The organism is Microbacterium sp. WCS2018Hpa-9 (genome assembly GCF_031843745.1).
In the GTDB taxonomy this organism is placed as follows: domain Bacteria; phylum Actinomycetota; class Actinomycetes; order Actinomycetales; family Microbacteriaceae; genus Microbacterium.
The window spans coordinates 57672-112509 of record NZ_JAVTIY010000007.1 but is presented as its reverse complement, the minus strand read 5'-3'; the positions used below and the strand labels follow the sequence as shown (position 1 = coordinate 112509).

General features: G+C 67.3%; 59 protein-coding genes (1 of these 59 running past the window's edge). 31 read left to right on the top strand and 28 right to left on the bottom strand.

Annotated features, from left to right (window positions below; translation table 11 throughout):
- Positions 1–27: 27 nt before the first annotated feature.
- The 5 genes from RQG82_RS15255 to RQG82_RS15235 all read right to left on the bottom strand — a co-directional run bounded on the left by RQG82_RS15255 (position 28) and on the right by RQG82_RS15235 (position 5648).
- Entirely contained in the window at positions 28–1062 is a 1035-nt protein-coding gene (locus tag RQG82_RS15255) for an iron-siderophore ABC transporter substrate-binding protein (protein WP_311259847.1), read from the bottom strand.
- Between the two features lie 370 nt (positions 1063–1432).
- On the bottom strand, positions 1433–1636 hold the full coding sequence (locus tag RQG82_RS15250; protein WP_042538190.1) for a cold-shock protein: 204 nt from the start codon (positions 1634–1636) through the stop codon (positions 1433–1435).
- Positions 1637–1713: 77 nt separating this feature from the next.
- A complete protein-coding gene (locus RQG82_RS15245) occupies positions 1714–4611 on the bottom strand; it encodes an AAA family ATPase (protein ID WP_311259846.1) in 2898 nt (965 codons plus the stop codon).
- Positions 4612–4679: 68 nt separating this feature from the next.
- Positions 4680–5009 (bottom strand): hypothetical protein, encoded by a 330-nt coding sequence (locus tag RQG82_RS15240; RefSeq protein ID WP_311259845.1) that lies wholly within the window; start codon positions 5007–5009, stop codon positions 4680–4682.
- Positions 5010–5192: 183 nt separating this feature from the next.
- A complete protein-coding gene (locus tag RQG82_RS15235; RefSeq protein ID WP_311259844.1) occupies positions 5193–5648 on the bottom strand; it encodes an SRPBCC family protein in 456 nt (151 codons plus the stop codon).
- Positions 5649–5769: 121 nt separating this feature from the next.
- Between RQG82_RS15235 and RQG82_RS15230 the strand changes: the two genes are divergently transcribed.
- Positions 5770–6804 (top strand): FUSC family protein, encoded by a 1035-nt coding sequence (locus tag RQG82_RS15230; RefSeq protein WP_311259843.1) that lies wholly within the window; start codon positions 5770–5772, stop codon positions 6802–6804.
- A gap of 123 nt (positions 6805–6927) precedes the next feature.
- On the opposite strand, the gene RQG82_RS15225 is transcribed toward RQG82_RS15230, so the two are convergent.
- The gene (locus RQG82_RS15225; protein ID WP_181164294.1) at positions 6928–7095 is read right to left on the bottom strand and encodes a hypothetical protein; all 168 of its coding nucleotides are present in this window, start codon (positions 7093–7095) and stop codon (positions 6928–6930) included.
- A 104-nt stretch (positions 7096–7199) separates the two neighbouring features.
- On the opposite strand from RQG82_RS15225, the gene RQG82_RS15220 reads away from it, so the two are divergent.
- From RQG82_RS15220 to RQG82_RS15210, 3 genes are read left to right on the top strand one after another with little or no spacing between them, the layout of a single operon-like run.
- Entirely contained in the window at positions 7200–7868 is a 669-nt protein-coding gene (locus RQG82_RS15220; protein ID WP_311259842.1) for a DNA alkylation repair protein, read from the top strand.
- Between the two features lie 46 nt (positions 7869–7914).
- Positions 7915–8628, top strand: a complete 714-nt coding sequence (deoD, locus tag RQG82_RS15215; protein WP_311259841.1) for a purine-nucleoside phosphorylase — start codon at positions 7915–7917, stop codon at positions 8626–8628.
- A gap of 55 nt (positions 8629–8683) precedes the next feature.
- Complete coding sequence (locus tag RQG82_RS15210; RefSeq protein ID WP_311259840.1) at positions 8684–11197, top strand: DUF3516 domain-containing protein; 2514 nt, start codon at positions 8684–8686, stop codon at positions 11195–11197.
- 69 nt (positions 11198–11266) lie between these two features.
- Here the strand turns inward: RQG82_RS15210 and RQG82_RS15205 are convergent, their stop codons facing one another.
- Genes RQG82_RS15205 through RQG82_RS15190 form a run of 4 tightly spaced genes read right to left on the bottom strand, consistent with a single transcriptional unit; the run spans position 11267 to position 15037 of the window.
- Complete coding sequence (locus RQG82_RS15205; RefSeq protein WP_311259839.1) at positions 11267–12346, bottom strand: acyltransferase family protein; 1080 nt, start codon at positions 12344–12346, stop codon at positions 11267–11269.
- Entirely contained in the window at positions 12343–13299 is a 957-nt protein-coding gene (locus tag RQG82_RS15200) for a D-alanine--D-alanine ligase (RefSeq protein ID WP_311259838.1), read from the bottom strand. Before RQG82_RS15200 ends, RQG82_RS15205 begins: the two co-directional genes overlap by 4 nt.
- On the bottom strand, positions 13296–14432 hold the full coding sequence (gene alr, locus RQG82_RS15195; RefSeq protein ID WP_311259837.1) for an alanine racemase: 1137 nt from the start codon (positions 14430–14432) through the stop codon (positions 13296–13298). Before alr ends, RQG82_RS15200 begins: the two co-directional genes overlap by 4 nt.
- Positions 14429–15037: a M15 family metallopeptidase gene (locus tag RQG82_RS15190; RefSeq protein ID WP_311259836.1), complete on the bottom strand. Its 609-nt coding sequence runs from the start codon at positions 15035–15037 to the stop codon at positions 14429–14431. Before RQG82_RS15190 ends, alr begins: the two co-directional genes overlap by 4 nt.
- Positions 15038–15139: 102 nt before the next feature.
- Here RQG82_RS15190 and RQG82_RS15185 point away from each other — a divergent pair, with 102 nt between their 5' ends.
- A complete protein-coding gene (locus RQG82_RS15185; RefSeq protein WP_311259835.1) occupies positions 15140–15811 on the top strand; it encodes a response regulator transcription factor in 672 nt (223 codons plus the stop codon).
- A gap of 28 nt (positions 15812–15839) precedes the next feature.
- A complete protein-coding gene (locus RQG82_RS15180) occupies positions 15840–16916 on the top strand; it encodes a HAMP domain-containing sensor histidine kinase (RefSeq protein ID WP_311259974.1) in 1077 nt (358 codons plus the stop codon).
- Between the two features lie 147 nt (positions 16917–17063).
- Here RQG82_RS15180 and RQG82_RS15175 read toward each other — a convergent pair whose 3' ends face one another.
- Positions 17064–17717: an NAD(P)H-dependent oxidoreductase gene (locus RQG82_RS15175; protein WP_311259834.1), complete on the bottom strand. Its 654-nt coding sequence runs from the start codon at positions 17715–17717 to the stop codon at positions 17064–17066.
- Positions 17718–17794: 77 nt separating this feature from the next.
- On the opposite strand from RQG82_RS15175, the gene RQG82_RS15170 reads away from it, so the two are divergent.
- Both RQG82_RS15170 and RQG82_RS15165 read left to right on the top strand, forming a co-directional pair.
- Complete coding sequence (locus tag RQG82_RS15170) at positions 17795–18133, top strand: helix-turn-helix domain-containing protein (RefSeq protein ID WP_311259833.1); 339 nt, start codon at positions 17795–17797, stop codon at positions 18131–18133.
- Complete coding sequence (locus RQG82_RS15165; RefSeq protein ID WP_311259832.1) at positions 18130–18627, top strand: hypothetical protein; 498 nt, start codon at positions 18130–18132, stop codon at positions 18625–18627. The genes RQG82_RS15170 and RQG82_RS15165 overlap by 4 nt, the downstream gene beginning before the upstream one ends.
- Before the next feature lie 171 nt (positions 18628–18798).
- On the opposite strand, the gene RQG82_RS15160 is transcribed toward RQG82_RS15165, so the two are convergent.
- The 3 genes from RQG82_RS15160 to RQG82_RS15150 all read right to left on the bottom strand — a co-directional run bounded on the left by RQG82_RS15160 (position 18799) and on the right by RQG82_RS15150 (position 23106).
- Positions 18799–20334, bottom strand: coding sequence for an SDR family NAD(P)-dependent oxidoreductase (locus RQG82_RS15160; RefSeq protein WP_311259831.1), 1536 nt, complete (start codon positions 20332–20334; stop codon positions 18799–18801).
- Between the two features lie 256 nt (positions 20335–20590).
- The gene (locus RQG82_RS15155; RefSeq protein WP_311259830.1) at positions 20591–21796 is read right to left on the bottom strand and encodes a hypothetical protein; all 1206 of its coding nucleotides are present in this window, start codon (positions 21794–21796) and stop codon (positions 20591–20593) included.
- A gap of 74 nt (positions 21797–21870) precedes the next feature.
- The gene (locus RQG82_RS15150; RefSeq protein WP_311259829.1) at positions 21871–23106 is read right to left on the bottom strand and encodes a hypothetical protein; all 1236 of its coding nucleotides are present in this window, start codon (positions 23104–23106) and stop codon (positions 21871–21873) included.
- Between the two features lie 246 nt (positions 23107–23352).
- Between RQG82_RS15150 and RQG82_RS15145 the strand changes: the two genes are divergently transcribed.
- From RQG82_RS15145 to RQG82_RS15130, 4 genes are all read left to right on the top strand, one after another.
- Positions 23353–24417: a M4 family metallopeptidase gene (locus RQG82_RS15145; protein ID WP_311259828.1), complete on the top strand. Its 1065-nt coding sequence runs from the start codon at positions 23353–23355 to the stop codon at positions 24415–24417.
- On the top strand, positions 24392–24715 hold the full coding sequence (locus RQG82_RS15140) for a protealysin inhibitor emfourin (RefSeq protein ID WP_311259827.1): 324 nt from the start codon (positions 24392–24394) through the stop codon (positions 24713–24715). Before RQG82_RS15145 ends, RQG82_RS15140 begins: the two co-directional genes overlap by 26 nt.
- Positions 24716–24773: 58 nt before the next feature.
- The gene (locus tag RQG82_RS15135; protein ID WP_311259826.1) at positions 24774–25103 is read left to right on the top strand and encodes a hypothetical protein; all 330 of its coding nucleotides are present in this window, start codon (positions 24774–24776) and stop codon (positions 25101–25103) included.
- A gap of 74 nt (positions 25104–25177) precedes the next feature.
- On the top strand, positions 25178–25405 hold the full coding sequence (locus tag RQG82_RS15130) for a hypothetical protein (protein WP_311259825.1): 228 nt from the start codon (positions 25178–25180) through the stop codon (positions 25403–25405).
- A 21-nt stretch (positions 25406–25426) separates the two neighbouring features.
- On the opposite strand, the gene RQG82_RS15125 is transcribed toward RQG82_RS15130, so the two are convergent.
- On the bottom strand, positions 25427–26479 hold the full coding sequence (locus RQG82_RS15125; protein WP_311259824.1) for a mechanosensitive ion channel family protein: 1053 nt from the start codon (positions 26477–26479) through the stop codon (positions 25427–25429).
- Between the two features lie 86 nt (positions 26480–26565).
- On the opposite strand from RQG82_RS15125, the gene RQG82_RS15120 reads away from it, so the two are divergent.
- Positions 26566–27435, top strand: a complete 870-nt coding sequence (locus RQG82_RS15120; protein ID WP_311259823.1) for a ribonuclease H — start codon at positions 26566–26568, stop codon at positions 27433–27435.
- A gap of 78 nt (positions 27436–27513) precedes the next feature.
- Here the strand turns inward: RQG82_RS15120 and RQG82_RS15115 are convergent, their stop codons facing one another.
- Entirely contained in the window at positions 27514–28698 is a 1185-nt protein-coding gene (locus tag RQG82_RS15115) for an FAD-dependent oxidoreductase (protein ID WP_311259822.1), read from the bottom strand.
- A gap of 95 nt (positions 28699–28793) precedes the next feature.
- Between RQG82_RS15115 and RQG82_RS15110 the strand changes: the two genes are divergently transcribed.
- Together RQG82_RS15110 and RQG82_RS15105 are read left to right on the top strand one after the other, a co-directional pair.
- Positions 28794–29294, top strand: a complete 501-nt coding sequence (locus RQG82_RS15110) for a TetR family transcriptional regulator (RefSeq protein WP_311259821.1) — start codon at positions 28794–28796, stop codon at positions 29292–29294.
- A gap of 19 nt (positions 29295–29313) precedes the next feature.
- Complete coding sequence (locus RQG82_RS15105) at positions 29314–29751, top strand: DoxX family membrane protein (RefSeq protein ID WP_311259820.1); 438 nt, start codon at positions 29314–29316, stop codon at positions 29749–29751.
- Between the two features lie 77 nt (positions 29752–29828).
- Here RQG82_RS15105 and RQG82_RS15100 read toward each other — a convergent pair whose 3' ends face one another.
- From RQG82_RS15100 to RQG82_RS15090, 3 genes are all read right to left on the bottom strand, one after another.
- The gene (locus tag RQG82_RS15100) at positions 29829–30806 is read right to left on the bottom strand and encodes an SRPBCC family protein (protein WP_311259819.1); all 978 of its coding nucleotides are present in this window, start codon (positions 30804–30806) and stop codon (positions 29829–29831) included.
- Positions 30807–30808: 2 nt separating this feature from the next.
- On the bottom strand, positions 30809–31213 hold the full coding sequence (locus RQG82_RS15095; RefSeq protein WP_311259818.1) for a helix-turn-helix domain-containing protein: 405 nt from the start codon (positions 31211–31213) through the stop codon (positions 30809–30811).
- A 519-nt stretch (positions 31214–31732) separates the two neighbouring features.
- The gene (locus RQG82_RS15090; RefSeq protein ID WP_042538356.1) at positions 31733–32086 is read right to left on the bottom strand and encodes a MerR family transcriptional regulator; all 354 of its coding nucleotides are present in this window, start codon (positions 32084–32086) and stop codon (positions 31733–31735) included.
- Positions 32087–32278: 192 nt separating this feature from the next.
- Here RQG82_RS15090 and RQG82_RS15085 point away from each other — a divergent pair, with 192 nt between their 5' ends.
- The 3 genes from RQG82_RS15085 (at position 32279) to RQG82_RS15075 (ending at position 35412) form a co-directional block, all read left to right on the top strand.
- A complete protein-coding gene (locus RQG82_RS15085) occupies positions 32279–33796 on the top strand; it encodes a SulP family inorganic anion transporter (RefSeq protein WP_042538242.1) in 1518 nt (505 codons plus the stop codon).
- A 273-nt stretch (positions 33797–34069) separates the two neighbouring features.
- Entirely contained in the window at positions 34070–34651 is a 582-nt protein-coding gene (locus RQG82_RS15080; protein ID WP_042538244.1) for a hypothetical protein, read from the top strand.
- A gap of 215 nt (positions 34652–34866) precedes the next feature.
- On the top strand, positions 34867–35412 hold the full coding sequence (locus tag RQG82_RS15075; RefSeq protein WP_136057006.1) for a hypothetical protein: 546 nt from the start codon (positions 34867–34869) through the stop codon (positions 35410–35412).
- 276 nt (positions 35413–35688) lie between these two features.
- Here RQG82_RS15075 and RQG82_RS15070 read toward each other — a convergent pair whose 3' ends face one another.
- The 5 genes from RQG82_RS15070 to RQG82_RS15050 all read right to left on the bottom strand — a co-directional run bounded on the left by RQG82_RS15070 (position 35689) and on the right by RQG82_RS15050 (position 39349).
- Entirely contained in the window at positions 35689–36054 is a 366-nt protein-coding gene (locus tag RQG82_RS15070) for a rhodanese-like domain-containing protein (protein ID WP_042538246.1), read from the bottom strand.
- A gap of 32 nt (positions 36055–36086) precedes the next feature.
- Positions 36087–36605 carry a DUF4395 domain-containing protein gene (locus RQG82_RS15065; protein WP_042538248.1) on the bottom strand — a complete coding sequence of 173 codons (519 nt, stop codon included), beginning with the start codon at positions 36603–36605 and terminating at the stop codon, positions 36087–36089.
- Between the two features lie 20 nt (positions 36606–36625).
- Positions 36626–37396, bottom strand: coding sequence for a sulfite exporter TauE/SafE family protein (locus RQG82_RS15060; RefSeq protein WP_042538250.1), 771 nt, complete (start codon positions 37394–37396; stop codon positions 36626–36628).
- A gap of 17 nt (positions 37397–37413) precedes the next feature.
- Positions 37414–38823, bottom strand: a complete 1410-nt coding sequence (locus tag RQG82_RS15055) for an MBL fold metallo-hydrolase (RefSeq protein ID WP_042538252.1) — start codon at positions 38821–38823, stop codon at positions 37414–37416.
- 160 nt (positions 38824–38983) lie between these two features.
- On the bottom strand, positions 38984–39349 hold the full coding sequence (locus RQG82_RS15050; RefSeq protein WP_042538256.1) for a co-chaperone YbbN: 366 nt from the start codon (positions 39347–39349) through the stop codon (positions 38984–38986).
- A 294-nt stretch (positions 39350–39643) separates the two neighbouring features.
- Here RQG82_RS15050 and RQG82_RS15040 point away from each other — a divergent pair, with 294 nt between their 5' ends.
- From RQG82_RS15040 to RQG82_RS15025, 4 genes are all read left to right on the top strand, one after another.
- Positions 39644–39937 carry a metal-sensitive transcriptional regulator gene (locus RQG82_RS15040; protein WP_042538258.1) on the top strand — a complete coding sequence of 98 codons (294 nt, stop codon included), beginning with the start codon at positions 39644–39646 and terminating at the stop codon, positions 39935–39937.
- Positions 39938–40105: 168 nt separating this feature from the next.
- Positions 40106–40993: a prolipoprotein diacylglyceryl transferase gene (gene lgt / locus RQG82_RS15035; protein ID WP_052492873.1), complete on the top strand. Its 888-nt coding sequence runs from the start codon at positions 40106–40108 to the stop codon at positions 40991–40993.
- A gap of 236 nt (positions 40994–41229) precedes the next feature.
- Entirely contained in the window at positions 41230–41943 is a 714-nt protein-coding gene (locus RQG82_RS15030; RefSeq protein ID WP_228385636.1) for a response regulator transcription factor, read from the top strand.
- The gene (locus RQG82_RS15025; protein WP_042538261.1) at positions 41940–42917 is read left to right on the top strand and encodes a sensor histidine kinase KdpD; all 978 of its coding nucleotides are present in this window, start codon (positions 41940–41942) and stop codon (positions 42915–42917) included. Before RQG82_RS15030 ends, RQG82_RS15025 begins: the two co-directional genes overlap by 4 nt.
- Here the strand turns inward: RQG82_RS15025 and RQG82_RS15020 are convergent.
- From RQG82_RS15020 to RQG82_RS15005, 4 genes are all read right to left on the bottom strand, one after another.
- The gene (locus tag RQG82_RS15020; protein WP_052492863.1) at positions 42908–43747 is read right to left on the bottom strand and encodes an FAD:protein FMN transferase; all 840 of its coding nucleotides are present in this window, start codon (positions 43745–43747) and stop codon (positions 42908–42910) included. The two genes, RQG82_RS15025 and RQG82_RS15020, sit on opposite strands and share 10 nt — an antisense overlap.
- Positions 43747–44226, bottom strand: a complete 480-nt coding sequence (locus RQG82_RS15015; protein ID WP_042538263.1) for an FMN-binding protein — start codon at positions 44224–44226, stop codon at positions 43747–43749. Before RQG82_RS15015 ends, RQG82_RS15020 begins: the two co-directional genes overlap by 1 nt.
- Positions 44227–44240: 14 nt before the next feature.
- Positions 44241–45662, bottom strand: a complete 1422-nt coding sequence (locus RQG82_RS15010) for a ferric reductase-like transmembrane domain-containing protein (protein WP_042538265.1) — start codon at positions 45660–45662, stop codon at positions 44241–44243.
- 73 nt (positions 45663–45735) lie between these two features.
- Complete coding sequence (locus RQG82_RS15005) at positions 45736–46452, bottom strand: VIT family protein (RefSeq protein ID WP_136042897.1); 717 nt, start codon at positions 46450–46452, stop codon at positions 45736–45738.
- 425 nt (positions 46453–46877) lie between these two features.
- Here RQG82_RS15005 and RQG82_RS15000 point away from each other — a divergent pair, with 425 nt between their 5' ends.
- From RQG82_RS15000 to RQG82_RS14960, 9 genes are all read left to right on the top strand, one after another.
- Positions 46878–47939, top strand: a complete 1062-nt coding sequence (locus RQG82_RS15000; RefSeq protein WP_311259817.1) for an alpha/beta hydrolase — start codon at positions 46878–46880, stop codon at positions 47937–47939.
- Between the two features lie 142 nt (positions 47940–48081).
- On the top strand, positions 48082–48447 hold the full coding sequence (locus RQG82_RS14995; RefSeq protein ID WP_042538269.1) for a metalloregulator ArsR/SmtB family transcription factor: 366 nt from the start codon (positions 48082–48084) through the stop codon (positions 48445–48447).
- The gene (locus RQG82_RS14990; protein ID WP_042538271.1) at positions 48444–49469 is read left to right on the top strand and encodes a cation diffusion facilitator family transporter; all 1026 of its coding nucleotides are present in this window, start codon (positions 48444–48446) and stop codon (positions 49467–49469) included. The genes RQG82_RS14995 and RQG82_RS14990 overlap by 4 nt, the downstream gene beginning before the upstream one ends.
- Before the next feature lie 108 nt (positions 49470–49577).
- Complete coding sequence (locus RQG82_RS14985; RefSeq protein ID WP_042538273.1) at positions 49578–49859, top strand: metal-sensitive transcriptional regulator; 282 nt, start codon at positions 49578–49580, stop codon at positions 49857–49859.
- 32 nt (positions 49860–49891) lie between these two features.
- Positions 49892–50218 carry a heavy metal-associated domain-containing protein gene (locus RQG82_RS14980; protein WP_311259816.1) on the top strand — a complete coding sequence of 109 codons (327 nt, stop codon included), beginning with the start codon at positions 49892–49894 and terminating at the stop codon, positions 50216–50218.
- Positions 50219–50273: 55 nt separating this feature from the next.
- Positions 50274–52394: a heavy metal translocating P-type ATPase gene (locus RQG82_RS14975; protein ID WP_396653629.1), complete on the top strand. Its 2121-nt coding sequence runs from the start codon at positions 50274–50276 to the stop codon at positions 52392–52394.
- 576 nt (positions 52395–52970) lie between these two features.
- Positions 52971–53567 carry a DUF305 domain-containing protein gene (locus tag RQG82_RS14970; RefSeq protein ID WP_042538281.1) on the top strand — a complete coding sequence of 199 codons (597 nt, stop codon included), beginning with the start codon at positions 52971–52973 and terminating at the stop codon, positions 53565–53567.
- A 147-nt stretch (positions 53568–53714) separates the two neighbouring features.
- Positions 53715–54560 carry a F510_1955 family glycosylhydrolase gene (locus RQG82_RS14965; protein WP_042538283.1) on the top strand — a complete coding sequence of 282 codons (846 nt, stop codon included), beginning with the start codon at positions 53715–53717 and terminating at the stop codon, positions 54558–54560.
- A gap of 271 nt (positions 54561–54831) precedes the next feature.
- Positions 54832–54838 carry the start of a helix-turn-helix transcriptional regulator gene (locus RQG82_RS14960; RefSeq protein ID WP_074731945.1) on the top strand. 329 nt of this gene lie beyond the right edge of the window, so only the first 7 of its 336 coding nucleotides appear in the window; its start codon is at positions 54832–54834; its stop codon lies off the right edge, out of view.

Genomic DNA, 54838 nt, shown 5'->3' with positions numbered 1-54838 from the left:
TTCAGTGCGCGAGGGTGACCCTGAAGGTCACTTCGCGGCGAGCGGTGCCGCCAGCAGGCCGAGGTAGTCGGAGAGACCCCACGGGATCGACAGCGGCGACGGGTTCGCCGATGCGGCGATCGGCGTGGCATCCGGGAGGATCGCGATGCGGCCCTCGGCGATCGCCGGGATCTTCGACAGAAGCGGATCCGCCTGCAGCGTCGCGATGAGCGACTCGTCGCCGTAGGTCACGAAGACATCGACATCAGCGAACTTGTCGGCCTCTTCCGAGCTGACCGTCAGGTAGAACTCGTCGCTGTCGGCGTTGTCCTCGACGATCTGCGGCAGCGGCAGACCCAGGTCGTCGTGCAGGTAGCCGGGGCGCGTGTCGATCGCGGTGTAGTAGCCGACCTGGCTCAGGTCGCTCGGGTCGACGTAGGCGAAGAGGACCTTCTTGTCCTTGAGCGCGCTGTTCGCCTCGAGCGCGGCCTCGGCGTCAGCGTGCAGATCCTCGATGAGGGCATCGCCCTCTGCCTCGAGGCCGAGAGCCTTCGAATTCATCTCGATCATCTCTTCGACCGGCGTGCCCCAGGCGACCTCGGGGTACGCGACGACCGGAGCGATCTTCGAGAGCGTGTCGTACTCCTCCTGCGTGAGGCCGGAGTACGAGGCGAGGATCACGTCGGGCTCGGTGTCAGCGACAGCCTCGTAGTCGATGCCGTCGGCCTCGTCGAACAGCACGGGCTCTTCGCCACCGAGCTCGTCGAGCTTCTCTTCGACCCAGGGCAGGATGCCGTTGTCGTCGTCGTCGCCCCAGCTCGCCTTGCTCATGCCGACCGGCACGACGCCGAGAGCCAGCGGCACCTCGTGGTTCGCCCAGGCGACCGTCGCGACACGTTCGGGCTTCTTCTCGATCGTGGTCTCGCCGTAGACGTGCTCGATCGTGACGGGGAAGGCGCTGTCATCAGCGGGGTTTCCGCCGGCGGAGTCGGAGGCCGAGTCGTTCGACGGCGTCGCGCAGGCGGTGAGGCCGAGGGCGAGGGCCGCGGCGACACCGGCGGCGAGAAGACGAGAGGTGCGCACAGGCATTCCCTTCGGGTTGGGATGAGGGGGGTGCGGCGCGGAGGGGCGCCAGGCTTTGGTAAGCCTCGCCTAATCTAACAGAAAGTTAGGCAACCCTCATCTCGGGTCGGGGCGTGCGCCGGCATCCGTGCCGCGCGTGCGGGGTCGAAAACGCATCCCCCAGGCACGATTCCGATGCGGTTTTGACCCCGCCCGCCCGTTTAGATGCGGAGCTGACCCCGCGCGCCCGTTTAGATGCAGTTTTGACCCCGGGCGGGAACCGAGCGGCGGGGTGCGTCCCGATCATGCCCGCGTCGGAAAGGCCCCCGGGCATGCAGAAAGCCGGCCGGATCCGTGAGGATCCGACCGGCTTCAGGAAGTCTGCTCGCGCTCAGAGAGCGCGGATGTTCGCAGCCTGCATGCCCTTGGGGCCACGCTCAGCGTCGAATTCGACCTTCTGGTTCTCACGAAGCTCCTTGAAACCGGAGCCGGTGATTGCCGAGTAGTGGGCGAAAAGGTCGTCCGTGCCGTCATCGGGAGCGATGAAGCCGAAGCCCTTTTCAGCGTTGAACCATTTCACAGTGCCAGTGGCCATGTGTTTTCTACTTTCTGTTTTCAAACGGCCGCTTGCGCGGCCTGCGCCGTGACGGAACGTCCGACATACGCGCAAGCTCAACGTACCACGGCATGCTGACTTGAAACCCCGAAGTTCGGATTCTTTTGCAGAATCGCCGCCTCGGTGCGCGTGCTGACGCCGAGTTTTCGCAGCACGGCCGACACATGAACACTCACTGTCTTGACGCTTATGAAGAGCCGCTCACCGATCTGACGGTTGCTCAGCCCCTCAGCGATCAGGTCGAGCACCTGCCGCTCGCGGGCCGTGAGCGGGTCGGCATCTGCCTCGGCGCCGCCGACGGCGGATACTGCGGAAAGCCCCGCCGCCGCGGCGAACCCGCTGACGATGCGCACGAGCGGAACGTGGCCGAGCCGCTCAGCCTCATGCAGCGCCTGCCCGACGACGGCGGCCGCTTCGGCGCGGTCTCCTGCCCCGACCAGCAGCCGCGCGAGTACGAGCCGCGTCGTCACACGGAAGGTCACCGGCACGTCGTCTGAACTCGTCAGCTCGACGGCCGCCCGCAGCGCAGGGATCGAGGGCACCAGCAGGGCATCGAGAATCGACCACCACGCATCGCCGCGCAGCTGCTCCGGCTGGGCGAGCCACGCGCCGCGCACCTCGTCGATCGCGTCGTCGATCGACGCCTCATGCTCGGCACCGGACGATCCAAGCTCAGCGATCAGCCACCCTGCTTCGAGAAGGAGGCGCCGCTGGTGCAGGCAGACGGGGCCCGAATCGCGGAGCATCCACCTGATCTCGTCGAGCGCCGCCGCGAGGTCTCCTCGGCTCTCCGCCACGGAGACCCTCATCATGACCTCGTCGTACCAGATCTGCCGTTCGTCATCACCCGTCTCAGCGAACGCAGGATGCCATTCGCGAAGGATCTCGGCGGCCTCTTCGTGTCGACCGCGCCACGACAGCACCCGAACCCGCGTCATCGTGGAGTACATGTGGAAGATCCGCAGAGTGTCTTGGGCGAGTTCGCGCGCCAACATGCCCTCGACGCGCTCGATCTCACCGAGTTCGAGCAGCGGCACCGCCATGTTCTGCGTGATCATCGCGCCGGTGGTGCGCTCGACGCCGTAGGCCCTTGCCCGCGCCATACCGTCTTCTGCCACGACCACGGCGTCTCGGTAACGCCCGAGCAGCGCCAGCAGGTCAGAGTAGTTGACGCGGTAGCGCAGCTCAGGATTGGCGCTCTTCGCGAGGCTGAGCGCGAGCGCATACTCACGATGCGCCTCGGCCAGGTCGCCGAGTTGTGCTCTGGATCCGCCCCGCACATTCGCGGCGATCGATGCCTCGTCGTCGGAACCGGCACGTGCCGCCCTCTCGCCGGCTTCGGTGGCCAGCGACATCGCCTCGTCGAATCGCCCCGCGACCATGTGCCGACTGCCCAGCTGGTTGAGGATCGAGGCGCGGAGTCGATCGTCGTCGACCCGCCCGTCGAGGATCTCGAGCGACTCCTGCAAGAGCGGGATCGCGCCGCGGCGGCCGAGATTCATCGTGTAATACGCCTTGTCGCGCAGCAGTCTCGCGTGCATGCGGGGATCGACGGTCTCGGGGTCGACCTCGTCGAGCGCGAGATTGACCACGGCGAGCGCCCGCTCTCCGTCGCCGCCGTTGCGCAGCACCGAGCCGAGTGCGCGGAGCATCTCGAGCCGACCGAGACCCACCACGCTCTCGGCATCCGGCACCTGGATCCACAGGTCGAGGGCGAGCTCGCCGAAGCGGGCGGCGCTCGCGAACGCGAACCGCGACTTGGCGTCGAACATCGCGGCGACGGCCGCGGCGAGCGCGCGACGGTCGTCTTGCGCGAGCTGCCAGTGATAGGCGAGCGCGGCCGAGTCGGCGGTGTCGGAGCCTTCGCAGTTCTCCTCCAGCGCCTCGGCATACGCTCGGTGCAGCCGCGCCCGCTCACCCGGAAGCAGATCGTCGTGCACGGCCTCGCGCAGCAGCGCGTGCCGGAATCGGTAGTCGTCGTCGGCGACGACGAGGATGCCGCTGAGCGTCGCCTCGCGGATCGCCTCATCGAGGCGTGCCTCGGGCAGTCCTGCGAGCTGGGTGACCAGCGGATGCGTCAACGGGCGCTCGGCGCCCGAGACCACCTGCACCACCCGCCTCGCGTCATCGCCGAGTCGGTCGAAACGGGCCAGGAGCAGGTCGCGCAGGCTGCCGGGAAGCGGCCCCGAGGAGCACCCGGCCAGCTCTTCGACGAAGAAGGGGACTCCTTCGGCGCGGACCTGGATGCGCTCGAGCGCCGCGTCGGTGAGCGGCAGCCCGGTGATCGATTCGGCGAGCTGGCGGACCGCCGACGTCTCGAGCCGTTCGACCGCGACCCGCTCGAGCAGGCGCGCGCGAGTGGCCTCGCCGATGAACCGACTGACAGCGTCGCCGCGGCGGACGTCGTCGGAGCGGCAGGTGAGGAGCAGGAGGATGCGCCCGTGGGTCAGCGTGCGCAGCAGGAAGGAGAGCAGGGCGAGGGTCGATTCGTCTGCCCAGTGCAGGTCTTCGACGACGAGCACCTGCGGCGCGTGCTCGGCCGCGGCCTCGATGAGTGCGGCGATCGCATCGCGCAGCCGGTCGGGGCTGGTCTGCGAGCGCTCGGTGGGATTGAGTTCGGGCAGCAGCATTCCCAGAGCCTCGACGCCGACGCCCAGCTCTTCGCGCACTCGGTCTGCGCTCATGCGCGTGACGATCGAGCGGAGGATGCCGGTGATCGGCCCGAACGGCGTGCGCGACGCCCCGAGATCTAGACACCATCCGACATGCACATCGGCTCGATCGACCACCTCGGCGCCGAACTCGCGCAGCAGCCGGGACTTGCCGATGCCCGCCTCGCCCTCGATGAGCGCCGCGAGAGGCACCCCGTCGACGACTCGGTCGAAGAGCCCGCGCATGACTGCGATCTCGGCCTCGCGGCCGACCATCGCAGCGCTCGCGGCGGAGAGTGACATGGACTCATCGTCCCACTCTCCTCCGACATTCAGGCGGGGTGACGCAGCCGGTGCCAGGGATGCCGAACTCACCGAACCGCCGCGGGCTCGCAGCCGACGGCGGCCAGACGGTCGACTGGTGCAGCGGACGCCTTCTCGGCGGGCGCGGCGACCCGCGAAGCTCGCGGAGCGACCGTCGCGGCGGTGCGCGGGGCGGCTGCGACGGCATCCGGCGCAGTCGATCGCGGACCGGTGATGGCGCGCAGCATCCGCTGTCCGAACCGTCCAACCGGACCGGGAGCCCGCGGGACGATCTGGTCGGCGTGCTCGGCGAGGAAGCGACGACGCTCGGCCGCCCGCTCGAGACGCTCGTTCTCGTACTCGGTGATCTTCTCGGTGAAGTAGGGGTGCTCGTACATGACATCTCCTCAGTTGGGATGTCCCTACACTCCGCTCTGAGGTGCCACGTCGACATCGGGAGGATGCCCTATCTTCTGCGGCGAGCGCGCCCTAGTCGACCGGGGGCAGGCTGCGAGCAGGCAGCGAAAGAGGCCCGGTCGGTGATGGGGGCACCACCGGCCGGGCCTCGGATCAGGGGTCGATCAGGCGTCGACGTCGCCGCGCCAGGCACCGGTCTCGGCGCCGCGCTTCTCGATGAACTCCTTGAAGTTCTTCAGGTCCTTCTTCACCGCGTGCGAGCCGGCGCCCACGAGCGAGCCGACCTTCTCGAGAAGGCCCTCGGGCTCCCAGTCGATCTGCACGGTCACACGAGTCGTGAGCTCCTCGAGCTTGTGGAAGGTCACCACGCCCGCGTGCTCGGTGTCGCCGCCGATGCTCTTCCAGGCGACGCGCTCGTCGGGGTGCTGCTCGGTGATCTCGGCGTCGAATTCACGCGTCGCGCCGCCGACCTTGACGGTCCACCGGTTGTGCGTGTCGTCGATCTGGACGATCGACTCGACCTCGTCGAGGAAGTGGGGGAAGCTCTCGAACTGCGTCCACTGGTTGTAAGCGATGTCGACCGGAACGTGTACGTCGATGGTCTCGATGATCTGCGCCATGTGATGATCCTCACTGTTCGTCGTTCGTGTGATCCCATTCAGCTGCATGCGCCTCGGATTCGCGATGGGGTTGACATCGAGGGCGCCGCGACCGAGCATGCGCGCGAGTAGCTTTGAGTGCATGCGCATCCATGCCGCGATCCGCGCCTCGAAGCGCTCGCCCCTGCTGCAGGTGGTGAAGTCCGCCGCGGCGACGATCGCCGCGTGGCTGCTGGCCGGGTGGGTGGTTCCGGGGCAGCTGCCCGTGTTCGCGGCGATCGCGGCCCTGCTCGTCGTGCAGCCGAGCGTCAACCAGTCGCTGTCGAAGGCGCTTGAGCGCAGCATCGGCGTGATCGTCGGCGTCGTGATCGCGGTGGCACTCGGCCTGCTGCTGGGTTCGCCGAGCTGGATCGTGCTGCTCGCCATCGTGGTGGCCATGCTGGTCGCCTGGGCGTTCAAGGCGACCCCCGGCACCGGGAACCAGGTCGCGATCTCGGCGATGCTCGTGCTCGCACTCGGGTCAACCCCCGACTATGCGATCGCGCGCATCTTCGAGACCCTCATCGGCGTGGTCATCGGCATCGTCGTGAACGCGCTGATCGTGCCCCCGGTGCTGGTCGCGCCCGCCCGCCGCGATCTCGGGCTGCTCGGCAGCGAGCTCGCCGCGAGCCTCGACCGGCTGGCCGACGCGCTGCCCGAACCGCAGACGCCTTCGAAGCTGCAGGAGCTCATGCTCGAGGCCCGGCTGCTGCGCCCGATGAAGGATGCCGCAGAGGCCTCGATCGCGGCCGGCGAGGAGTCCCTCACTCTGAACCCTCGCCGCTCGACGCACCGCGAGGAGCTCCGCGAGATGCGGGCACTGCTCGAGCGGCTGACGCCGATCGTGACGCAGACCATCGGCATGACCCGCGCGTACTTCGACCACTACGACGACTCGATCGGCCAGGAGCCTGCCGTCACGGCGATCGCCGAGCAGCTGCGACGTGCGGGGCACGACGTGCGGCTCGCCGTGCAGATCGCCGACGTGTCACCCGAGCCCGAGACCCTGACCTCGGCGATCCCGGCGCTCACGGCGCCGCTCGTCATCCGGCCGCCGTCATCGACCCACTGGATCCTGATCGGCTCGCTGATGGAAGACCTGCGGCGCATCCGCGGGGAGCTCGTCGACGAGGAGTGAGCGCGCTGTGCTCGCCGCAGCACGCTCACAACTCAGCAGGTTCGTCCGCTTACGGGCACCCTGGCGGCGATTCCTCGGGGCCTCGCGGGATCGATGCTGAGTTGTGAACGCGATGTCGCGGCATCAGTCCTGTTCGGGGTCGTCGGCGAGCACGTCGCCGTCGTCGTCTGAGGCAGGGCCCGAGGGCACGGCCGTCGCCGGCTCGCCCTTGTTGTCCTCGCTGCCGAGGTTGTCGTTCTCCTCTGCACCGGGCGACGACTCGGTGCTGATGTCATTGCTGTCGCGGGTCATGCGCGTTCCTCTCGTCGGCGTTCGGTCTGCGTGCATGCGAGATTAGGGCCCGACGCTCGCAGAAGCCCGGGCCTTGACAAGCACTCCAGGCCTACCCTGTTCATATGCCCGCCATGACCGTGCCCGAAGCCCTCGCAGAGCTGGCCGCGCTCGAGGACCCGAAGATGCGTGCCGCCAACGAGAAGCGCGGCGACGACCACGGCATGAACCTCAGTCGGCTGCGCACAGTCGCCAAACGCATCAAGACCGACCAGCCCCTCGCGAAAGAGCTGTGGGAGACCGGCGAGACGTCCGCCCGCCTGCTCGCCCTGCTCATCTGCAAGCCACGCGAGTTCACCGCCGATGAGCTCGACGCGATGCTGCGCCAGACGCAGGCCCCCAAGGTCAACGACTGGTTCGTGAATTACGTCGCCAAGAAGACTCCGCTCGCTGAAGAGCTGAGACTGCGCTGGTTCGACGACCCAGACCCGACGGTCGCGGCCGCAGCCTGGTCGCTCACGACCGTTCGCGTGGCGAAAGATGCCGAGGGCCTCGACCTCGAGCACCTGCTCGACCTGATCGAGCGAGAACTGGTGGATGCGCCGAAGCGGCTGCAGTGGTCGATGAACGAGACGCTCGCGAACATCGGCATCTTCCACCCCGAACTGCGCGCCAGGGCCATGGAGATCGGCGAGCGCCTGCAGGTGCTCGCCGACTACCCCACCGCTCCCGGGTGCACCTCGCCGTTCGCCCCGATCTGGATCGGCGAGATCGTGCGGCGCCGCGAGGGCTGAGCATCCTCATCGGTTCCCTCATCAGTGGCGTCAGTACGCTGAATCCATGAGCACGCACATCGCCGCACAGCCCGGTCAGATCGCCCCCGTCGTCCTGTTCCCCGGCGACCCGCTGCGAGCGAAGTGGATCGCCGAGAACTTCCTCGACGACGCCGAGCTGTACTCCGAGACCCGCGGGATGCTGGGCTACACCGGCACCTGGCAGGGGCACCGCGTCTCGGTGCAGGGGTCGGGCATGGGGCAGCCGTCGATGGCGATCTACGCCAGCGAGCTGTTCGAGGAGTACGACGTGCAGACGATCGTGCGGGTCGGATCGTGCGGTGCGCTGACAGAGAAGCTCAAGGTGCGCGACATCATCATCGCGAACGGCGCCTGCACCGATTCGGGCATCAACCGAGTGCGCTTCCATGGACTCGACTACGCACCCGTCGCGGACTTCGGTCTGCTGCGCGCCGCGGTCGAGGCGAGCGAGGCCGAGCCGCTCGACGCCGCCGTGCACGTCGGGCTGCTGTTCTCGAGCGACCAGTTCTACAGCACGCGCCCCGAGCTCACCGAGCCGTTCGTGCAGCACGGCGCACTCGGCGTCGAGATGGAGGCGGCAGGCCTGTACACGCTCGCCGCGTTCCACGGGCGCCGGGCCCTGGCCATCTGCACGGTGTCGGACCACATCGTCACGGGCGAGCAGACGACCGCGCAGGAGCGCGAGCAGACGTTCGGCGACATGATCCGCATCGCGCTGCGCGCCGCGACCTCGGTCTGAGACGCACGCTCGTTCGCAGGAGGCGTCGCGCCGGAGGTGGGATGATCGACAGACCATGCCTGCGATCCTCGACCACACCACGCTGACAGACGGATCCGATGCGGATGCCGTCTACACGGCGTTCGTCGAGTGGGCGGAGTCCACCGGCATCAGCCTCTACCCCGCGCAGGACGAGGCGGTCATCGAGATCGTCTCGGGCAACAACCTGATCCTGTCGACGCCCACCGGCACCGGCAAGTCGCTCGTCGCGGTCGGGGCGCATTTCGCCGCACTCGTCGAGGGCCGCCGCTCGTTCTACACCGCACCGATCAAGGCGCTGGTCAGCGAGAAGTTCTTCTCCCTCGTCGATGTGTTCGGAGCCTCGAACGTCGGCATGATCACGGGCGACTCCTCGGTCAACCCCGATGCGCCGATCATCTGCTGCACGGCAGAGATCCTCGCGAACCTCGCGCTTCGCCAGGGCACGGATGCCGCGGTGCACCAGGTCGTCATGGACGAGTTCCACTTCTACGGCGACCCCGATCGAGGATGGGCGTGGCAGGTGCCGCTGCTCGAGCTGCCGCAGGCGCAGTTCATCCTGATGTCCGCGACGCTCGGCGATGTCTCGCAGCTGTCGAGCGACCTCACCCGCCGGACCGGCCGCGACACGGCATCCGTCACGGGTGTCGAGCGCCCGGTGCCGCTGCATTACTTCTACGAGACGACGCCCATTCACGAGACGGTCGACGACCTGCTCGGCACCGGCCAGGCCCCGGTCTACGTCGTGCACTTCTCGCAGGCCGCGGCGATGGAGCGGGCGCAGGCTCTGTCGAGCACCAAGGTCGCCACGCGTGAGCAGCGCGATGAGATCGCCGCACTGATCGGCGGATTCCGGTTCACCACCGCCTTCGGCAAGACCCTCTCGCGGTTCCTGCGTGCGGGCATCGGCGTTCACCATGCCGGGATGCTGCCGAAGTACCGGCGCCTCGTCGAACAGCTGACCCAGCGCGGACTGCTGCGCGTGATCTGCGGCACCGACACCCTCGGCGTCGGCATCAACGTGCCCATCCGCACGGTGCTGCTCACGGCTCTGACCAAGTTCGACGGCACCCGGATGCGGCAGCTCAGCGCCCGCGAGTTCCACCAGATCGCCGGGCGAGCCGGACGCGCGGGCTTCGACACCGCCGGCACGGTGGTCGCTCAGGCGCCGGAGCACGAGAGCGACAACATCGCCGCGATCAAGAAGGCCGGCGACGACCCTAAGAAGAAGCGCAAGATCATCCGCAAGAAGGCGCCCGACGGGTTCGTGTCGTGGGGCGAGCCGTCGTTCCGCAAGCTCATCGACGCCGAGCCCGAGACCCTGACCTCGCACATGCAGATCACGAGCGCGATGATGCTCAACGTGATCGGCCGCGGCGGCGACGTGTTCGGCAACATGCGCGCTCTGGTCTACGACAACCACGAGCCGCGCAAGAGGCAGCGTGAGCTCGCGCTGCGCGCGATCGGCATCTACCGCACCCTGCTCGAATCCGGCGTGGTCGAGCAGACGGATGACGGAGAGATCCGTCTCACGGTCGACCTGCAGCCGAACTTCGCGCTGAACCAGCCGCTCTCGCCGTTCGCCCTCGCGGCGTTCGAGCTGCTCGACCGCGACCCCGCCGCCGGCACGGGCACGGGCTCGTACGCGCTCGACATGATCTCCATCGTCGAGTCGACGCTCGACGACCCCCGGGCGATCCTCGGGCAGCAGGAGTACCTCGCCCGCGGCGAGGCCGTCGCCGCCATGAAGCGCGAAGGCATCGAGTACGACGAGCGCATGGAGCTGCTCGAGGAGATCACGTATCCCAAGCCTCTCGACGAGCTGCTCACGGCCGCATTCGAGACGTTCAGCGCCGCGCAGCCGTGGATCCGCGACTTCGAACTGCATCCGAAGTCGGTCGTGCGCGACATGTATGAGCGGGCCATGTCGTTCGGGGAATACGTCGCGTACTACAAGATCGCTCGCTCCGAGGGCGTCGTGCTGCGCTACCTGTCCGATGCCTATCGCGCGGCCTCGCAGACGATACCCGAAGAGGCGAAGGACGAGGATCTCCGCGACCTCATCGAGTGGCTCGGCGAACTCGTGCGTCAGGTCGACTCGAGCCTGCTCGACGAGTGGGAAGAGCTGGTCAACGGCGTGCTGCAGGGCCCCGACGACGAGCCGATCGTGCCGCCGGCGCCGAAGCGCCTGACCTCGAACACGCGGGCTTTCCGCACCCTGGTGCGCAACGAGCTGTTCCGACGCGTGCAGCTCGCGGCCCGCGAAGACGTCTCGGCTCTCGCAGACCTCGACCCGACGTTCGGTGCGGATGCCTGGTCGGATGCTCTCGACGGCTACTTCGCTGACCACGATGAGATCCTCACCGGCGCGAACGCCCGCAGCGCACAGCTGCTGCTGATCACCGAGGGTGCGACCGAGTGGACGGTGCGTCAGATCCTCGACGATCCGGCGGGCGATCACGACTGGGGCATCTCGGCCACCGTCGATCTCGCTGCGTCCGATGAGGAGGGCGCCGCGGTGCTCACCGTGACGGGCGTCGACCGGCTGTGAAGCGGTCGGATGGCTGGCCTTCTCCCGGCCGGCTGCCCGTATAAGGCTCATCGGCCAGCCGCCCGGGCGTCAGTCAGCCGTCCGGGCCCGAGCCGTCCGGGCCGCGGCCATCCGGGCCGCGGCCATCCGGGCCGCGGCCATCCGGTCGATCGGTTGCAGCGGATCGAACAGTACCCCGAGCCCCACCCGCACGAGGCCGGTGTGCACCGCGAGACAGATCACGATGACGAGCGCGGTGAGCACGATCGGCCAGACGACCTCGACCGCCGGCGTCGCGACCCAGCCCGCTCCGCGCAGCGCACCGTCGATCAGTGCGAGCGGGATCATGTGGATCACGTAGATCGGCAGAGTCCGCTGCCCCACCCACCGCAGCGGCCGGGCGATCACACCCGCATGTCGGTCGAGCATCGCGCCCACCACGACCCCGAACGCCACCGCGACGACCGCGAGCAGCGGCCAGACGCCCGGCCATTGACGCATGCCGAGTACTCCGACCGCTCCGGCGGCGGCGAGGTATGCCGCTCCGAGCATGAGCATCCGTAGCGGTGACGCCTCCGCAGCGAAGTGCTCGATGACGCCCCGCAGTCTCAACCCGGCGAGGAAGAAGAACAGGTTCTGCATGAGCTGCCACAGGTTGCCGAGGTCTGGGATCACGCCCGCCGCCGCGATGGTGGCGATCACGAACGCCACCGGAAGCACCACGGCCGTCGGCAGGTGGCGCACCAGGCGCGCGACGAGCAGGTACACCGAGAGCGCGAGCAGGTACCAGAGGTTCGTCGGGCTGATCGTGAGCTGCGCGAGCAGCTGCCACCCGTTCTCGGCCCTGGCCGTGTCGAAGTCCGGCGTTGCGGCGAGCACGAACGTCTGGATGATGACCCAGATGACATAGACCGCCGCGAGGCGGCCGGCCCGCCGCCGCCACGGGGTGCCTGCGGGAACGTTCACGACGCGACCGGCGAACATCCCCGAGATCAGGAAGAACAGCGGCATCCGCAGCGGCAGCAGTTGCGCGTTGAGAGTCGCCCAGGCATCGGTGACGACACCTGCGCCCTCGACCTCGATCGCGTGTTTGGTCACCACATGCCACAGCACGACCAGGATGATGCAGACGCCCTTCGCGAGATCCGGCCAGCCGACTCGCGCCGTCACCGCCCCGGCACCTCGGCGGCGCGCACGAGTCGCGTCACCAGCTCGACGTACGACACGTCGGCCGCCGCGAACATCCGCGGCACCTGAGATGCCGCGGTCAACCCCGGCATCGTGTTGACCTCGTTGAGCACCGGCCCCTCGGCGGTGAGGAAGAAGTCCATGCGGGCGACGCCGGCGCAGCCGAGCGCGTCGAACATGGTGAGCGCGGCTCGCGTGAGCGACGTCGCCTCACGAACGGACAGGTGCGCCGGCACCGTGAATCGCGCGCTGCCGTCGTATTTCATGGAGGTGTCGAAGAGCCCTGCCGCGTGGATCTCGAGTGGCGGCGCGGCCCAGCGCACCCCTCCGGCATCCCGGATCACGGCGACGTCGATCTCCCTCCCCTGCACGACCTCTTCGACGAGGATGCGACGGTCGAACCGCGCCGCCTCGCGTAGTGCCTCACCCAACTCGGCCTCGTCACGCGCGAGCGAGACCCCGTAGCTCGATCCCGCCGACACCGGCTTCACGACCACTGGGCCCTCGAACTCGGAGTCGCCGCAGTCGGCCGCATCGATCAGGCGCCCTCGTGCTGTGCGCAGCCCCGCCGCCCGGGCCACCAGCTTCGTCGCCCACTTGTCCATCCCGATCGCTCCCGCCCGCGGACCCGATCCGACCACCCGCACGCCCGCGAGCGCACACAGCGACGCGAGCACCCCGTCTTCCCCGAGCGCTCCATGCACCGCGGGGAATACGACGTCAGCGTCGACGATCATCGGCATCGCGAGAGCCAGGGACTCGGCCGCGGTGGCCCCCTCCGTGACTCCCGCGGCATCCCAGCCCCCTTCTCGCGAGATGGTGACCGTGCTGACGTCGTATCCCCCGACACGCAACGCCTCGGCGACAGCCGCGGCCGAGGCCAGTGAGACCTCGTGCTCGGCGTTCTGCCCTCCCCCGATGACCAGCACCCTCACGCGCTCGTCCTCTCGACTCGCGGTCCGATGCCCGTCACGATCGTGTGCGGGATGCTGCCCGCCCACAGAGCCCACTCCTGCACGCTCGGCACGGCGCCACCCTCCGGTCCGAAGACGACGGCGGTCGCTCCCCTGGGCACGGTCAGGTCACCCGTGTCGACGACGATCTGGTCCATCGACACGCGCCCGACGATCGGGCATCGGATGCCGTCGATCGCCACTGCCGCCCCCACGGCGAGTTCCCGCGGGATGCCGTCGGCATACCCGACGCCGATCACGCCCAGCCGGGTCGCGCGCTCGGTCACGTACGCACCGCCGTAGCCGACGGGTGTCCCGGCTGGCGCGACGCTGCTGTGCACGACGGATGCGGTCAGCCGCGCCGCCCCCTGCAGCGCCACGGTCTCTGACGGGTCTATGCCCACGAGTCCCGCACCGATGCGCACCATGTCGAAGTGCGTCGCGGGATCCGTGAGCGCCCCGGACGTCGCCGCGAGGTGCACGATCAGCGGACCGAACCCGGCGCGCAGCACGGCATCCCTCGCCTGCCTCATCCGCAGCACCGCCGGGGCGTTCGCCGCAGGATCCGCGGCGTCAGCGCAGGGCAGATGCCCCATGACCCCGACCACCTCGATGCGACCGCGTCCAGAGCGCGCCACCCGCAGCAGCTCGGCCCAGTCTTCGAGCGGCACGCCGCCGCGCGACATGCCGGTGTCCATGTGCAGATGCACACGCACGCGTCCGTCTGGCAGCGACGACGCATCGGCGATCAGCTGCCGCAGCTCGTCGACGGAGCCGATTGCGATGTCGACGCGATCCACGACGACCTGCGTGACGTCGACCCCCGCCGGGTTCAGCCACGCGAGGATCGGCACCTCGATGCCCGCCTCGCGCAGCTCTGCGGCATCCCCAGCGTCGGTCACCCCCAGCCACCCGGCTCCGGCGTCGATCGCGGTGACAGCGACGGCGACAGCACCGAGGCCGTAGCCGTCGGCCTTCACGACCGCCATGATGCGGGCGTCGGTGGCCGACCGCATCCGCTCGACATTCGCCGCGATCGCGTCGCGAAGCGTGTGCAGGGTCGGTGCGTGCATGCGCGAGAGTGTGAGGTGCGGAGTCGTGAGCGCGGTCGTCATCGCTGGGTCCTCGGGTCGGCGGTCGGGTCGTCGTACATCAGCGGGCATCCGTTGGCCACGGCCGCCGGACGCAGTTCGAAGTGCCACCGCTCGTTCGCATAGATCTGGCACAGACCGAACTCGTCGCCGCGCTGCGCGAGCCAGTCCTGCGCGGTGAGCGGACCGAGGTCGATCGCATCCCCCGACACGTGCTCCGAGTTCTCGGGAGTGGCCACCCAGCGGGCGGCCTCCTCCTCGGATCCGTATTCGGCGACGGCATCCTGCCGCAGCACCTGCTGGTACTCGGCCGACCTCCACCCGCTGTTCACGTGCATGCGCACGCCGTCCTGCTCGGCGGCGGTGGCCGCAGCGCGCACCGCGGCGAGCAGGTCGGAGTCGAGGTTCGTCACGGCAGGGGTCTCATCGAACACCGACACGGTGCCCTCGTCGCGGATCACCCCGTCGGCCTCGGCGAGAGATGCAGGCGAGACGGAAGGTGAGACGGATGCCGAGGCCAGCGACTGCTGGCCGATCAGCACGACCGAGCCCGTGATGGCCGCGGCGAGCAGAGCGACACCGATGATCGCAGTGAGGCGTCGCTGTCTGAGGGCAGTGCGTGTGTTCATGTCCTCAGTCAAGAAGGGGGCCTGTTGCTGCGGCGTATGCGCTTTTGCATATGCTCCCGATATGTCGGGGTGCGTAAGCTCTGAGCACATGGGAGCTGTGCCGTGCGTGTGCTGATCGTCGAGGATGAGCCGTACCTCGCAGAGGCCGTGCGCGACGGACTGCGGCTCGAGGCGATCGCCGCCGACATCGCCGGCGACGGAGACACGGCGCTCGAGCTGCTCAGCATCAACTCCTACGATCTCGCCGTGCTCGACCGCGACATCCCCGGCCCCTCGGGCGATGACGTCGCCCGCTCGATCGTGGCCTCGGGCAGCGGCATCCCGATCCTCATGCTCACCGCGGCCGACCGCCTCGACGACAAGGCGACGGGCTTCGAGATCGGCGCCGACGACTACCTCACCAAGCCGTTCGAACTGCGCGAGCTCGTGCTGCGGCTGCGCGCGCTCGACCGCCGACGTCAGCGCGTGCGGCCCCCGGTGCTCGAGGTGGCAGGGCTGCGGCTCGACCCGTTCCGCCGCGAGGTCTTCCGCGACGGCAAATACGTCGCCCTCACACGCAAGCAGTTCGCCGTGCTCGAGGTGCTCATCGACGCGGGGGGCGGAGTCGTCAGCGCCGAGCAACTGCTCGAACGAGCGTGGGACGAGAACGCCGACCCGTTCACCAACGCCGTGCGCATCACCGTCTCGTCGCTGCGCAAAAGGCTGGGGGAGCCCTGGCTGATCCTCACGGTTCCCGGCGTCGGCTACCGCATCGGGACGGATGCCGATGACTGACCCGATCCACCCGAAGCGGCGCCCCGGCATGAGCGCCCGCTGGAAGCTCACGCTGAGCTATGCGGGTGTCGTCGTGGTGTCGGGCATCGGGCTGCTCGCCGCCGTCGCCCTCTACCTGCTGCGGTACGTGCCGGATGTGGCGATCATCGCCGACCGCTTCGTGCCGAACCGCAGCGACCTGATCCGCGCCTTCATCCCCGCGGCTGTCGTGATGATGCTCGTGCTGCTCGCTCTCGGGCTGGGCGGCGGCTGGCTCATCGCCGGACGGATGCTGGCACCGCTCGACCGCATCGGCCGCGCCGCCCAGCTCGCGGCTCAAGGGTCGCTGTCGCACCGGGTCGCCCTCGAAGGGCCGCGCGACGAGTTCCGCGACCTCGCCGACGTCTTCGACTCGATGCTCGAGAAGCTCGAGGCGCACCTCGCCGAACAGCAACGGTTCGCCGCTAACGCCTCGCACGAGCTGCGCACGCCCCTGGCGATCTCGCAGACCATGCTCGAGGTCGCCCGCAACGACCCCGACCGAGACGTCGACGCGCTGATCGACCGGCTGCACGAGGTCAACGCACGGGCGATCGAGTTGACCGAGGCGCTGCTGATGCTCAGCCGCGCCGAGCGCCGCACGTTCACGCGCGAGCCGATCGACCTCTCGCTGCTGTCCGAGGAATCCGCCGAGACGCTGCTTCCGCTGGCCGAGCGGCGCGGCGTGACGATCGACGTCGGCGGCGACGCGGCCAACGTGCTCGGATCACCGGCCCTGCTCCAGCAGCTGATCACCAACCTCGTGCACAACGCGATCGTGCACAACCACGCCGCAGACGGCACCGTCGTCGTGCGGACGCACACGCTGCCGCACGCGGTGGCGCTCGTGGTCGAGAACACCGGCGACGTGCTGCCCGCCCATCTCGTCGCGACGCTCGCCGAGCCCTTCCAGCGCGGTGCCGACCGCACGCGCAGCGACGATCACGGGGGCGTCGGGTTGGGCCTCGCGATCGTGCAGCGCATCGCGCAGGCGCACGACGGGTCGCTCGTGCTCACTGCCCGCCAGGGCGGCGGGTTGAATGTGACGGTGTGGCTGCCGCATCCGTTCCCCGAGCCGCTCGCCTGAGGGTGCTCACCTGACGGGTCTTCCGTGCCCAGCTTCGATCGCACACCTGCATGCTCGAATCACGGATGCATGCCCAGAACACCTTTTCTCAGCCTGCATCCGTGATCTCGGCCTGCATCCGTGCACCAGCCGGCCGGGCGTCCCGGATCAGGCGACCTCGCCCCGGAGTGCGGCGAGCTCGCGGCCGTAGGTGCGCGCCGACTGCTCGGCGTTCTCCTTGAGCTCGCGGGCGGTGTCGGCGAAGGCGTCGAGTGCGGGGTTCACGCCCACGAGAGTGAAGGGCCGCTCGACGATGCGCAGGTCGAGACCCCAGACGTCCTCGAGCACCCGGCGCAGCCATCCGGTGGAGTGGTCCCAGCCCTCCTTGGGGGTTCCGGGGGCGTAGTTGCCGCCGAGCACCGTGACGAGGGTCGCGGGCTTGCCGCGCAGTGCGGTGCCCTGCGGGTCGATGCGCGGGTCGGTGTAGGCCAGGTCGAACCAGGTCTTGAAGTGCTGCGAGACGCCGTAGTTGTAGAGCGGCACGGCGAACAGCAGCGCGTCGGCGCCGATCAGGTCGTCCGCGAACGTGGTGCCGAGTGCACGCGCTGCACGCTGGGCGTCGGTGCGCTGCGCCTCGTCGACGAAGCCGCCGGTCACGGCATCCGCCCACGCGGTCGCGGGCACGGGGTCCGCCGCGAGATCGCGGCGGGTGACCGTGGAGTCCGGGTGCGATGCGGTCCACTCTGCTTCGACGAGGTCGGCGAGCGAACGGCTGGCGGACGACGCGGGAAGGATGCTGGCATCCAGGCGGAACAGGGACATGAGGCTGCCTTTCGTTTGCGTAGTCGCTCTGTTTTTCTTAGCGACTCGCGTTAACGTAGCACAGGTATGATGGGCGCATGGCCGAGATCGACGAAGAGCGTCATGTGTGCGACGCCGCCGTCACACTGGCCTTCAGCGTGCTCGGCAAACGCTGGAACGGCATGATCGTCTCGTCACTCGGCGGGGGTTCTTCGACCTTCGTCGCTCTGCGGCGCGCAGTCTCGGGCATCAGCGACACCGTGCTCTCCGATCGCCTGGCAGAGCTCGCCAAGGCAGGGCTCGTCGCCCGCGCCGTCGACGCCGGCCCGCCGGTCACGGTGGCGTACTCACTGACCGACAGCGGCCGCGGGCTGCTGCCCATCCTCGACCAGCTGGGCACCTGGGCGTCCGCGAACCTCGAGATCCGCGCTCGATGACGATTCCCCAGGCACGACGACCCCGCCGCGCCTGGTGGATCCTTCTGCTGGTCGGCGCCCTCGTGCTCGTCGGGGCGGCTGCTCTGGCGTTCAGCCCGGGCTTCCGTCTCGCTCCGCCCGTGGCCTTCGGCGAAGAGCTCACGGTCGACCTCGACGAAGGCGACCACGCGATCTACGTCACCCCGTCGGATCAGTGGAGTGACATCGAGTGCACCGGCACATTCCCCGGGGGCGGTGTGCTGCAGCTGCGGCCCGACATGACGCAGCAAGGCCTGCTGATTCCCGAGGCGTGGGATGCACAGGGCAGCTTCGCCGTCGACACCGCAGCTCCAGCGACGATCACCTGCGACGGACCTGTCACCGAAGGGCGGTTCACGGTCGGACCCGTGGTGTCGTTCTTCACGGTCGTGGGCGCGGTGCTCCTCGGAATCCCCGGCATCCTGCTCGTGATTGCCGGCATCGTCGTGGGCGTCGTTCAGTCACGACGACCGTAGTCCCGTTCGTTCGGCCCGTTCCGCTCGGTCGTTCGAGCCGTTTGGCTGGCCGGTTCCCGCCTGGCTGACCGGAGAGGCTCGTTCAGCCAGCCATCCGGGGAATCGCCAGCCGAATTACCAGAGGCCAGATCAGGGGATGCCGGATCAACCGTCCTCTCACGGCCGCGGAACTCACCAGGGGCTGGGCTCGTAGTCCTTCAGGAAGACGCCGTGGATGTCTTCGCCGGCCTCGCCGCGCACGATCGGGTCGTACACGCGGGCAGCCCCGTCGACGAGGTCGAGCGGAGCATGGAAGCCCTCTTCGGCGAGGCGCACCTTCGTGTAGTGCGGGCGCTCGTCGGTGATCCAGCCGGTGTCGACGGCGGTCATCAGGATGCCGTCGGTCTCGAGCATCTCGCCGGCGCTGGTGCGCGTGAGCATGTTGAGCGCGGCCTTCGCCATGTTCGTGTGCGGGTGGCCCGGGCCCTTGTAGCGGCGCGAGAACTGACCCTCCATGGCCGAGACGTTGACCACGTACTTGCGGTTCGACGACGATGCGGCCATCGAGGCGCGCAGGCGACTGATCAGCAGGAACGGCGCCGTCGTGTTGGCGAGCTGCACTTCGAGCATCTCGAGCGGGTCGACCTGGTCGATCGACTGCACCCAGCTGTTCGAGATGTTCACGTCGGGCACCAGGCCGCCAGCATCGATCGCGGTGCCGTCGGCGTGCTTCGCCAGCGACGACGACCCGGGGGCCATCGCGAGGCGTGCGAGGTCTTCAGCGGTCAGCGCCTGGCCGCCCTGCTCGGCGACGGTTCCGCCCAGGGCCGCGACCGACAGCAGCGGGTGCGAGTCGACCGAGGCCTGCAGCGCCTGCGGATGCGGGTCGACGGTGTGACCGAAGGTCTCCATCTCGGGCAGGGGACCGTCGGGGAGCGGCTGCAGTTCGGCATCCGCCAGCAGTGAATAGGAGCCCGGCGAGCGGCGCACGGTCTGCGCGGCGTTGTTGATGAGGATGTCGAGCGGACCCTGAGCTGCGACCGAGTCGGCGAGACCGATCACCTGAGCGGGGTCGCGCAGGTCGATGCCGACCACACGAAGGCGGTGCAGCCAGTCGCCCGAGTCGGGCAGCGCCGAGAACCGGCGAACGGCGTCGCGCGGGAAGCGCGTCGTGATCGTCGTGTGCGCACCATCACGCAGCAGCCGCAACGCGATGTGCATGCCGATCTTGGCGCGGCCGCCGGTGAGCAGCGCGCGCTTGCCGGTCAGGTCGGTGCGGGCGTTGCGCTTGCCGTGGCTGAAGCGCGCGCAGTCGGGGCACAGCTGGTGATAGAACGCGTCGACCAGCGTGTACGGCTGCTTGCAGATGTAGCAGTTGCGAGGCTTCAGCAGCTCGCCCGCGATCGGGGCGTCGACGACGCTGGTCGCCAGGTCGTGTCCGCGGGTCTCGTCGTCGATGCGGTCGGGGGCGCCGGTCGCGGTGCGGGCGACGACGGCCCTGTCGGCGTCGGCGATCGCATCGCGGATCTCTTTGCGACGCACGCGCTTGACGGCCTTGAACATCGCGGCGGTCGCGTGACGGACGGCGACGAAGTCGGGGTGCTCGTTGTCGATCTGGTGCAGCTCCGAGAGAACCCGCAGCGTGATGGCGAGATCTTCGGGGTCGATACCGGCACCCAGGTCGGAAGACTCCCCGAGGTCGTCGGAGGGCAGGGGCACATCGGTCATTGTGCCGATTTTACGCGAGTTCGCGGGGTTCGTTCCTGGGAGCGCTGGGGGGGCACCGGCGGTCGGCGTTCACACAACTCAGCAAGAATCCGCGACGTCGACAAGAGGCGGACCGCAACGGCGGGAGAAACGGCCACCCGAACCACGATCCGTGCTGAGTGGTGAACGCCTCACGACTGAGGGGCGAAGCCGCGCACGACCCCGCCCCTCAGCATCCGGATCAGCAGCCGGCTCTCCATCCGGCTCTGCATCCGCCTCAGTGTCCGGCGGCGCCGACCACCACGAACTCGCCCGGCACGACGTCGAGGGTCGCTTCGGCCGAGACCTCTCCGGTGTGCAGATCGACGGCGAGGATGCGGTTGGCCGCAGGCTCCGTCACGTAGGCGATGTCACCGACGACGCGCAGACCGGGGTGCGGCTGCTGCCACTCTTCGGGGCTCTCCCACGCCTCGATGACATCCCACGAGTCGACGAGCGCGCCGGTCTCGTCGAGCACGTTCAGCGTGCCGTCCGATGCGAGCACGATGATGTTGTCGTGGCCGTCACGACCGACGCCGCGCCAGGTGTACTCGACCCCTTCGGGCAGGTCTACGACAGAAAGGGTCTGCGCATCCGTGTCGACGAGTGCGAGTTGCGAGAGCAGGTAGCCCTCCTGATCAGGGTCGGATTTGTAGTCGAGCGCCGCGATCGCGCTCGTGTCGGTCACGTAGGCATTGCCCGAGCGGCCGAACGCATCAGGTGCGTCGAGCTTCGTGAAAGCTCCGTCTGCGAACACGAGCACGCCGTCTTCGCAGCCGAACACGACCGTCTCGCCCTTAAGGGCACCCTCGCCGTGCACGCCCGGGCACTGCTCGTTGCGGGCGAGCTCCGACCCGTCATCGCCGAGCAGACGAACGCCGCTGCGCGACTCCGACGTGCCGATCGTGGTCAGCAGCGTGCCGTCTGACAGCTCGATCGCGACGCCGTGGTGGGCCGCTTCCGACTCGACGGTCTGCGACTCCGGCAGGGTTCCGGTGCCGACGGCATCGGTGTCGAAGAGGGTCACGTCTCCGGTGCCGTCATCGAACAGGGCGGTGCGTCCGGCGTGTGGGGTGGCGTGGCCGGGGGTGACGGCGTCGAACACCTCGCCGGTGAACTCGACGGTGTCGGACGCCAGGCCGGTGTCGAGCACATGGAATCCGTCGGCCGCCGTGACGAAGACGTGTCCGTCGTGGTCGCCGCCCGGGTTCACGCGCAGGAATCCTTCGAGCTCGGCCGAGTCGACGGTCTCGAGGGTCTCGCCGTCGAGCACGACGATGCCGCCGTCATAGGCGACCGCGACTCTGGTGTCGCCCTCGTGCGCCGAAGAGGATTCGGGTTCTCCGGATGCGGATGGCGCGGGGGTCGCGCATCCGGCGAGCGCGACCACGGCGAGCGCGGCGATCGCGCCGGCCGCGAGGCGACTGCGGGCAGGTCGATGCATGGGGTTCTCCTTCTTCTGGGTGGGTGCGCAGGGTGCGCGTGACGACGGATGCCGTCGATGAGTGCGGGCGCGGCTCAGCCGACGAGCTGGATGCGATGGGGATCGAGGCCCTCGAGAGTGCGGGTGATGGCGCCGTCTGCGTGGTCGATCTCGTGCACGGCTCCGGTCGCCGGGTCGGAGACGTAGGCATGGTGGGCGTCGACGATGAGCTGCACCCGATCGCGCAGGGTGGGGTCGGAGACGGATGCCGCGAGCAGCGGCTCGGTGCGGGCGAGCTCGGCGCCGTCCGGGGCGAGCACCCGCACGGTGCCGTCGAATGCGATCACGACCGTGCGGCTGTCGTCGTCGCCGACAGCCGCGGCGCGGAGCAGCGGGGTGTCGGTGGCGAGCAGCATCCATTCGCGCGCCCTGACGTCGAGCAGCCAGGCACCCTGGTCGGCGGCCACGCCGGCGAGATCGGGGCGGTCGGCTCGACCGGCGAGGTCGGAGGTCGGTGCAGACCCGGCGGGATAGGGGATGAGCTCCGCGGCGAGCGCTCCCCCGACTTCGCGGGTGACGAGCACCGCTCCCGCGTCGCAGGCGAAGACGGCGCCCACACGGGTGAGGTCGGCATCCGTCGCGCCTGCGCAGGGCGCGGCGACCCCGGTCGCTGTGCCCTCGGCGTCGAAGATCTGGATCGACTCGCCCGCAGTGGCGAGGAGGTGCCCCGAGAACGGGACGACGGGGCCGGTCGGGTCGACCGAGAGGCTGACGCGCGGGGCATCGTCGATGTCGGCGAGCTTCTCGTGATCGACGAGGGCGACCTCCCTGCCGAAACGGATGGCGGTGGCGGTGTCGCCGACCCTGATGTCGGCGGGGCCGGTTCCGTCGACGGTGCCGATGGTGCCCGCGTCGCCGAGGAACGAGTGCGAGTGGTCGCCGTGCGGCACGGTCCAGCGGCCCGAGTCGATGATGTCGACACGGGTGCCGTCTGGGTCGACATGGGTCAGATGGGCGAAGCGGCCGGTGCCGAGGACGGCTTCGGCATCCGCATCCGCATCCGCATCCGCATCCGCATCCGCGAGGATCGAGCGGTCTTCGGTCTCGAGGTCGAGCAGGGTGAGCTCTCCGTCTGCGTCGGCGACGACGAGTGCGAGCGCCGGCGATGCGACCTCGGCGGCTCCCCCACCGTCGACCCCGTCGTTCGGCGCGACTGCCGCGCTCGAAGCGGGTGCGGGAGAGTCGGATGCCGCGCAAGACGTCACGGCCAGCGTGGCCGCGAGCAGCGAGGCGAGAACGAGTGTGCGGCCGGCGCGAGGGGAGGGGGTCACGAGACCCCACCTTATTGAGAACGATTCTCAATCTCAAGTCGAGACGCTGTGGCGGTGGTCTGCGCGGGTCCGAATGCGACGCGAAGACCGCGCACACCTGCGAAGTCCGATTGCGCTCGCCAAGGCCGGATGCCGAGAATCCGGCCTTTCCTGGCGTGTTTCGCCTTCTGTGGCGCACATACTGCGACGGCACCCGGCCCCGCCAGCCCTTGCCAGAACGTCGGACCCCCGGCGTAGGGTCTGAACATGAGCAGCCACACCGAAATACCAGGAGTCGTCCCGTCCTACCTGCTCGCGCGCCTCGCCGAGTCGGGCCGCTACCCCCGTGCCGCCGCTGCCGCGCGGCAGACGCTCACGGCGGGCAGACCGCCGTTCCGTGCACGCCTCGACCTCTCGATCGACGAGAACGGCGATCTCGTCGCTCAGCTATCCGATGCCCCTAACCGCACTATCAGCGACGCCGGCAACACGCAGACCCTCCCCGGTGCGATCGTGCGCAGTGAAGACGACGAGCCGGTCGCCGACACGTCCGTCAACGAGGCGTTCGACGGCCTCGGGGCCACCTTCGAGATGCTGCTCTCCGCCTTCGGGCGCAACTCGCTCAACGACGCCGGCGCACCGCTCGACGCGACGGTGCACTACGGCATCGACTACGACAACGCCTTCTGGGACGGCGAGCGCATGGTGTTCGGCGACGGTGACGGCGAGGTCTTCGTCGGCTTCACCTCGTCGACCACCGTGATCGGTCACGAGCTCGCGCACGGCGTCGTGCAGTACACCGCGAACCTCGAGTACCAGGGGCAGCCGGGTGCGCTCAACGAGTCGATCGCCGATGTGTTCGGCGCGCTCACCGAGCAGCACCTCCTCGGGCAGAGCGCGGCCGATGCGACCTGGCTCATCGGTGCCGAGATCTTCACGGATGCCGTGCAGGGCAGCGCCCTGCGCTCCATGATCGAGCCGGGCACCGCCTACGACGACGACGAGCTCGGCAAAGATCCGCAGCCCGCGCACATGAGCGGCTTCGTCCGCACGACCGAAGACAACGGCGGCGTGCACATCAACTCCGGCATCCCCAACCGCGCCTTCGCCCTGTTCGCTATCGACCTCGGCGGCAACGCATGGGAGACCGCAGGAACCGTCTGGTACCGCGCACTCACCGGCGGCCTGTCGAGCACCGCGAACTTCACCGAGTTCGCCGACGCGACGGTCACCGCGGCATCCGCCATCGACGACGCCACGGCCGCAGCCGCTCGACGTGCGTGGGCGACCGTGGGAGTCTATGAAGATGAGCGAGTCCCCCGCACCGACTGACCCGCAGGTCGTCATCGCGGTGGTGCGCACGGGCGGCATCGCCGGCATCCGTCGCAAGTGGCGGGTCGAACCCGATCCCGCAGAAACACACCACTGGATCGCGATGATCGACAGCTGCCCGTGGGATGCCGACAGCGACACCGATGTCGGAGCAGACCGATTCATCTGGGTGATCAGGGTGCGCACGCCGTCGGAGGAGCGCGAGCGGGAGCTTCCTGACTCAGAGCTCGACGGCCCGTGGCGAGAACTCGTCGATGCCGTGCGCACGGCATCGACGGCTGCAGCGGACGCGGACTGACCTCTACGGTGAGAGAGGGCCGGCGCGATCACGCGCCGGCATGTTCAAGGGGGACATCATGCTGACAACCGACGAAGCCGCACGGCTGCTCGCTCTCTCGCAGGACGCGCACACTCGCGGCGATGTGCTGCTGCATCTGCAGGTCGAGATCAGCCGCCTCACCGGCGACGCATCGTCGTGGGGATCGGCTGACAACCAGTTCACGAGCAACGAGAGCGTCGGGTACTTCCTCGGCGAGGTCGAAGGCGTCGGCTGGCGGCTCGAGCACACGGGCTATACGTTCGTCGAGTCGGGCGCGACGACCTCGGCGCGCATGCTGAGCACCGGCACCGGCGTCGTCAATCACGGCGCGGTCGTGGGCTACTTCACCTTCCGCCGCGTCAGCTGACAGCATCCGTCCGAACCGATCAATCACGTGTGAATCCGGCCACCCTGCCGCGGGGCAGGTCGAGAATGGGTCGCATGGGACTTTTCCAGCAGCGCACCGACGAAGAAGAGAACCAGTGGACTCTGCCCTCTGAGCCGCTCGAGCGCTCGGAGTCGGAGGTTCTCGACGAGGCGCCGTCCGTCGACCCGCTGTCGATCGGCCTGGGACTCGGCCCCGGTGCCTCGATCAGCTCGGTCGCCTTCCCCGTGGCCGCGCCCGCACCCGACGCCTTCGCCATCGAGAACCGCGAACCGGAAGACTGACGTCGCCGACGACTCTGTGCGTCAGTCCGCGAGCTGCGGAGCCAGGTCGAGCCGTGTTCGCGGAAGCGCCTCGGGGTGCTCCCGCTGCAGCCAGCCGATCATCTTCTCTCGCACCTCGCAGCGCAGCGTCCACTGATCGCCCGAGTCCTTGGCCGACATCACCAGGCGCACGGTGACGAACCCGCCCCGCGCCTCCGTGACGGCCGCGTCGGACGAACGGCCGTCCCACGCCGGTGACGCTTCGACGATGCGCTCGAACTCCTGGCGCAGCTCGTCCATCGGCACCCGCCAATCGAGATCCAGATAGACCGTTCCGAGGATCTTGTCGGACTTTCTGGTCCAGGTCTCGATCGGCGTGGTCGTGAAGTAGCTGCACGGCACGACGAGTCGCCGTTCATCCCAGATGTAGACGACCACGTACGAGAGGTTGATCTCGCCGATACGCCCCCACTCCCCCTGGATGACCACGACGTCGCCGACCTTGACGGCATCGGTGAACGCCACCTGCACGCCTGCGATGAGGTTGCCGAGGATCGACTGCGCGGCCAGGCCGGCGATGATGCTGACGATGCCGGCAGACGCGAGAAGGCTCGTGCCGACCGCACGCATCTCGGGGAACGTGAACAGCACCGTGCCCAACGCGAGCACGGCGATCGTGACCAGCACGAGACGGTGGATGACGAGGAGCTGCGTGCGCCGACGGCGCGCCTCAGGACCGACGAGCACGGCCTCCTCGCGGTCGATGAGCCTCTCGAAGCCGAACGAGACCGATGCGGCAAGAAGCCACGACCCGCTCAGGATCGTGGCGATCAAGAAGATCCTCGACACCGCGGGCCACCACGACTCCTCTGCCGGTTCGGTGACGGACGCGGCGATCCAGATCGCCACCACCGCCGAAGTCACGATCATCGCGTTGCGCACCCGACGGGCGAGATCACGCACCCACGGCACCCGCCGGCTGATCAGGCCGGCAACCAGAGCAAGCAGCACGAGTGCGGCTGCGGCGACGACGATCGCGGCGCCGATCGCCACCGCGCTGCCGATCCAGGGATCCCAGGTGAAGTCGGAAGGCATCCGCCCACACTATGCCGCGGCCGGGCAGCGCGCGAAAGACGCGGGCACGCGCAAGCAGTGTCGCCGGGCGCGGCTACGGTTGAGGGATGACGATCACCGCCGCCGCAGACGGCTCCGCCCTGGGCAACCCCGGCCCCAACGGCTGGGCCTGGTACATCGACGACGACAACTGGGCCGCGGGCGGTTCGCCGCACGGCACGAACAACCAGGGTGAGCTGCGGGCCGTGCTCGAGCTGCTGCTCGCGACGGCTGGCATCTCAGAGAAGCTGATGATCGAGTGCGACAGCCGCTACGTGATCGATTCGGTGACCAAGTGGATGCCGGGGTGGAAGCGCAAGGGCTGGCGCAAATCCGACGGCGGACCGGTGCTGAACCGCGATCTGCTCGAGGGCATCGATGAGGCCATCCGTGGTCGCGACGTCGAGTTCTCGTGGGTCAAGGGCCATGCCGGTCACCCGTTGAACGAGGCTGCCGATGAGCGCGCGAACGCGGCGGCCAAGGCGTATCAGGCCAAGCAGGAGCCCCGCCGAGGGCCCGGCTTCACCCTGGCGACGGATGCCGGGGCCGCCGCCGCGGCATCCGCACCGATCGCCGCGGCCGCAGGGCGATCGGACGCAGCAGGCAACCCGACCGACGACGACTCCGCGTGGGCCGATGCGGTCGAGGCTGACGCCGCGCTGATCGCGTCAGGCGACTCCGGAGCCGATCCGTGGGGCGCCGCATCGCAGGGCGCAGGCGCCGCAGCGGCATCCGGCACGTCGTCCACCGCAGCCGTCTCGGTCGCCGAGCCGCTCTGGGCTGAGGCCGCGGATCTCTTCGACGGGCTCGACGACGAGCCTGCGATCGACCCGGTCGAGCTGACGATCTCGCTGACGGGGGCCGAGCACGCCCGCCTCGTCGACCGCGCCACGGCGCAGGGCATCTCTCTCGAGGAGGCGCTCCGTCGTCTGATCTGACGGCGACACGCGCTGGCTGCTCAGCGGCCGCGCACTCCGACGCCGCCCGCGAAGGCCACCTCCGACCGGGCCGACGCCTCAGCCGAGACGCTCGGGTCGAGCACCGAGGCCGACGAAGCGGCCGGTCAGGCGAGTCAGGGCGGGATGCCGACGCAGCATCCGCAGTGGCAGGGGCAGCGGGGCTCCCGGTCGCGTCGTCGACAGGAGCGGCCCCTGCAGTGCGCGCTGCACGGCCTGCGTCACGATGACCGGCCAGGCGCGGCGGCGCTGGACGCGTCGCAGCTCGACGAGTTCGGGCACGCCCCTGTGGAGCGCCGGTCCGAGGATGCGGGCCGCAGCGACCGCATCCTGAATCGCGAGATTGATCCCCACCCCGCCCGCGGGCGACATCGCATGCGCGGAGTCGCCGATGCACAGCAGGCCGTCGAGATACCAGCGACGCAGCCTTTCGAGTCGCACCCGCAGCAGATGCACGTCATCGGCGACGAGCTCGGCGGCGACCCGACCGAGGCGAGGCGAGATCGAGCGGAAGCGCTCCTTCATGCGGGCGAGGTCGTCGTCCGATCCCGTCCAGGTCCCCGCGGGAATGACGTGCGCGATCTGGAAGAACTCCTCCCGATCGATGGTGATGAGCATTCCGGCGCCGGCCTGCACGAACGGGTAGGTCTCGTCGCCGTTCTTCGGCAACCGGAACCACAGTACGTCCATGGCCGCCGCGACTCCCGACGGCGTGAGCCCTGCCGCGTCGCGCACGACCGAGTCGCGCCCCGACGCGTCGACGACGAGCCGTGCGCGGATGTCGAGGGAGCCGTCGACGCCGGTCGCGACGACGCCGCCGATGCGCCCGCCGTCATGAGTGATCGCGTCGACGCGGGTCGACCGCAGCAGATGGAACCCGGCGTATCTGGCCGCCTCAGCGGCAAGCAGGTCGAGGAAGTCCCATTGCGGCATGAACGACATCACCTTGCGAGCCGTCGGCAGGTGTGAGAAATCGGCGAGGGCGAGTTCGGTGCCGTGCCAGCTGAGCATGACCCGCTGCATGTCGGCGTGCGGCTTCGCGAGGAACTCGTCGAGCAGGCCGAGCTCGCCCAGCAGCTGCTGGGTCGAGGGGTGGATCGTGTCGCCGCGGAAGTCGCGCAGGAAGTCGGCGTGCTTCTCGACCACGGTGACATCACGCCCCTGACGGGCGAGCAGCAGACCGAGCATCAGCCCGGCGGGGCCGCCGCCGACGATGACGCAGTCGGTGTCGATTCGCGTGTTCATGGGTAGAGCTTCGACCGCGCAAGTGCGACGATACGAGCATGGTCAATAAAAGACCGGGTCGCCCCCGCGGCTCTGCGACAGCTCGACAGAGACTTATGGATGCCGCGCAGATGCACTTCGACGCGGGTGATCTGGCCTCGGTCTCTTCGCGAGAGCTGGCCACGGAGATCGGCATCAGTCACACCCTGGTCAATTATCATTTCGGCTCCCGCGACGGACTGATCGCAGCGGCGATCGCCCTGCGGGCCGCCCCGCACGACGTCATCGCCCTGTCGCGCGACGGTCACGGGCGTATCGACGTGAACCGCCTCGCTCACGGCATCCTCGCGGTGTGGGAGCATCCGGAGCACGGTGCTCGACTCGCTGGATTCGCCCGCCGACTGGCATCCGGCAGCGGGTCGTCCGAGACGATCAGCGACTACATCCAGAACTCCGTCTTCGAGCCGCTGGTCGACGACTTCGGCGGCGCACAGGCTCGCCGGATGGCGATCGTCATCGTCGGGTTCCTCTTCGGCCGCTACGTGCTGGCACTGCCGATGTTCGCGAAGCTCTCGCGAGACGACGCAGGGAACCTGCTTCTCTCGATGCTCCACTGAGCCCGCGTACACTCGCACCATGCCCAAGAAGAATGTCGCGCGTACCGTCGGTCGGATCTTCCTCGGCTCCTTCCTCCTCTTCGCCGGCGTCTCGCATCTGACGTTCGCGCGAGACGAATTCCAGGCGCAGGTGCCGGACTGGGTGCCTCTGGATCCGGACGTGACGGTGCTCGCCTCGGGTGTCGTCGAGGTCGGTCTGGGTGCGGCCCTGCTCGTCGCGCGCAAGCGTCGCGGGCTGGTCGGCGTGATCACGGCGCTGTTCTTCGTCGCCGTCTTCCCCGGCAACATCGCGCAGTGGGTCGAGCACCGCGACGCGTTCGGCCTCGACACCGACATGAAGCGCTTCGTGCGCCTGTTCTTCCAGCCTGTGCTCATCGCGCTCGCGATCTGGTCGACGCGCACCCCGCGCTCGAAGACCACCCGCCCCGCGGCCGGCTCCGAGCGCGCCGCCCTGTAGCTCAGGACTTCCACATCCGAACGCACAAGACCGGCCGGTTCCCGAGAGAACCGGCCGGTCTTCGGCAGTAGTGGATCTCAGACCGCGAGCAGCTCCCGCTCGAGGCGTGCGTACGAGGTCTCCATGCCGTCGGCCATTCCGGTGGCGAGGATCATGTCGCGCGTCTCCTTGTCGGGGTACTCGATGTAGAGGGTGATCAGCGTCGCGCCGTCCTCCTCATAGAGGTTGAGGTCGTTCAGCGTCTCGACCGGCATCCCGACCATCCGCTCGGTCTGCACCGACCGACGGGGCGCGTCGATGAGCAGCGCCTCGCCCTCGAATCCGAACGCCTGCCCCTCGGTGTCACCCACGGGTGCCCATGAGTTGCGGTAGGTCTGGCCCACCTCGGTCGCGACGACGCACTCGGTCATCTCCCACCCGTCGGGGCCCAGCAGCCACTGCTTCATGAGCTCGGGATCGTTGTGCGCACGCCAGACCAGCTCGCGCGGCCCCTCGACGAGACGCGTGATGCGCACGTGGGTGTCGTCGAGCAGCTCGACCTGCGTGCCCTTTCCCTGGGCGTAGTCGCGGAGGTCCTGGAGCACCGCGTCGAGCTGGCTCATCGCGAGCTTCGTGCCCTCGACCGCGCCCATCGACACGACCTGCTCGAGAGCGTCGGCCGAGCTGAAGTAGCTCGTGGTGACCATTCGCGTGCCCTCTGCCGTGGGCTCGAACGTGAACACCATCCGCATGGACGGCAGGTCGGGGTCGGGCGTGCCCTCTTCGTCGGCGAAGGCGTCGAGCACCTCGAAGCCGCGCGGGGCGTCGATACGCAGGAACTCCCACGTGCCCGACGCCTTCTCGCCGCGGGGGCCGTTCATCGTGTAGTTGGCCTTGCCGCCCACAGTGTGGTCCCACTTGGTGAACGTGGCCGGCCATCCGGGAGGACCCCAGAACCGCTCGAGCTGGCGAGGGTCGCTGTAGGCGTCCCACACGCGGTCGACGGGGGCGGCGAAATCGGCGAGGACCGTCATGGTGAGGTTCTCGGCATCGGTCGTGACATCGATGACAGGCATTGTCAGTCTCCTTCTTCGGTTCGTGGAACATCGGTGGTGTCGGTGGTGTCGGTGGTGTCTGCACGTGGTGCCGGCGTCTCGGCCAGCAGCTCGTCGAGTCGGGCGATGCGCGACCGCCACAGCTCTTCGTATCGGGCGAGGAGCGCCCTGGCGCGGGCGATCATCTCGGGGTTCGCGCGGACGAGCCGCTCGCGTCCCTCGGCGCGCTTGACGATGAGATTCGCTGCTTCGAGCACGGCCACATGCTTCTGCACCGCGGCGAACGACATCTCGTATTCGGAGGCGAGGGTCGAGACGGACTGCTCCCGCTCGATCGTTCGGCGCAGGATGTCGCGCCGGGTCGATGTCGCCAGTGCGTGGAACACACGGTCGACCTCCGCTTCGCTCAGTTCTCTTTGTGCAACCATTTGGTTGTACGTTATGCCTGAGTGGAGCGGATGTCAAGAGCCCGTTGTGAGTTACGTCTTTAGATCGGACTAACCGCTTTACATCGGATTACCCGCCGCTCGATCGGACTTAGTCCGGGCTAAAGCAAGTGTCGGGAGATTGACAGCGGTGTGCGGCGCTGATCCTGCGGGCAAGCCACAACGCGTGACGAACCTGACGCTCCGCCCTCGGGATGGCAATGCAGCCAGCTGAGGTCACGCAGACGAGTCAGATCTTCAGACTGGCCCATGAGCGACGACGGTTTGACGAGTGAACCTCTAGACCTCGATTACGGGTGCTTTCTTGCTGACAGAGCCTGCGCCGAAACCCACACATCACCTGTTTCGGTGCCCTACGGTTTCGGCAGGGGGTTACGGCGGAGCGAGGCACGGCGTGTCGCGCTTCCCACCAGCACCGAGGATCCCCGGCCGCAAACGATCGTTTTCGGCAGACCGATCGACTATGGGCCGAGGCCTCCAACGCGGTGCATCCGTCTCTCTTTAGAGCTGACCGAGCAGTTGCACGAACTCGTCGGCCATGGCGAGCTGCTCCGTGAGTTTCTGGCGACGCTGGTCGGCGCCGTCGCGGATGTCATCGATCCGGGCGCGCAACGCCACGTCGCTCGGGTCGACGGTGAGGGCGTCGACGACGTCGAGGAGTTCGCGCATCTCGTCGAGGGTGTATCCCAACGGTTTCATTCTGCGGATGATGAGGATGCGATCGACATCTTTCTCGGTGTAAAGCCGGAACCCGCCCTCCGTGCGCGCGGACGGCTGCACGAGCCCCACGTCGTCCCAGTGTCGAAGCGAGCGGAACGAGAGCGCCGTGCGCTCGGCCACTTCGCCGATCCGCATCGTCTCGACGGTCCTGTGTTCGTCTTCCACTGATTTCCCCACAACACTCACGTTACGTTAGAGTCTAGATCGGCGCGGCTCTCGCGCCCGCTCCCCTTATCTTTCCGTGTCGGCCTGACCGACGCCTGCGCACCGCTGCGCTCCCATTCGTTTCCCGCGCTCTCACGAGAGAGCCCAGCACCCGGAGGGCACATGACTGCCGTCACCCCCACCCGCGACTCCGCGTCGCGTTACCGCATCGAACCCACCGTCATGCAGGCGCTGCGCAGCCCGCGCCTTTTGACCCGTGAAGTCCTCGCGGGCCTCGTCGTCGCCCTTGCCCTGATCCCGGAGGCGATCGCGTTCTCGATCATCGCGGGCGTCGACCCCCGAGTCGGCCTGTTCTCGTCCTTCATCATGGCCGTCGCGATCGCGTTCCTCGGCGGACGCCCTGCCATGATCACCGCGGCCACCGGAGCAATCGCGCTCGTCATCGCGCCCGTCGCTCGTGAGTACGGCATGGACTACTTCATCGCCACGGTCCTGCTCGGTGGACTCATCCAGATCGTCCTCGCGTTGCTCGGGGTCGCCAAGCTGATGCGGTTCATCCCGCGCTCGGTGATGGTCGGGTTCGTGAACGCTCTGGCGATCTTGATCTTCACTTCGCAGTTTCCGCAGCTCATCGGCGTTCCCTGGCTGGTCTACCCGCTCGTCGCGGTCGGCCTGCTGGTGATGTATCTCATGCCGCGGATCACGAAGGTGATCCCGGCGCCACTCGTCGCGATCGTGCTGCTCACCGCGGCAGTCGTGGTCTTCGCGTGGAACGTGCCGAACGTGGGCGATCAGGGAGAACTTCCCGAGAGCTTGCCGGCGCTGTTCATTCCGAATGTGCCGCTCACCTTCGAGACGCTGCAGATCATCGCTCCCTACGCGCTGGCTATGGCCGTGGTCGGCCTGCTCGAGTCGCTCATGACCGCGAAGCTCGTTGACGACATCACCGACACCCACTCCCGCAAGACCCGCGAGGCACTTGGACAGGGCGCCGCGAACGTTCTCTCCGGCGCGTTCGGCGGCATGGGTGGCTGCGCGATGATCGGCCAGACCATGATCAACGTCAAAGCCTCCGGCGCACGCACCCGGATCTCGACCTTCCTCGCCGGCGTCTTCCTGCTGGTCCTCGTGCTCGCGCTCGGCGACGTGGTGGCGATCATTCCCATGGCAGCGCTCGTCGCCGTCATGATCCTCGTCTCGATTGCGACTTTCGACTGGCACAGCATCCGCCTGAGCACGCTCAAGCGCATGCCGAAGAGCGAGACCGCCGTCATGCTCATCACCGTCATCGCCACCGTCTGGACCCACAACCTCGCCGTTGGCGTCATCCTCGGAGTCGTGGCCGCGATGATCATGTTCGCCCGACGCGTCGCACACTTCGTCAGCGTCACCCGCACCCTCAGTGACGACGGCGACACAGCGCATTACGCCGTCGATGGAGAACTCTTCTTCGCCTCCAGCAACGACCTCACCACCCAGTTCGAGTACGGCGACGACCCCGACACGGTAGTCATCGACATGAGTCACTCCCACGTCTGGGACGCTTCCACCGTGGCCGCCCTCGACGCCATCGTCACCAAGTACGAAAACCACGGGAAGACCGTCACCATCCAAGGCCTGAACGACACCGCAGCAGCGTTCCACGGCCGCCTCACCGGAAACCTCGGCGCCGGGCACTGAGTCACGATTCACGCAAGAAGAAGGGGCGGCCTCGGGTCGCCCCTTCTTCGTCATCCACCGACGCCGCCGCTCCTCGACCCTCAAGCTCGGCATCGAGCGCGAGGCTCGGCCCTCCAGCGCGCCGAAATAGTCTGCCGAAACCGGCTTCCGGTGCACGTTTGCGGCACCCCTCGCAGAGCAGAATACGAAATCACGCCGTAAACGATCGTTTTCGGCACTCCACAACTACGGAGTATGCCCTTCGTCAGATGAGACCCACCGTAGGCTCAGAGGATGAGCACGGGTCAGGTGTTGCGCATCCCGTTCGAGTCGAAGGGGTTTGCAGGCGTCGTCACTGTAGACACGGTGACGAGCACGAACATTTCGCAGACTGGGCTGAACGCCCTTCTGAACGATGTGCCACACGAACGGCTCATCGGCTACCCGATCATGACGGCAACCGTTGAGCATGCCGGCTCCGGCTACAACGCTGTGTTCGCCTGGGTTCAGTTCGTGGAGATGACCCCCGCAGATGAATCGCCCTCGACAGCGTTCTTGGACAATATGCCGAGCCTGAACCAGCAGGGTCCTTTCAGTTCGCTTGGGTTTCTGCCGACGCTGTTTGACGCCCCCGCGAATCCCAACGCGCCAGACCTTCAATGGCGCGCCCATTCATATCTTGTCCGGTTCTCTGTTTACGAACCGCGAGTGATCACGCCGATTGCAGCGTTCCAATGGGGGTACGACCTATGCGCGGGAAAGCCCAGCGTCGTACATGCGACCCCTCTTCCCTGGCAAGACATGCTGCGCTGGACGAGCTCGCTGCCTGACTCGTTAGGCGGTTGGGACGTTAACGTAGCTCCCGACGCTGACTAGTGGCGAGCTCCTAGCGTCGCTGTCACCCGCACGCTCAGCCGAAAACCTCTGCCGCTTGGTGGTTACGCCGCGCGTTTTCGGCAGGCCTTCCGTTGCACACGCCAGGATCGCGCCGTAAACGATCGATTTCGGCTGCGATCGCGGCTATTCTCCGGGGGATCCCGTTGAACCACATCTCCGACATTTCTCGAGCTTCGGAGTGAGAGAGTGAGAGCGTGGAGATGAGGCGGAAGGGCAGAGCGGGCGCGATGTTCCTCTGCGCAATCGTGGCGACGACAACATTCACAGGATGCGCTGTCGAATACCATGGCTATCCCAGCGGAATAGATGGTGTGCTCTGGCGACAAGTCGCATCCTTCGAAGATCCTCTATCCCAGCGTCTCTACAGTCCCCCAGTTGATGGTCCGACGGCTTACCTCGACACCCTTCCTGGCGCACGGTGGGATGGCGACGCCCTCTCAGCGGCTGAGTTCGAGATCGAGCAGGGTGGCATCGTCCTCTACAACATCTCTTCGACGGATGCCTTCGCTCACGTCTCGGTGTTCATCGCCTCAGGACCACGACCGGCCATCCCGACCGATGATGGCTATGCCTACAACGGGCCAAGCGAGGTTTACACCTGCTACGACGTGAGGGCCGATTTTCGCTCGCAGCCAATGCCGTCAGCAGAACGAGACATCCTCACGAAGTGTCCAACACCCCTCGTGGAACTCTTAGCCGAGGATGCCGCATTTGCTAGTGGTGAGGTGTTCGACGGGTAGGCATCGACTTTTTCCGTCCGCCGGCGATCAACGGGAGCTGCCGAAAGCGCCTGCCGAAACGCGCTTCCGGCGAACGTTAGTGGCACCCTCGAAAGCGCACGACACCTGACCTCACCGTAAACGATCGTTTTCGGTGGGCTAAGGCGAGCAGGTTTGAACAGTCGGGGCGGGCATCTGGCGACCCCGCCCCGACTGTGCATCGCGAGGCAGTGCTCGAGCGATGCGGTGGCGTGCTGTGCACGCAGGTACGTGCTCGTGGGGGCGAGCACGTACGTCTCAGGGCTGCACGACGGGGAGGCCTGTCGTGGCGGCGGCGTCTTCCAGGGAGCCGAGGTTGAGGAGGTCGGTGAAGCCGGCCTGCTTCATCAGGTCGATGGCGACTCCTGCCCGGTTACCTGAACGGCAGTAGACGAGGTAGGTGGCTTCGGGGTCAAGGTCCGGCAGCGCAGCTTGGAGGTCGCCGCCCGTGACGTCGAGCAGGAGGGCGCCGTCGAGGTGGCCGGTGGCGCGCTCGGCGGGGGTGCGCACGTCGATGATGACCGCGTCGGGGCCGAGGTCAGCCTGTGGTGTGGGTGTGCTGGCGCAGGAGGTGAGCGTGAGTGCGGTGATGACGGCGAGGGTGGTGAGGGTTAGGCGGCCCATGTGCGTCCTTTCGTTGTGAGGGAGCGAGAGTGTCAGCGGTCGCAGGCGCCGTTGGCGCAGTGGCGGGTGGGCTGCCTACTGAAGCGTTGGTGCAGGGCACATCCCGCGCACCACCCGAGGGTGGCTTCTAGGAGCAGGACTGTGAAGCAGACTCCGCAGAGCCCGAGAGTCACGGGTAGCGGGACCATTCCAGCGCTCATCGTCACGCACGAGATAGCAGCGAGACCGAGGGCGAGCCACCAGGCGAAGACCTTCTGCGGCGCGCCCACCCAGTGCCGACGGCGGCGGCGTGTCAGAGCACGGCCGAGGGCGAGAGTGAGGGACAGCCGGTCGCTGATGAGTACGCGCGTCGTCATGTCGAGGAGGAAGAACATGCCGAACATCTGCAGCGGCCTGATGCTGTCGGAGGCGAGCGTGATGGTAAGGGCGGTGATGCCTATGGCGAGGAGGATGCCGGCGGCGATGCGGACGGCGTGCTCGTCGAGGACGGGCACCTCGTATCCGTCGACGTGTTCCCCGGTGCGGGGCGCGGTGTCGGTCGCGTGAGGCATGGGCTTCTTTCTGGTGGTGGTCAGGCGGAGAGCGTCTGAATGATGAGGGTGGCGAGCATGGTCAGCCCCACGGCCAGCACCAGAACCCCGAACCCGGTGCGGATGCCGGCAGCCGGGAGGCGATGCGACAGTGCCAGACCGATGAAGGATCCGGCGACGGCGAGCGCGGTGAAGGTGAGGACGATGGGCCAGTGGATGGCCACGGTCGTGATCTGGGTGAGGAAGCCGGCGGACGAGTTCACGGCGATGACTAGTAGCGATGTCCCCACTGCAGCGGCGATGGGCTGGCCGAGGAAGGTGAGGGCGGGGACGATGAGGAACCCGCCGCCTGCTCCCAGTGCCCCTGTGAGGACTCCCACGCCGAGTCCCGTACCTGTCGTTCGGATTCCACGGACGACCGGCCGCGTCGGAGGGCGCGCCGCGCGTTCTCGTCGCGGCCGCATCATGGCGATCGCTGTGACGATCATGATCGCCGCGAACAGAACGGTGAGCACGGTTTCTGGTAGCAGCTGACCAACCATCCCGCCACCGATTCCCCCGATCAAGCCGGTCGCCGCGAAGACGCCGGCGACTTTCCAGCGCACCTCGCGTCGGCGCACACGGAAGGCGGCGGAGACGGCGCTGGTGATAGCGACGACGAAGAGAGAGGAGACGATCGTCTCCCTCGTTCCGATGCCCAGGACGAGGGAGAAGATGGGGAAAGTGAGGATGGAGCCCCCGCCGCCGAGGAGCCCGAGTGCGACACCGACAAGGGCCGCGAGAGTCATCGCGAGGATGATGGAGGTGTCCACTCGAGCTCCTCGGCCGCTCAGGCGGCCGTCGGCCGAGACGGCGTCGCGGCGAGCCAGGCGTTGTAGCTGCCTTCGATCTCGATGACGTCGAGGCCGGCCCGGCGCAGGGCGCTGGCGGCGACGCTGTTGCGGACGCCGCTCTGGCAGTAGGTGAGGATCTTGCCGGCGGGCAGTTCGTCGGTGTGCCAGAGGGCCCGACCACCGGAGAGCTGCGCGGCGCCGGGGATGTGCCCGGCGTTGTACTCGGTACGGTTTCGCACGTCGAGGAGGAGCGCCGCGTCGACCTGGTCCAGGTCGGTGGGGGCGATCGTCTTGGGCTGCACCGTGGGGAGGCCATCGAGTGTGGTGATGAACCCGTCGACCTGATCGATGCCGACCCGCAGCAGATGATCCCGGAACCGGGCCGCGGCGTCCCCCGAGTCGATGATGAGGACGAGCGGCCGCGTCTCGGTGTCGGGGTCGTAGACCCAGGCGCCGTAGCTGGCTGCTTTCGCGACTCCGGGCACGTTCAGCGCGCCCTGAACAGTGCCCTCGTGCACGAGGGAGTGGTGGCGGGTGTCGACCATGATGACCCGGTCGGCGTCGATGTCGGCGTCAAGATCGAAGACGCTGCGCTCGAGGAGCGGAGGAAGTTCGCCCAGCACGGCCGGTCCGACGCGGTTCTGCCGCTTCATTCGTGCGAAGTAGGCGTGTGCGTCGGGCTGATCGTTCAACAGCGTGTCGATGAATCCCTGCTCATCGCCGGCCTCGAGGTAGGGAGCCCACCAGGCGAAACGCCGCTCGTATCCGACTGTCGAGCTTGGGACGGCGCCGAGCGCCTTGCCGCAGGCGGACCCCGACCCGTGCGCGGGGAGCACCTGCACGTAGTCGGGCAGGGTGAGGAAGTGGTCGCGGAGGCTCGCGAATAGATCCCGTGCGCCGTCGAAGCGGGTGTCGATGCCGCCTGCGGCCTCGTCCAGCAGGTCCGGGCGTCCGACGTCCCCGACGAACACGAAGTCACCGGTGAGGACATAGCCCGGCTCGGAGGTCGTGGCGCCGTCGATGACGAGGAAGGACAGGTGCTCGGGGGTGTGCCCGGGAGTGTGGACCGCCTCGACCGTGATGTTGCCGACCGTGATGCGGTGACCGTGCATTATCCGGGTGGCGTCTTGGAACCCGACACCGTACTGCCAGTCCGGGCCGCCCTCGCCGGAGACATACATCGTCGCCCCGGTACGGGCTGCGAGCTCGCGGGTGCCGGAGAGGTAGTCGGCGTGGATGTGGGTCTCGGTGACCGCGGTGATGGTCATGCTGTTCTTCGCGGCGAGGTCGAGGTAGACCTGGATGTCGCGGCGCGGGTCGACGACGATCGCTTCACCGGTGCGCTGGCAGCCGATGATGTAGCTGGCGTGGGCGAGGTCGTCGTCGTAGAGGCGTTCGAGGAGCATAAGGGTCTCCGTCGCTTTCTTCTGGGTCAGTGCGTGCAAGTGCAGCGCTGGGATACGGGGACGCCCGCGAGGGCTTGTTCGATGTGCTGGCCGCAGCCGTCCCAGGTGGGCTTGCCGCAGGAGGAGCAGGTGATTCGTGCGCACATGGTGCCAGGTCCTTTCAGGGGGTAGCGGTGTTGGCGAGCTGGCGGCGGACGTCGTCCATGTCCAGTTCGCGGGCCTTCTCGATGAGCAGCTCGAGCTGCGGTTCGGCAAGAGCTCCCGGCTGCCGGTAGACCAGGACGCCGTCGCGGACGACCATCAGGGTCGGAATCGAGGTGATGCGGTGGGCGGAGGCCAGAGCGGTCTCGGCCTCGGTGTCGACCTTCCCGAAGAGGATGTCGGGGTGCCTGTCGGATGCTGCATCGAATACCGGGGCGAAGGCCCGGCAGGGTCCACACCACTCAGCCCAGAAGTCGATCAGCGCGATGCCCTCGGCGTGGGTGAGCTGTTCGAAGTTCCCGGTGGTCAGTTCAACAGTTGCCATCGCCGATCACCGTCCGAACAGGCGGGCGAAGAAGCCACCCCGCTGAGACTGGGCGGCCTGGACTTCGGCACGGGTATGGCTGCCATTGCACCAGTCGGATGCGGGCACGGATTTCCGCACGGATGCGACGTGCTGACCGCACCCGGTCCAGGTCGTCTTTCCACAGGTGTGGCACTTCGTTGCTCTGCACATACGCTGATCTCCTTGCTCGGCGATACCCCGGGGAGTATCAGTTCATGTGAATACGATACCCCAGGGGGTATAGTGGTTGTCAACTCGACGGAAGGACCACCCATGACCGACACCCTCGTCACCGGCGACCCGCTCGTCCACGACCCCGAAGCCAAGCGCAAAGTCGTCAACCGCCTCAAGCGAGCTCAGGGCCAGCTGGCGGCGGTCATTACGGCCGTCGAGGACGACGCGCACTGCCGCGACGTCGTGCAGCAGCTCTCCGCCGTCTCGAAGGCCCTCGACCGGGCCGGATTCCTCGTGATCTCGACCGCGCTGCGGGAATGCCTCACCGATCCGGACGCCGACGACGTCACCTCCCCCGCCGAGTTGGAGAAGCTCTTCCTCTCCCTGGCCTGAACCGGTCAGGCCCGCTCCTCGGGGCCCTCGCCTGGTGACCTGGGAGGAGTTCGACGATTCCCGTGTCGAACACCGTTAGTCTTCCCAGGGCGCTGTTCGCATGGGACCGGCGCTGAACAATGATGTGTTGAAGCATTCACAGTGATGCCAGATGAGGAGCGGTGCTTCGTGCTTTTGACGAGTCTTCCCAGCCCCCCACCGTCGTGGGCACAGTTCACCCTCGGGCCGCTCACAATCCACACCTACGCGCTGTGCATCATCGCCGGGATCATCGCCGCCGTGATCATCACCCAACGACGCCTGTCGGCACGAGGCGCGGAGGACGGCGTGGTTGTCGACATCGTCATCTGGGCTGTCCCGATCGGCATCATCGGAGCCCGGTTCTATCACGTGTTCACCCACGTCGGGGACTACTTCTATCCGGGCGCGAACCTCGGGAACATCTTCGCCATCTGGGACGGCGGCAACGCCCTCTACGGGTCCCTCCTGGGCGGCGCTGTCGGTGCGTACATCGGCTGCCGACGAACCGGTATCCGGCTGTGGTCCTTCGCCGACGCTCTCGCGCCCGCGATGCTCATCGCGCAGTCCATGGGTCGGATCGGCAACTACTTCAACCACGAACTCTTCGGGCTGCCCACCACGCTGCCGTGGGGGCTCGAGATCCTGCCGACGGACACCATGTTCCCGGACGGCCTCCCGGCCGGAACGCTGTTCCACCCGCTGTTCCTGTACGAGATCATCTGGAACCTGATCGGCGTGGCGATCATCCTCCTCCTCGAGCGCAGATACCGGTTCCGGTGGGGACGAACCTTCGCCCTCTATATGATCTGGTACGGCCTCGGACGCAGCTGGCTCGAGGCCATCAGGATCGACCCCACCAGCGACGCCCTGTTCGGCATCCCCGCGAACGTCTGGGCATCCGTCGTCGTCGTCGCCCTCGGCATCGCGCTATTCGTCGTCCAGGGGCGACGACACCCCGAACCCGAACCCTCCGTGTACCAAGAAGGACGCGCGCCAGCGGTGGAACATCAGCCCAGCAGCGCAGACGAGAGCTGAACGCCACCCACACCTCCAGCTGTCAGCTAGTTCTGTCTAAGCGATCACGGACACAACGCCTCTTGACGTGGTGCGCCGAAAATCCCTGCCGAGAGGGGTTTCCGAAGATCGTTTGTGGCGCCTCATAAGGAGCCACCGGGCCAGTGACGCCAAAACGATCGTTTCTGGTGTGACGGACGACGGCATGCGGAAGATCATCCGGGTTACCCGACCCGGTTTGCGCCGGGCGTACGCTGATGGTCTCGATCGCGGAAGACGGGACGACGACCATGGGCGACTCGGCACAGGGGCCACGCGGTTCGCTGCTCTATGTTGAAGATGATGCGGAGATCGCTGCGCTGACCGTCGAAGTGCTGGAAGAGGTGTACGACGTCGAGCATGCCGCGGACGGCGAGACCGCGCTCCGGCTCGCGCTGAGCAGGCGATACGACGCCATGGTGGTCGATCGACGCCTCCCCGGCATGGACGGCGTCGATTTCATCTGTGCCGTGCGTACCGCGCACATCACGACGCCGGTCCTGATGCTGACCGCGCTCGGCACCGTGGACGATCGTGTCACCGGTCTCGACGGCGGAGCGAACGACTACCTGGTGAAGCCGTTCGATTACGACGAGCTGCTGGCGCGCCTTCGGGCGCTGCGACGCGCGTTCAGGGCTGATGGGGTACGTCGACGCCTCGGCGAGTGGGTGTTCACGCCGGACGCCCAGGCCGCGTACGATCCATCTGGAATCCGAGTGGCGCTGACGGCGACGGAGAGCGCGCTCCTGGAGCTGTTGAGCACCAGCCCCGAGCACGTGTTCAGTCGGGACGAGATCCTCCGCGCCGTGTTCCATGAAGGAGATACGACGAGTTCGGTGGACACGTACGTGCACTATGTGCGGCGCAAGACGTCCCCCGACATGATCGAGACCGTCCGCGCACGCGGCTACCGCGCGGGAACACCGTCATGAGCGACGCCGATAATCGACGCGTGCGTCGCGCAGCGCTATCCATCGGACTCTGGGTCGGAGTCTCGTCGGGTGTGATCGTAGCGATCGGCATCGGCGTGCTGATCGCGGTGGTGCTCTCAACGTCGCGCCGCGAAGGCGAGGAGCACGGCGGCGGCTGGTTCGGCGGTCCCGCCGGAACGCGGGACGACTTCATCGTCGACATCGACGTGATCGTTCCGGCCGTGATCATCATCGGAGTGATCGGCGTGGTGCTGCTCGGGGTTGTCGCCGCGGTCGCCGCTCGACGATCGGTCCGCCCGCTCGGGGAGGCGCTGCGTCGGCAGCGAAACTTCGTGGCCGACGCGAGCCACGAACTGCGTACGCCGCTGACGGCGCTGACGAGCCGTATCCAGGTGTTGCAACGCCGTCATGACCGAGGCGAGGACCTCGGAGCGGGTCTCACCAACCTCCGGCGCGATGCGGACATGATGGCCGACGTGCTCAACGACCTGCTCATCGCCGCGGAAGGAGAATCGTTCGCCGACGGGAACGCGGACGTCGCGACAGCGGCGGCGACAGCGGTCGCAGCGATGACGACGAGCGAGAAGCGCTCCGAGGTCTCGCTCGCGATCACCGTGGATCAGGAGGTGAAGGCGCAGCTGCCGGAAGTCACGCTCGTCCGCATCCTGGTCGCGCTGCTCGACAACGCCGTGCAGCACTCCCCGGCGCGAGGTACCGTCTCGATCCGCATCGCGCGGGACGCCCGCAACGTGACGGTGCGCGTCATCGACGAGGGCTCCGGGATCGAAGGCATCTCGCCCGAGCAGGTCTTCGAGCGCTTCGCGCGTCCGCGCGAGAGTGGGCGCCCTCGCAGCTTCGGTCTCGGACTCTCACTCGTGCGAGATGTCGCTCGCCGTGCCGGAGGGTCCATCGAGGTCGAACGGTCGACAGCATCCGGCACGACTTTCCTGCTCACACTGCCGGCTCATCCCTGAACGAGTGCGTCTCCTCCGATCGGATGCGAACCGACCGTCGTCGTCTGCACGTCCACCATCGTCGTGCCGAGCCAGCGGGTCACGCGACGATCAGCATCGACGACGATGCCGGTGCGCGACCCCGCAGCCGCGATCCACGAGCGGTTCGCCGGGCCGGCCACCACGGCAGCGGTCGCCCAGACGTCCGCTTGCGTGAGACCGTCGGTCACGATCGTGGCCGACGCGGTGCCTGTCGCGGGCCTACCGGTGCGCGGATCGAGGATATGATGCCCGCGCTCCGCCGTCCCTGAGGTCGCCACCGCACCGTTCACCACGTCGACCACCGCGATCAACTGACCGCGGTCGTGCGGGTCGGCGATTCCCACCGGCCATCGCCAGTCGGCTCCCTCGGCTGTGAACAGCTGCAGGTCTCCTCCGGCGTTGATGCCGACCGCGGTCGCGGCAGCCAGCAGCGGCTCGAGGTGCCGACGGCCCGCAGCTTCCACCGCCCAGCCCTTGACGTATCCCGTCGGGTCGAACCTTCCCCGCCACCGGGCGGAGACCAGGCCGCCAGTCTCCTCTTCGGCGCGTTCGCAGGCATCCGCGACCAGCGCCACCCTGCTGTCAGCGTCGGCGATGGAGAGTTCACCGCGACGGATGCGGCTGATGTCGGAATCAGTGCGATATGTCGAGAAGACCCGGTCGATGTCACGCAGTTCGTCGAAGCATGCTCGCACTGCCCGGTCGGCGCCCTCGTCGGTCATTTCCCCCGGAGCAATCAGATGGATGCTCATCGGAATGCCCATGATCTCCTCGACCCAGACCCGCGTCACCTCATTCGCGGTACGCATCAGCTCTGCGCCTGGTCGATCGCGCTCTGCAGCGACGAGAGGTAGCCACCGCTCGTGTATGTGGCACCGGACACCATCTGGATCTTCGAGCTCTGCGCCTGGATCGTCTCCGAGACGAGCCTCGGGATCGCGGTGCCGTTGATCTGCCGGTCCCGACCGTTGCTGTTCGGGTAATCGACCGCCTGTGCGTCCGTGATCTGTCCACCGGAGACGGTTATCTGCACCTGCACCGGCCCGTAGCGGGTCTGCGATGATGCGCCGGTGTAGGTTCCGTCGGCGAGGCCGGTGCCAGACATGGTTCCCGAGTTCGTCGATGTGGTTCCCGAGCCGCTCGCGCCGGTCTCGGCGGTCGTCAATGAACTGCCCGCTGTCGCCGCACTGGCGTCGGTCGGGGTGACCGCCTCCAGAGACGTTCGGTAGCTGAACAGCAGCACGAGTCCGCTGACGGTCGCGAGCAGCGTGTAGAGGATCTTCTTCATGGCCGTCTCCCTGCTCAGATCGTGAACGATTCGGAATGGATGCGATGGGCGGGGAACCCGGCGCCAACCAGGTCGCGCCTGAGGTCTTTCATCCAGGCCTCACCGCCACAGATGAACACGTCGTGGTCCTTCGGCTCCGGCACGAGATGGCGGAGGAGATCTGCGCCCGACCACGCCTCGTGCGTGGCAGGGATCCAGCTCGACGCGCCGGAAGATCGCGGGCCGATGAACGGCAGGTAGCTCAGGCCACGGGTACTGATGAGGTGAGCGATGGCCTCCTGCCGAAGAGCGTCCTCGGCCGCGGACTCCCGGGTGATAAGCATCGCTTCTCCCGGTCCGTAGCCTTCCGTCTCGAGCAGCGAGACGAGCGGTGCGACCCCGGCGCCTGCGCCGATCATAAGCAGCTTCGTCCCGGTCCTGCGCTCACCGGTCATCTCCCCGTATGGTCCTTCCACGATGACCCTGGTGCCAGGGAGCAGCGCGGTGAGGCGTCGCGTGCCGTCGCCCAGCACACGGGCAGTCAACGTCAGCTCGCTTCCCGGCGCAGCGGAGAGCGAGAACGGGTGCGCGCGAGTCCAGCCTGGTCCATCGAGGAACCGCCAGACGAAGAACTGACCAGCCCTGGCACCGAGCGTCGCGAGGTCGCGACCGGTGACCCGGATGGTGACGCCCCGAGCACCGTCCGCCTCGACCCCCGCCACCCGCAGGGCCCGACGAGTGGACCGCAGCAGCGGCATCCCGATGCGGAAGAGCAGTACCGATCCTGCGGAGAGCGCCCAGATCGACCACCAGTAGACGGTCGCGATCGGTGAGGACAGGAAGTCGGCGCCCGTCCACAGCTGGTGCGGCAGCGCGAGCCCGACGCCCAGGTACGCGTACAGGTGCAGGAGGTGCCAGGACTCGTACCGCAGGTGCCGACGAGCACGCCGGATCGAGGTGACGACCACGAGCAGGATCAGCAGAGTGCCGGCAGTCGCCAGGAGCATGCCGGGGTATTCCCAGATGAAGCTCCACAGCTGGACGAGCGGGTTGATGCCGGCAGCCATCGCGTAGCCCACCGCGAGCAGTGCGATGTGCGCGCCCATCAACCAGAACGACCAGAATCCGACGAAGCGATGCAGCCGCGTGATCCCGTCGCGACCGAATCCGCGCTCGAACAGCGGGACGCGCGCCATCAGCAGCACCTGATAGAGCAGCAGATTCGCCGCGACCAACCCGGTGAGGCGTCCGAGCGTCGTGACGGTCTCGGCGTTGACTCCCAGGACTGCGGTCACTCCACCACAGGCGATCCACAAAGCGACGACGAACAGGCTGGTCGCCCAGATCACCGTGATCGCCGCTGCACGCCAGACCCGCGCGCGGCCATGGGCTGCCCGCCGTGGCTCAGGGGAAGCGGCGGGGACGGAAGCACGCGGTCTCGTCGTCAGAGTGGTCATAGGGGAATCGTGCTGCGCCGACTCTGAGACAGGTCTAAGGAACGGCTCCCGATAGGCAACTCATATCTGTCTCTCAGGCAACGCCACTCGTCCCGAGCAGCGTACCGATCGCGAACGTGACCACCAGCGCGATCGCCCCACCGAGCACCACCCTGATCGTGGGCCTCAGCGCGGGGTTCCCGCCGATCCTCGCGCTCAGGAATCCGGTCAGCGCGAGCGCCAGCAGCACCACCGCGAAAGCGACCGGCACCCGGATCTCGGGAGGCGGGAGCAGTATCGCCAAGAGCGGAAGCAGCGCTCCGAGTGCGAAGGCAAGTGCGGAGGCCCCCGCCGCCGCCCACGGACTGACCACCTGATTCTCCGTGATGCCTAGTTCCGCTTCGAGGTGCGCGGTCAGCGGGTCGTGCGCGGTGAGCTCCTCCGCAACGAGGCGTGCGGTCGCCGGGCTAAGACCTTTCGCCTGATAGATGCCCGCCAGCTCCTCGAGCTCGGTCGCAGGATTATCGGCCAGCTCTCCTCGTTCCTTCTCGATCAGAGCCCGTTGGCTGTCTCGCTGGCTGCTCACCGACACGTACTCCCCGAGCGCCATCGAGATCGCACCGCCGACGAGACCGGCGACACCCGCGGCGAGCAGCGTCGCGGAATCGGTCGTCGCCCCCGCGACACCGACGACGAGCGACGCGACCGACACGATGCCGTCGTTCGCGCCGAGCACTCCGGCTCTGAGCCAGTTGAGCCGCCCAGCGAGATCGCCGCGGTGGGGTTCACCCGGATGCGTCGCCAACATCATCGCCCCGTTCTTTCTCCCGGCGCGGCTATGGAAGGCACATCCCGACGTAGGTCGAGCTCTGCGTGCGCGGAATGCCACTTCGTGAGAGGTCGAGTCATCGGACAAGAGTACGCCCGCCACAAACGCGCCCTCCGCAGCTCGACCGCTAGCAAGTCCGGTCGCGGCACCAACCGAAGGCCCATGCCAGAACGGGGTTCCGGCTCCCGTTAGCGGCGACCGCCCCGGCAACCAAGTGATACCGCGCCGGAAACGATCGTTTTCGGTGGGTTGAACAGAGGCAGTAGCCGTACCAGTCAACAGGCGCTTCCGGCACACCCACCAGACCTCCGCAAAGCGATCTTCAGGTAGGTCCGACCGCCCCTGCCATCGGCGTCGTCGACGGGCTTGCCTGGGACGTTTGACACCCGTTCGAGTTCGAGACCATCATGAACCACAACCCGCCCGCCCCTCGGCTTAGCCGAAATGTCGCTATCCATTCAGTAGACCTTCCGCGTCCGATCGATAGAGAGGTAAATGGGATGGCATCGAGATCGAAGACGACGGCAGCACGGTGCGTTGTCGGGACCGCTCTGGGCGCAGCGGTCGCATTGTGGGGAGGGACTCACCTGCTCTCCCGCCGACGGGCGCGCTGGCGTCCCGGCGCGGGAGTGGTGTCGCGGCACGGTCAACTCAGCATCCGAACATTCGGCGACGGTGACCCGATCGTGGTCTTGCTGCCCGGAATCGCCGCAAGCGGATCGTTCTACGGTGCCGCCTTCGATCAGCTCGGTGACATCGCCACCGTCCTCGTGATCGACCCGCTCGGGTTCGGCCAATCGATGGTCGAACCCGACGGCGATGCTCTATTCGGAATCTCCGATCATCAGAACGCGATCATCGATGTGCTGTCTTCTTCCCCTTTAGCATCTCGCCCGGTGACCCTGGTCGGCCACTCGATGGGCGCCTCCCTCGCGATCATCACCGCCGCCGCCGCCGCCGACACCGCGATCACCATTGCAGGGGTGATCGCCTTCGACGCCCCCCTGTTCGTGTCAGAGCAGGAAGCCCGGCAACGAATCTCGGGCATGGGCTGGTTCGAAACCCTGCTGGCCAGCGGTCCGATCGCCCATCTGGTCTGCTCATGGATGTGCCGCCATCGGCGATTCGCCTCCTATGCCGCCATCGCGGTGAACCCATCACTGCCCATAACCGTGGCCAGAGACGGTGTCAGGCACACATGGCTGTCGTACTCCGGCGCCCTGAACTCGATCGTGATGTCGGATGACTGGTTACCCGCACTGGAGGCCCTGGGGCGGCGCAACATCGCCGTCCTCCTTGTCAACGGCACCGATGACCCCGTGCCGGTGCCCGGACTGGCCGATCGGCTCGCACGCTCCTATCCGAACCTCACCGTCTCGACTCATCGGGGTGGACACCAGCTTCCACTGAGTGATCCCGACTGGTGCGCCGAGACCGTGGCAAGGGCGATCAACGGCGACCCGTCCTGAAAAGCAAGCGTATTGAGGGATGTGCGAGAGACATCCTGCCTGACGGGCATCGGACAAGCCGCGGGCCACATCGAGAATCGGTCCCCGAAGGCGATCTCGAGCTGCTGCCAGCGCTGATGCAGAGATGTCGTAGTATCTGCGTATGAGTGCAGATACGCAAGGATGTGGGTATCGGCCGGATAGTTCCTTCGTTGAGCTGGCGGTGGAAGTGTTTGGGATGCTCGCGGATGCAACACGGGTGCGGATCATTCTCGCTCTTCAGGAAGCCTCGGAACTGTCGGTGAACAGCCTCGCCGACGCGGTTGGCAAGTCACCAGCCGCGGTATCGCAGCACCTGGCGAAACTTCGTCTGGCTCGCATCGTCTCCACCCGTCAGGACGGGCAAAGGGTCTTCTACCGGCTAGACAACGAGCACGCATCCCGACTGGTCGCGGACGCCATCTTCCAAGCCGAACACTCCCTGGGTGGCACACCCCGACACCATCATGCGGATCGGGCGAGCGAATGAGTCCGACCCACGATCACTCGCACGGCGGGCACCACGACCACGGCGCCCCGCACGCACACCATGACCACCCGACCGGCATCAAGGGGTTCTTCTACGGACTCTTCGTGCCCCACTCCCATGACGCGGCAGATTCCATCGATGATGCGTTGGAGGCGAACCGGTCAGGCATCCGTGCTCTGAAGATCAGCCTTCTGATCCTGCTGGTCACAACCGTCCTTCAGGCTGTCGTGGTCATCTTCAGCGGTTCCGTCGCGCTCTTGGCTGATACCGTCCATAATTTCTCCGACGCGCTCACCGCTGTTCCTTTGTGGGTTGCCTTCATCCTCGGCCGGCGTGCAGCCTCGCGCCGCTACACCTACGGGCTCGGCCGTGCCGAAGATCTCGCGGGGCTGTTCATCGTTTTCGTGGTCGCCCTCTCCGCAATCGCCGCCGCCTGGCAATCCATCCACCGCATCCTGAACCCGCAGCCCCTCACAAACATCGGCTGGGTCATCGCCGCGGGCATCATCGGATTCCTCGGCAACGAGATCGTCGCCGTCTACCGCATCCGAGTCGGGCAGCGAATCGGCTCCGCCGCCCTTGTTGCCGACGGCATCCATGCCCGCACAGACGGATTCACCTCACTCGCCGTCGTGGCCGGCGGGATCGGCGTGCTCCTCGGCTTCCCTCTGGCAGATCCCATCGTCGGCCTGGTCATCTCGGTCGCGATCTTCGTCCTCCTCATCGGAACGGTCCGCAGCGTCGGACGGCGCCTGCTGGACGGCGTCGAACCAGAACTCGTCGACAAGGTTGCGCACGCCCTCGATCATGTCGACGGCATCACCGCTGTCGACCGCATCAGACTCCGCTGGAACGGACATCGCCTGGAAGGCGACGCGATCCTCGCTGTCGACGCGCACGCCACCCGTGAACGGGTAGATGAAGTCACTGAGCGCGCACGCCGAAGTGTCCACTCCCACCTCCCCAACCTGGATGAGTTTCTTGTCAGCACCCGCAGCTCGATGGCCACAAGCAACACCTGATCCAGAGTCCGCACAGGGGTGACGAAGCTCACGCCTGAGGTCGGTCCGACCCGCGGGAATGATCTGCGTGCCATTGTGTTGGATACCCCCAGGGGGTATCTTGGAAGTATGAACGGCTACGAGAACAACAAGGCTGATCTGCGTAAGCGGTTGAACCGTGTCGAGGGTCAGGTGCGGGGTATCGCGCGGATGGTCGACGACGACAAGTGCTGCATCGACATCCTCACGCAGGTCTCTGCGGCGACGAAGGCTCTCGAAACGGTCGCATTGTCGCTCTTGGGGGACCATCTCAGTCATTGCGTCGCCCAGGCGAGTACCGAGGGCGGCGAGGTTGCGGCAGAGAAGGTCCGCGAGGCCAACGAAGCAATCGCCCGTCTTGTCCGTTCATGACCACCACGTCTGCTGAATTGAAGGAGCGCACCATGACTGATCGCATCGAACTCGGACTCAAGGACGCATCCGCCGACGGTTGCGCCTGCTGCACTGTCCCATCGACCACCGAGGTATCCGTTTCGGGTGTGTCTCTGGTGTCGGAGGAGATTCTGGTTGCCGGGATGACGTGCTCGCATTGCGTATCCAGCGTCAGCGACGAGCTGAGCACTGTCGATGGTGTCGAATCCGTCACCATCGACCTGAACGCTGGCGCCACCTCCCGGGTGACCATCCACAGTGCCGCACCCGTCGATCACGCCGCCGTGAAGGCTGCGGTCGAAGAGGCCGGCTACACGCTCGCGACCGGCCAGGCCTGAGCGGCTATCTGTCTGCGCCCGGCTTGACCCGGGCGCATCCGAGCAAGGAGTTCCGATGAGCCAGCACGACGAGCACACCAATCAGGCCGCGCACCCCAATCACGGCGGGTTCCCTACCACGGAGCACGACCACGCGGCGATGAGCCACGAGCACGGTGCTTCTCAAGAGCACGCCGGTCAGGAGGGCCACGGTGGGCACGCTGGCCATGCCGATCATGTGGGCCAGTTCCGGCGGTTGTTCTGGATCATGCTGGTCCTCGCGGTCCCGGTTGTCGGGTTCTCGATGATGTTCTCGATGCTGCTCGGATACCCGCTGCCAGACGCCCCGTGGGTCGGGTGGGTGTCTCCGGTTCTCGGAACGGTCATGTATGTGTGGGGTGGGGCGCCGTTCCTCACCGGCGCGGTGAGTGAACTCCGTGCGCGTAAGCCCGGGATGATGCTGCTGATCGCGCTCGCGATCACGGTGGCATTCTTGGCGTCGTGGGGTGCGAGCCTGGGTGTGCTGCATCACGAGCTCGACTTCTGGTGGGAACTCGCGCTGCTCATCGTGATCATGCTGCTCGGTCACTGGATCGAGATGCGCTCCCTCGCCCAGACGACGTCAGCGTTGGATTCTTTGGCCGCGCTGCTCCCCGACGAGGCGGAGAAGGTGGAAGGCGACACGACGGTCACGGTCGCCCCGGCCGACCTGTTGGTGGGGGATGTTGTGGTGGTTCGCCCCGGCGGCCGGGTCCCCGCGGACGGGCGGATCGTGCAGGGCTCGGCCAGCATGGACGAGTCGATGATCACCGGAGAGTCCCGGCCCGTGCGCCGCAGCGACGGCGACCAGGTCATCGCCGGCACGGTCGCGACCGATTCTGGTGTGCGGGTGGAGATCACCGCGATCGGTGAGGACACTGCTCTCGCGGGAATCCAGAAACTCGTCACCGAAGCGCAGAGTTCGTCGTCGCGCGCGCAGCGGCTCGCGGATAAGGCTGCGGGGTGGTTGTTCTGGTTCGCACTGGGCGCTGCCGCGATCACCGCCGTTGTCTGGACGATCGTCGGTCAGCCTGACGCGGCCGTCATCCGCACGATCACCGTGCTGGTGATCGCCTGCCCGCATGCTCTGGGCCTGGCGATCCCACTCGTCGTGTCGATCGCAACCGAGCGGGCCGCTCGCGGTGGCGTCCTGATCAAGGATCGTCTCGCGCTGGAGAGCATGCGCACGGTCGACACCGTCCTGTTCGACAAGACCGGCACCCTCACCAAGGGCACCCCCGCCGTTACTGCAATCGATCCTGTCCTGGAGACTGACCCTGACCAGCTGCTGGCATGGGCCGCCGCGGCAGAGGCGGATTCCGAGCACCCCCTCGCTCGCGCGATCGTAAACGCGGCGAAGGACAAGACTCTCCGTGTCCCGTCCTCGTCGGACTTCGAGTCGTCCCCGGCGGTCGGGGTGCGTGCGCGTGTCGATGGACACGTCGTGCAGGTCGGTGGCCCGTATATGCTCGAGCAGGAGAACGCCCATGAGCTGCCTGTTGCCGACGAGTGGCGTCACGAGGGTGCGATCATCCTCCACGTGCTCGTCGACGGGCAGGTCGCGGGCGCACTGCGCCTCGCGGATGAGATCCGGTCGGAGTCGCGTCACGCGGTCGATGCTCTCCATGAGCGTGGTGTGCAGGTGGTCATGATCACCGGTGACGCTGACGCGGTCGCCGCATCGGTGGCGGGCGATCTGGGTATCGACCGGTACTTCGCGGGAGTGCGGCCGGAGGACAAGGCCTCGAAGGTGAAAGAGCTGCAGAGCGAAGGCCGCAAGGTCGCAATGGTCGGTGACGGCGTGAACGACGCCCCTGCGCTCGCGCAGGCGGATGTCGGGATTGCGATCGGTGCGGGTACGGACGTCGCGATCGCTTCGGCGGGCGTGATCCTCGCCAGCGACGACCCCCGGTCCGTGATCTCCGTAATCGAGCTGTCGCGGGCCAGCTACCAGAAGATGAAGCAGAACCTCTGGTGGGCCGCCGGGTACAACCTCCTCTCCGTCCCGCTCGCGGCTGGCGTGCTCGCACCCATCGGGTTTGTGCTTCCGATGTCCGTGGGGGCGGTGTTGATGTCGCTGTCCACGATCGTTGTCGCTTTGAACGCGCAGCTGCTGCGCCGGCTGAACCTGAGCCCGGACGCCGTCGTCAACGAGTAGGCGCATGGGCGGCGGCGACGTACCCTGGAGGAAAGAGAGGTGGGACGGTGTTGATCACGATTGCACGGCGCGTGCATGACCAGCGCACGCTCACCCGCACTCTCCTCACCGTCGTCGCCGTCGCTCTCTCCGTCATCTTCGGACTCTTAGCGATGCATTCGATGAACACGCACTCGATGCCCTCCGGGCACAGTGAGACCATCACCGTCACGCCCGCTTCTGCCGACGTTCACCCTGCACCCATGCCTGGGGAAGACGCAGCGATCGACGGGGCGGGATGTGCCACGTGTTCTGACGATCCAGGTATGGCGTGGATGGCCTGCGTACTCGCGCTCCTCATCGCCGTCGTGCTGCTTGCGCGACCGTCCGCCTGGTCGCGAGCCCTTGGACGCTCCCCGGGAGCGCCCGTATCGCTCCTGAGCCTCCGAGATTCGTTGCATCCACTGCGGCCCCCATCCCTCACCGTTCTCTGCATCAGTCGCACGTGATGGACGCGCTACCCGCATTCTGCGGGTAACGCCCTTCGCCCAGCCTGTCTCGCTGGGTGCCATCATCGACTCTTGGAGAGAACTCATCATGAAGACCCGTTTTGCGGCGACTGCCGCGCTCACCCTCGTTGCGTTGCTTGGACTCGCCGGCTGCGCCGGAACCACGTCCGGCGGCGGCGATATGCCCGGCATGGACCACGAGAGCAGCAGCTCCGCCCCGGCATCCGCGGACGCCAACGATGCCGACATCATGTTCGCCAGCATGATGAAAGAACACCACGCTCAGGCCATCGACATGTCTGACATGCTCCTCAGCAAGAACGGCGTCGACGCACGTGTCGTCGCTCTCGCTGAAGAGATCAAGGCCGCGCAGGAACCCGAGATCCAGAAGATGGATCAGTGGCTCGAAGAGTGGGGCGCTGACACCGCCGACATGGAGGGCATGGATCACAGCGGCGGCATGATGTCCGACGAGGACATGCAGGCTCTCGAAGATGCCACCGGTGCGGACGCCAGCCGCCTGTTCCTCGAGCAGATGATCCAGCACCACGAGGGTGCCGTCGAGATGGCCCAGGAAGAGGTCGACAACGGTCAGAACAGCGACGCGGTCGCTCTGGCCGAAACGATCATCGAGGCGCAGACCACGGAGATCGCCACGATGGAAGACCTCCTCGCCACGCTCTGATTCACGCCTGGGGTGCGGGATTCCTCCCGCACCCCTCGGCTGGCTCTTCCCCGCAGCTCTCGCCATCACACCGGTGACGCCACGCTGCGTGTCTCATTCGCGCACCCCGGGTGCGTACCCGCACGCACTTCTTCAAGTCGGAGCCATATGAACCGCTACTCACCCCTACCCGCTTTTGCGATCGCTCTTATAGCCGTCACCGCCACCGGATGCGCCGCACCACAAACCTCCGGCACCGATGCGGTTCCCCCCGTCATCGAACACATTCACGGTGTCGCCGCTGACCCAAACAGTGAGAACCTCTTCGTAGCCACCCACGGGGGAATCTTCACCCTCACACCCGAAGGTGCGCTCGCCGGTCCCATCGGAGGCTACGACTTCGATGCGATGGGATTCACCGTCCTCGACGATGCCCTCTTAGCATCCGGACACCCGGGCACGCAGACACCCGCAGAGCTCGGCTCCCCAAACCTGGGCGTCATTCGCAGTGACGACTTCGGCGAAACCTGGTCACCGATCGCTCTCACCGGCACTACGGACTTCCATACCCTCACCGCTGGACCGGACGGCACTCTCTACGGGATCGCTTCTGACGGGGTCGACCTGCTCATCAGCACTGACAACGGTCGCGAATGGAACCGCGGCGCCACACTTGCCGCGGCAGACCTCGCAGCCACCAACGACGGTCTCTACGCGGCGGCAGAAGAAGGACTACTTCTCAGCACCGATAACGGCGCCAGCTTCGCCCCCGTCGCGGACGCCCCACTGCTCTACGCCCTCGACGTCCGACCCGACGGCACGCTCGCAGGAGTCGGAACGGACGGCGCCCTCTGGTCTCAGAACACCGAAGGAACATGGCAGCGCCTCGACCCCCTCCAAGGGGCCGCCCAGGCCTTCACCGCGATCGGTGACGACAGCTTCGTTGTGGTCGATGACCGCGGCATCGTCCAGATCGCACCCGATGACACGACCGTCCTCGCCCCCGTCCGGTAGGTGGCTCACACCAGAACGGTCGCCATGATCAGCGCTGCAACCTCTCCGGACGCATGCCGGTCTTCATCGCCTGCGCCACGGTCCTCGCCATATCGAGCTTCCACCTCATCGGAGCTTTCACGGCACTCCCGGGGGGGGTATCAACCGCACTATGGGTGAGTCTATTCTCGACCGGCAAGCGCTAGAAAGTTCACAGACGCGAAGCAGAGGCGGTTCCCCGACGGTCAGCCCAGGCCGCATGATTGGTCAGCTTGGCCTGTATAGTCATCGTGTGCTGA

What these genes read in the sequence shown, in the direction of transcription:
- RQG82_RS15250 (WP_042538190.1), bottom strand. Translation starts at nt 1,636, where the DNA reads ATGGCCACTGGCACTGTGAAATGGTTCAACGCTGAAAAGGGCTTCGGC.
- RQG82_RS15245 (WP_311259846.1), bottom strand. Translation starts at nt 4,611, where the DNA reads ATGTCACTCTCCGCCGCGAGCGCTGCGATGGTCGGCCGCGAGGCCGAG.
- RQG82_RS15240 (WP_311259845.1), bottom strand. Translation starts at nt 5,009, where the DNA reads ATGTACGAGCACCCCTACTTCACCGAGAAGATCACCGAGTACGAGAAC.
- RQG82_RS15235 (WP_311259844.1), bottom strand. Translation starts at nt 5,648, where the DNA reads ATGGCGCAGATCATCGAGACCATCGACGTACACGTTCCGGTCGACATC.
- RQG82_RS15230 (WP_311259843.1), top strand. Translation starts at nt 5,770, where the DNA reads ATGCGCATCCATGCCGCGATCCGCGCCTCGAAGCGCTCGCCCCTGCTG.
- RQG82_RS15225 (WP_181164294.1), bottom strand. Translation starts at nt 7,095, where the DNA reads ATGACCCGCGACAGCAATGACATCAGCACCGAGTCGTCGCCCGGTGCA.
- RQG82_RS15220 (WP_311259842.1), top strand. Translation starts at nt 7,200, where the DNA reads ATGCCCGCCATGACCGTGCCCGAAGCCCTCGCAGAGCTGGCCGCGCTC.
- deoD (WP_311259841.1), top strand. Translation starts at nt 7,915, where the DNA reads ATGAGCACGCACATCGCCGCACAGCCCGGTCAGATCGCCCCCGTCGTC.
- RQG82_RS15210 (WP_311259840.1), top strand. Translation starts at nt 8,684, where the DNA reads ATGCCTGCGATCCTCGACCACACCACGCTGACAGACGGATCCGATGCG.
- alr (WP_311259837.1), bottom strand. Translation starts at nt 14,432, where the DNA reads ATGACGACCGCGCTCACGACTCCGCACCTCACACTCTCGCGCATGCAC.
- RQG82_RS15190 (WP_311259836.1), bottom strand. Translation starts at nt 15,037, where the DNA reads ATGAACACACGCACTGCCCTCAGACAGCGACGCCTCACTGCGATCATC.
- RQG82_RS15180 (WP_311259974.1), top strand. Translation starts at nt 15,840, where the DNA reads ATGAGCGCCCGCTGGAAGCTCACGCTGAGCTATGCGGGTGTCGTCGTG.
- RQG82_RS15175 (WP_311259834.1), bottom strand. Translation starts at nt 17,717, where the DNA reads ATGTCCCTGTTCCGCCTGGATGCCAGCATCCTTCCCGCGTCGTCCGCC.
- RQG82_RS15170 (WP_311259833.1), top strand. Translation starts at nt 17,795, where the DNA reads ATGGCCGAGATCGACGAAGAGCGTCATGTGTGCGACGCCGCCGTCACA.
- RQG82_RS15165 (WP_311259832.1), top strand. Translation starts at nt 18,130, where the DNA reads ATGACGATTCCCCAGGCACGACGACCCCGCCGCGCCTGGTGGATCCTT.
- RQG82_RS15160 (WP_311259831.1), bottom strand. Translation starts at nt 20,334, where the DNA reads ATGACCGATGTGCCCCTGCCCTCCGACGACCTCGGGGAGTCTTCCGAC.
- RQG82_RS15155 (WP_311259830.1), bottom strand. Translation starts at nt 21,796, where the DNA reads ATGCATCGACCTGCCCGCAGTCGCCTCGCGGCCGGCGCGATCGCCGCG.
- RQG82_RS15145 (WP_311259828.1), top strand. Translation starts at nt 23,353, where the DNA reads ATGAGCAGCCACACCGAAATACCAGGAGTCGTCCCGTCCTACCTGCTC.
- RQG82_RS15140 (WP_311259827.1), top strand. Translation starts at nt 24,392, where the DNA reads ATGAGCGAGTCCCCCGCACCGACTGACCCGCAGGTCGTCATCGCGGTG.
- RQG82_RS15135 (WP_311259826.1), top strand. Translation starts at nt 24,774, where the DNA reads ATGCTGACAACCGACGAAGCCGCACGGCTGCTCGCTCTCTCGCAGGAC.
- RQG82_RS15130 (WP_311259825.1), top strand. Translation starts at nt 25,178, where the DNA reads ATGGGACTTTTCCAGCAGCGCACCGACGAAGAAGAGAACCAGTGGACT.
- RQG82_RS15125 (WP_311259824.1), bottom strand. Translation starts at nt 26,479, where the DNA reads ATGCCTTCCGACTTCACCTGGGATCCCTGGATCGGCAGCGCGGTGGCG.
- RQG82_RS15120 (WP_311259823.1), top strand. Translation starts at nt 26,566, where the DNA reads ATGACGATCACCGCCGCCGCAGACGGCTCCGCCCTGGGCAACCCCGGC.
- RQG82_RS15115 (WP_311259822.1), bottom strand. Translation starts at nt 28,698, where the DNA reads ATGAACACGCGAATCGACACCGACTGCGTCATCGTCGGCGGCGGCCCC.
- RQG82_RS15110 (WP_311259821.1), top strand. Translation starts at nt 28,794, where the DNA reads ATGGATGCCGCGCAGATGCACTTCGACGCGGGTGATCTGGCCTCGGTC.
- RQG82_RS15105 (WP_311259820.1), top strand. Translation starts at nt 29,314, where the DNA reads ATGCCCAAGAAGAATGTCGCGCGTACCGTCGGTCGGATCTTCCTCGGC.
- RQG82_RS15100 (WP_311259819.1), bottom strand. Translation starts at nt 30,806, where the DNA reads ATGCCTGTCATCGATGTCACGACCGATGCCGAGAACCTCACCATGACG.
- RQG82_RS15095 (WP_311259818.1), bottom strand. Translation starts at nt 31,213, where the DNA reads ATGGTTGCACAAAGAGAACTGAGCGAAGCGGAGGTCGACCGTGTGTTC.
- RQG82_RS15090 (WP_042538356.1), bottom strand. Translation starts at nt 32,086, where the DNA reads ATGCGGATCGGCGAAGTGGCCGAGCGCACGGCGCTCTCGTTCCGCTCG.
- RQG82_RS15085 (WP_042538242.1), top strand. Translation starts at nt 32,279, where the DNA reads ATGACTGCCGTCACCCCCACCCGCGACTCCGCGTCGCGTTACCGCATC.
- RQG82_RS15080 (WP_042538244.1), top strand. Translation starts at nt 34,070, where the DNA reads ATGAGCACGGGTCAGGTGTTGCGCATCCCGTTCGAGTCGAAGGGGTTT.
- RQG82_RS15070 (WP_042538246.1), bottom strand. Translation starts at nt 36,054, where the DNA reads ATGGGCCGCCTAACCCTCACCACCCTCGCCGTCATCACCGCACTCACG.
- RQG82_RS15065 (WP_042538248.1), bottom strand. Translation starts at nt 36,605, where the DNA reads ATGCCTCACGCGACCGACACCGCGCCCCGCACCGGGGAACACGTCGAC.
- RQG82_RS15055 (WP_042538252.1), bottom strand. Translation starts at nt 38,823, where the DNA reads ATGCTCCTCGAACGCCTCTACGACGACGACCTCGCCCACGCCAGCTAC.
- RQG82_RS15050 (WP_042538256.1), bottom strand. Translation starts at nt 39,349, where the DNA reads ATGGCAACTGTTGAACTGACCACCGGGAACTTCGAACAGCTCACCCAC.
- RQG82_RS15040 (WP_042538258.1), top strand. Translation starts at nt 39,644, where the DNA reads ATGACCGACACCCTCGTCACCGGCGACCCGCTCGTCCACGACCCCGAA.
- RQG82_RS15030 (WP_228385636.1), top strand. Translation starts at nt 41,230, where the DNA reads ATGGTCTCGATCGCGGAAGACGGGACGACGACCATGGGCGACTCGGCA.
- RQG82_RS15025 (WP_042538261.1), top strand. Translation starts at nt 41,940, where the DNA reads ATGAGCGACGCCGATAATCGACGCGTGCGTCGCGCAGCGCTATCCATC.
- RQG82_RS15020 (WP_052492863.1), bottom strand. Translation starts at nt 43,747, where the DNA reads ATGCGTACCGCGAATGAGGTGACGCGGGTCTGGGTCGAGGAGATCATG.
- RQG82_RS15015 (WP_042538263.1), bottom strand. Translation starts at nt 44,226, where the DNA reads ATGAAGAAGATCCTCTACACGCTGCTCGCGACCGTCAGCGGACTCGTG.
- RQG82_RS15010 (WP_042538265.1), bottom strand. Translation starts at nt 45,662, where the DNA reads ATGACCACTCTGACGACGAGACCGCGTGCTTCCGTCCCCGCCGCTTCC.
- RQG82_RS15005 (WP_136042897.1), bottom strand. Translation starts at nt 46,452, where the DNA reads ATGATGTTGGCGACGCATCCGGGTGAACCCCACCGCGGCGATCTCGCT.
- RQG82_RS15000 (WP_311259817.1), top strand. Translation starts at nt 46,878, where the DNA reads ATGAACCACAACCCGCCCGCCCCTCGGCTTAGCCGAAATGTCGCTATC.
- RQG82_RS14995 (WP_042538269.1), top strand. Translation starts at nt 48,082, where the DNA reads ATGAGTGCAGATACGCAAGGATGTGGGTATCGGCCGGATAGTTCCTTC.
- RQG82_RS14990 (WP_042538271.1), top strand. Translation starts at nt 48,444, where the DNA reads ATGAGTCCGACCCACGATCACTCGCACGGCGGGCACCACGACCACGGC.
- RQG82_RS14985 (WP_042538273.1), top strand. Translation starts at nt 49,578, where the DNA reads ATGAACGGCTACGAGAACAACAAGGCTGATCTGCGTAAGCGGTTGAAC.
- RQG82_RS14980 (WP_311259816.1), top strand. Translation starts at nt 49,892, where the DNA reads ATGACTGATCGCATCGAACTCGGACTCAAGGACGCATCCGCCGACGGT.
- RQG82_RS14975 (WP_396653629.1), top strand. Translation starts at nt 50,274, where the DNA reads ATGAGCCAGCACGACGAGCACACCAATCAGGCCGCGCACCCCAATCAC.
- RQG82_RS14970 (WP_042538281.1), top strand. Translation starts at nt 52,971, where the DNA reads ATGAAGACCCGTTTTGCGGCGACTGCCGCGCTCACCCTCGTTGCGTTG.
- RQG82_RS14965 (WP_042538283.1), top strand. Translation starts at nt 53,715, where the DNA reads ATGAACCGCTACTCACCCCTACCCGCTTTTGCGATCGCTCTTATAGCC.